We start from the raw sequence: 54,855 nt of genomic DNA on the forward strand, positions 1-54,855 counted from the left end.
TCTTGAACTGCTTGCGCCGGGCGGCGTACTCCTCACAGACGAGCTGCACCGTCGCGCTGCCCACCCGCACGCCCTCGCATTTCGAGTACCCCGCCGTGAGCCTCTGCAGGTCGAACCCGCTCAGCCACTCGCGCCGCTCCCAGATCGCACGCGAACTCGTCTCGTTGCAGTAGTTCCACACGAAGTTCACCTCACGCGCCATCAAGGACAGCACGCCAGCGTGCTTGTCCTTGATGCGCAGCTTGAGAGTCTTCACGGCTTCCATCCGACAACTGTATTTCCATACATGTCGGTTGACAAGCCGTCCCGGCTTGAACACTCGACCCCGGGCTGAACCCCGGGGCTTGTCGCTTCGTCCGGGTCAGGCAGCATGGCCCGGTTTTCCACGTTCACCAGTGACCCGCTGACCCAATGTCCACTGCCGCACCGCCCACCCCGCCCGGCTCGCCCCCGTCGGACACGTCTGCCCATGCCGGCCACAGCCACGAGTTGCTGTTGTGCCACCCCGGAACCGGGCGAAAGCTTCGGGTGCCGCTCGGGTATTCGAGGTCCGTGCTGCTGTTTGGCCCGTTTCCCCTGCTCATGCGCCGCTGCTGGCTGCTGGCCCTCGCCTGTGTGGCGCTGCCCATCGTCGGGCAGGTGGCGCTGGCCGGACAGGCCAACCGCCTCTATCTGAAGCAGCTGCTCCAGAAAGGCTACCGGGTGGTCGCCACCCGCCCCGGCGAGGTGACCCAGGCCGAGTGGGCGCTGGGCATGACGCTGCCGCGCTACTCAGGCCCCAGGCCCCCCGCCTGACAGCGGCACGGTCCCGTCCTCGCACGCCGCGGCAAAACTGGCCCAGTCGGCCTGCACGTCCTCGGCGCAGGCGTGGGCCAGATCGATCAGGCGGACGCGCCACTTGAGTTGCTGGCCAAAGGCGATGAGTTCGTCCGCCGTCGCAGCGCCGCCGCGCCCGCTGCTGCGCAACTGCGCCCAGGCCAGGCACTGCCCCATGACCACCAGCAGCTGCTGGAGCCGCGCGACGGGACGGCCGACTTGCGCCAGCGTCACCCGGTCTTCGCTGGGCAGCAGCGCCCGCAGGACAAACGGCGTGTCCTCCAGCCGGACCGCGTGCAGGAAGGCCATGCCCGCGGCCTGCATGCGCTGCTGGATGGCCACGATGCGGTGGGCCTCGTCCGGCCACGCCGGCTGCACGGTGGGCACGTGGCCCTGCAGCGACGAGGGCGTGGCCTTCTTCAGGTCCAGCAGGTAGTTGCCGTCCGGCGAGCCCTTGCCGCGCACGAGCACGATGTAGCGCTCCACCCCGAGGCTGCCGGTGCCGGCGATGCGCTGCGCCACGTCGAGCACGTCGAAGAAGCGCGGTTTGGCCTGCTCGCTGGCAAAGCCGGCCATGAAGGCGCGGACCTTCGCCTGCTCGTCCTCGCTGGCCATCAGTGCCTTCTGCCCGTCGACGCGGATGCGGCGCTGGCGCCCTTTCAGCTCCGTGCGGCTGTCCAGGAATTCCGGGCGGCTGCGCCCGCGCACCGCCTGCAGCAGATCGGACACCGGCGGCGGTGCCGTGTCGCGGTCCACCCAGCGCGCCTTGCCATCGACCAGCGCCTGCACATAGGCCTGCAGCAGGACCTCGCACAGCTGGCGCGAGGACGCCCCCACCCGCCGCCCCAGGCTCCCGCTCTGCCGCCCCACCACGACGCTGGTCAGCAGCCGCACCAGATCCCAGGTGGCCGGTGCGAGCAGCGATTCGTCGAAGTCGTTGATGTCGAACTGCACCTGCCGGCTGTCGCCCTTGTAGCTGCCGAAGTTCTCCAGGTGCAGGTCACCGCAGGTCCAGACGGCCGGCGCCTTGCGCAGCTCGGTCGTCACCGGCAGGCGGGCGTGGAACAGGTGGCAGCTGCCGCGCAGGAACACGAACGGGTTGGTGCGCATGGCCTGGTACTTCATGGCCAGCCGGACCGGGTCGCGGCCCTCGTTGAAACGCAGGATCTTCTTGACGGTGTTCATGGAGGATCCAGGGCAATGAAAACGGGCACTGCAGCGGCTCAGCGCTCCTGCAGCTCCAGGGTGAGGTGGCCAGCGCGGGACCAGTTCGCCACCTCCTCGCGCAGCAGGTGCATGCTGCGCGGGTACTCGGTGGCCCAGGCGCGGTCCAGCCGCAGCACGACCGTGTCCTGCTGGCACACCAGGCCGGGCCGGAAGGCGCCCAGCTCGTTGCGGGCATGGCAGAACAGCACCGCCAGGCGCAGCGCGAGGATCTGCGCCGCACGGCCCGCATCGCCCAGCACCGCCTCGACCTTGCGCAGCCCGCCGCGCTGACCCAGCACCAGATCGGCGAGTCGGCGCTGCTGGCTCTGCGAAAAGCCCGGCGCGTCGATGTGGGCCAGCAGGTAGGCGCTGTGGCGGTGGTGGTCGTGGTGGGAGATGCTCATGCCGATCTCGTGCAGCCGGGCGGCCCAGACCAGTTCCTGCTGCAGCACGACTGGTGCCGCCGGAGCGATCTGCCCGAACAGATGCTGGGCCAGCTGCTGGACTCGCAGGGCATGCGGCCGGTCGCACTGGAAGCGGCGCTGCAGGTCGCCGACCGTCTCGTCCTGCCAGCTGTGGCCGTCCTTCTCGCGCCGCACCTGGATGCGCTGGTGCAGATCGAAGATGACACCCTGGCGCAGCGCGGCGCGGGTCGGCCGGATCTCGTCGATGCCGAATTCATTCATCACCGCGCCCAGGATGGCCAGCCCGCCGGGCAGCACGGCCCGGCGCTCGGCCAGCAGGCCGGGCAGCTCCAGCGCCTGGACCGCGTCGGCCGCGACGCACTGCTTGCGCAGCCAGCGCAGGCCGTCCTGCGTGATCGCCCCGTCGCCGCGGCCGGACTGCAGCAGGATCTGGCTCACGGCACTGGCGGTGCCGGACGAGCCGAGGGCCTCGTCCCAGCGCTCCTGCCGGAAGGCCTGCACGGATTCCTCCAGCACGGCCTCGGCATTGATCTGGGCCTGGCGGAAGCGGTGTTCGGTGCAGCGGCCGTCGGCAAAGTAGCGCTCCGACAGGCTGACGCTGCCGATCTGGAACGATTCGGCGAGCTGCGGCTTGAGGTTGCGGCCCAGGATGATTTCGGTCGAACGGCCACCGATGTCGATCACCAGCCGGGGATGCGTGGCCGGCTCGATGCGCGACACGCCGGCGTAGATCAGCCGCGCCTCCTCCCGGCCGGAAATCACCTCGATCGGATAGCCCAGCGCCTCGGCGGCGCGGGACAGAAACTCGTCGCGGTTGCCCGCTTCGCGCAGGGTCTGGGTCGCCACGGCGCGCAGCTGCATGGCGGGCAGGCCGCCGAGTCGCTGGCGGAATCGCGCCAGACAGGCCAGCCCGCGCTGGGTGGCCAGCGGGGTCAGCCGGCCACGGGCATCGAGGCCACCCCCCAGACGCACCATCTCCTTGAGGTAGGCGATGCGCTGGTAGCGGCCCTCGCGGATCTGGGCCAGCTCCAGCCGGAAGCTGTTGGAGCCCAGATCGACGGCGGCGAGCACGCCGCGCCAGTGCAGGCCCTGGCTGTCCGGAACCAGATCAGGGGCGTGAGCGGAATCCAGTTCGCTCGGAAGAGTGGTGCAGGCAGCCAGGATGGTCATGGCGACAAATTAAGTCGGATCGATGACAGCTTGATGGCAAGGCCACCACCCAGCAGAGCCTGCGTGCACTTCAGCGCTTCTTGCCCGACTTCGGACGACCGGTCTTGATCGGCGTCACGGCCTGGAGCGCCGCCAGCAGCGCCTCGTCGGACAGGGCCGACAGCGCCGCGATGCCCGCGCGCAGCACCTCGCTCTTCTTGGCGTGGTGCGCCAGCGTCAGCGCGCGGTTCTTCAGCAGCGCGATCTGGGCGTATTCGTTTTCGGGGAAGGTGAAGCTGTCACGGACGAGCTTGTACTTCACGGCAGGCGCCACCGGCTCGACTGGTGCAGCCGGCACCGCGACAGCCACCGCCGGCACGGCCGGGACAGCCGCCACCTTGGCGCGGGGTGAACGGGGCGCACGCTTGCGGGCGGCGGGGGACGGGACGGGTGCATTCATGGTGTTCTCCAAAACGGTATAAACAGTATATGCATTTGGTGCGGATCCAGTCTCGCGGATCGGCCAGGCGCCGGACCGCTACACAAAACTGCGGCAGACTCGGGCACCCCGCCATTCCCGCCATTCCCGCCATTCGCGCCTTTCGGGCAACACGGGCTGCAAGCGACCGGACAGATGACCACCGACCCACCCCATGCACTCCCAGGCGACACCCTCTACGGCAGCGATCCGGCCGGACTGATCTGGGGCTTCCAGTTCGCCGAGCCAGAGGGCCCCGCGCAGGCGGAGGCCGCGCTGCTGGCCGTGCCGGTCTCGTCGACCCAGGCCCGGCAGTGGCTGGCCGAGCATCCGGACACGGAGGACGCACCGGCCACGACCGGCCTGCTGTGGCTGCACTTCAACCTCGCCAACAACGCCACCGAGCGCTGGCTGCGCGACCACGCCGAGCTGCCCGAGGCCTTCTTCGAGTCGCTGCGCGGCGGCCTGAATTCCACCCGCGTGGAGCGGGTCGAGCAGGTGCTGCTGGCGGTGGTCAACGACCTGCAGTTCGACTTCTTCTTCGAGCCGACCGACACCGCCACGCTGTGGATCTGCCTGAACCGACGCCTGCTGATCACCGGACGCCGCAAGCCGCTGCGCTCGATCGACCAGCTGCGCGTGGCGGTGCGCGACGGCGAGCCGGTGCGCTCGACCGCCGACCTGCTGGCGCAGCTGCTGCGCCACCAGGCCGACATGCTGGTCGATCTGGTGCGGCGGGCCACGCTGCAGATCGACGACGTGGAGGACCAGCTGCTCGCCGGGCGCCTGAACCACAAGCGCTCGCGCCTGGGCGCGATGCGGCGGCTGCTGGTGCGCCTGCAGCGGCTGCTGCTGCCGGAGCCGGCCGCGCTGTTCCGGCTGCTCCAGCACCCGCCGGGGTGGATGGCCGATCTGGACGTGCAGGACCTGCGCGACGCGACCGAGGAGTTCTCTGTGGTGCTGCGCGACATGGTGTCGCTGCAGGAACGGGTCAAACTGCTGCAGGAAGAAGTGGCCGCGCAGATCAACGAACAGACCAACCGCAGCCTCTTCGTGCTGACCATCGTCACGGTGCTCGCGCTGCCGATCAACCTCATCGCCGGCCTGCTGGGCATGAACGTCGGCGGCATTCCGCTGGCGGACCACCCGCACGGATTCCTCATCGTGGTCAGCATCGTGCTCGCGTTCACCATCATCGCGGGATGGGTGGCCTTCCGGCGCCGGGACGACGGCGGATGACCACGGATCCCGAACGCCGGGTCACGCTCGACCTGCGCACCGGCGCCGACGCGGCCGCGCGGCTGGACCCGCTGCACGCCGACTGGCGCGGCGAGCGCCTGATCGTCCTCGCGCTCGAAGGCCCGGACCGCCCGGACCTCGCAGGCGGTCGGGTGCAGTGGATGCGCGTGCCCGGCGACTCCGCGGACGTGGAGACACGCCTGCGCGGCCTGCAGGCGCAGGTGGACCGCTTCCTGCTCGACGCCAGCGTCACGCTGACCCCGGACCTGCTGCGGCGGCTGAACCGGCTGGCCGCGCCCGGAGCCACCCTGGTGACCCCCCAGACCGCGCCCGCGGTGCGGGACGGCCTCGCCCGCAACGGTTTTGTCGTGGATGCGGCGGAGTCCGGCACCACGCAGGCCCGCTTCGCGCCGCGTTTCACGCTGCCGCAGCCGGCAGCGTTTCGCCCGCCGCACCAGGGGCCGCGCGAGGCACTGGTGATCGGCGCCGGACTGGCCGGGTGTGCGGCGGCCTGGGCGCTGGCGCGTCAGGGCTGGTCCACCACCGTGCTGGACCGGCAGGCCGCACCGGCGCAGGAAACGTCGGGCAACCCGGGCGGCCTGATGCACGGCACCTTCAACGCCCCCGACGGCCTGCACGCCCGCTGGTTCCGCGCCGCATCGCTGCTGACGGCCCGGCTGGCGCGTCCGGCGATTGCCTCGGGCGCGGTCGCGGGGGATCTGCGCGGCTTCGTGCGGCTGGAAGACCGGCTGGACGCCACGCAGGCCGCCGCCCAGCTCGCCCGGGTCGGTCTACCGGAGAGCTATGTGCGCTGGGTCACCGCCGCCGAGGCCCGCCGCCACACCGGCCTCGACGTGGCCACTGGCGGCTGGTTCTATGCCGACGCCGGCTGGCTGTCGCCGGGCGACTGGTCACGCTGGCTGCTGGCGCAGGCGGTGTCGGCCGGACAGGCGCGCTTCCAGGGGCAGACCGAGGTCGCGGCACTGCGGCGCAGTCCGATGGGCGATTGGCAAGCGCTGGACCACCAAGGGCAGGTGCTGGCGCAGGCGCCGGTGGTCGTGCTGGCGAATGCCGGCGCGGTCAACCGCCTGCTGGAGCCACACGCCGCGCCGCTGCGGCTGCAGGCGGTGCGCGGCCAGACGACGCTGCTGCCCGCCGACACGCCGGGGCTGTGTCCGCCTCGGATGGCCCTGTCGGGACAGGGTTACGGCCTGACGCTGCCGGACGGCCGCGTGCTGACCGGCGCGACCAGCCAGGCCGAGGACCGGGACGCCGCCGTGCGGCTGGCCGACCACCGGCACAACCTGGCGCGCGCCGCGCAACTCGGGATCTGCCGGCCGGATCTGGCGACGCAGGACACGCTGGCGCCGGAGGGCCGTGTCGGCTGGCGGGCCAGCACACCGGACCGGCTGCCGCTGATCGGCCCGCCCGTCGACCGCCTCGCCTTCGACGCCGCGCGGCAAACCGGACGGACCCGGCTCGACGGGCTGCGCCACGTGCCGCGCTGCCAGGGCGCCGGGCACGGCCTGTTCGTCTACAGCGGACTCGGGTCGCGGGGCATCACCAGCGCGGCGCTCGGCGCACAGGTTCTGGCGGCGTGGATCACCGGGGCGCCCTTTCCGGTCGAGGCGGCGCTGCGGGACGCGCTGGATCCGGCGCGTTGATCCCGCGGGCGGATGGGCGAAAAAAAAGGCAGCTCCGAAGAGCCACCTTGTGAAGCGATGGAGCTATCAGGACCAACCCCTCCATCGAATGGAAATCGACAGACCACAAAATCGACCCTGAGCCTAAGCACTTTGCGCGCTACCGAACAGGGTGCCCGACCCCGCAATCCGAGGTGAACCCCTTCATTCAGGGGGTTGGCGGCTCGGCAGCGCGGGCGACCCGTCTGCCGGATCCAGCGTTTCCACGGAACGCAGCTGGCGCGCCATCGCCCGGGTCCGGACTTCCGCCGATTCGATCGTCTGGCTGGCCTCGTGCAGCTTCTTGCGGGTCTTTTCGAGCACCTCGCCGAAACGCGAAAATTCCAGCTTCACCGCGCCGAGGATCTTCCAGACCTCCGCGCTGCGCTGCTCCAGCGCCAGCGTGCGGAAACCCATCTGCAGGCTGTTGAGCATGGCCAGCAGCGTGGTCGGCCCGGCCAGCGTGACGCGGTGCTCGCGCTGCAGGCGCTCGTTCAGGCCGGGGCGGCGCAGCAGTTCGGCGTACAGGCCCTCGGTCGGCAGGAACAGCACGGCAAAGTCGGTGGTGTGCGGCGGCGCGAGGTACTTGGCGGCGATGGTGCGGGCCTCGTCGCGCACACGCAGCTCCAGCGCCCGCGCGGCCAGTTCGGCGGCGGGTTTGTCGGCGCGGTCCTGCGCGTCCAGCAGTCGCTCGTAGTCCTCGCGCGGGAACTTGGCGTCGATCGGCAGCCAGACCGGCGCGTCCAGCCCAGCGGCGCCGCGCCCCGGCAGGCGGATCGCGAACTCCACCCGGTCGTTGCTGCCGGGCACGGTCACGACATTGGTCGCGTACTGCTCGACCGTGAACACCTGCTCCAGCAGCGCCGCGAGCTGCACCTCGCCCAGCAGCCCGCGCGTCTTCACGTTGCCCAGCACGCGCTTCAGGTCGCCGACACCCTGCGCCAGCGTCTGCATTTCGCCCAGGCCGCGGTGCACCTGCTCCAGCCGGTCGGCGACCTGCTTGAAGCTCTCGCCGAGGCGGGCCTCCAGCGTGGCGTGCAGCTTCTCGTCCACGGTGGCGCGCATCTGTTCAAGCTTGCGTTCGTTGTCGGCCTGCAGGCTCGCCAGCCGCTGCTCGACGCTGAGCTGCACGGCGTCGAGCCGCTGCTCCATCGACTGCTGCAGCCCGGCGAGGCGGCGGTCATTGGCCTCGGTGAGCTGGCGCAGGTGCTCGGACTGGGTGCGGCTGGCCTCGCCGGTCTGGGTCAGCAGCAGACGCTGGAACTGCGACAGGGCCGCGCTCAGCTCCTGGCGGGTGCCGCGGGCGCTGCCTTGTACTTCAGTGCGCAGTTCGCGCTCGACCCGCTCGCTGTGGGCGTGGCCGGCGTCGATGATGGCGTCGGCGGTGGCTTGCAGGCGCTCGGTGTCGTCGGCTGGCGCGGTGGCTTCGGTCAGTCGGCGCCAGACCAGCCACAGCAGCCCGACCGCCTGCAGTGCCACCAGCACCAGCAGGCCGACCAGCAAGCCGTGGTCAGTCACCCGAGACCAGCACCCGGATCGCGTCGGGCAGCGGCACCGACTTCTGCGCGGGGAAATCCACCCACACCGTCTTGGCGCCGCCAGCCGCGTAAATCACGCCGGGGTCGTCGGTGCGGCCGAGCGTGATGTAGGTGTCGAAGCTGGTGCGCCCCGGGTTGCACACGTAGTGGCGCGCCACCACGTCGCCCGGGAACTCCAGCTGCTTGTAGAAGTTGCAGAAGGCATTGACGATCACCGGGCCGGTGCCGCGCGGGTCCGGCTGGGCACCGAGGCGCTCGAACCAGTCGATCCGCACGATCTCCAGGTAGCGGAAGTAGATGGTGTTGTTGACGTGGCCCATCGCGTCCATGTCGCCCCAGCGGATCGGGAACACCATCTCGTGGGTGAAGCGCATGTTGGCTTCGTCGGGAATCTCGAATCGCATCGTCACAGCTCCATGCCGAGTGCGGCGGCGATCCGGCCAAGCTGCCCACGCAGCTCCAGCACCTCGGCACGCAACACGGCCACTTCTTCGGCCAGCCCGGCATCGGCCACACCGCCAGATGCCGACTCGTTGGACGCCGCCTCCAGCCCCGCGTCACCACACAGCAGGTGTGCCCAGCGCGACTCGCGCGCACCCGGCGCCCGCGGCAGCTTGCGCACACGCGGCGGGTCCTTCTCGGCGAGTTCGTCGAGGAAGCCTTCGACCGACGAGACATCGGCGAAGCGGTGCAGGCGCTCGCAGTGCAGGCGCAGCTCGGCCGCGGTCTGCGGGCCGCGCAGCGTCAGCATCGTCAGCAGCGCCGCCGCCGCGCCGGGCACACCGAGCACCCGCGCCAGGTTATGCTCGTAGCGCACGACCCGCGCTCCGCTGACCTCATTGACGAGGCTCAGCGACTTCAGCTCCTCGATCGCAGCCAGCACCTCGGCATCGCTCAGCGTCATCACCGGCTCGCGCGCCGTCTTCTGGTTGCAGCCGGCACACAGCGCGTTGAGCGACAGCGGATAGGAGTCGCGCACGGTCGCCTCCTTCTCCACCAGCACCGCGACGATGCGCGCCTCCAGCGGCGTCAGGTTCCGTCTCATCGGCAGCGTCCTTGCGTCGGCTTCAGAGACCGAAGCCGTCGTCGGCCTGGATGATGGCGCCGTTGATGAAGCGGCTCTCGTTGGCGCACAGCATCATCAGCACCGCGTCCAGATCCTGCGGTGTGCCCAGGCGCTTGCGCGGCAGCATGTTGATCAGCTTCTGGCCGGCGTCGGTCTGCCAGTGGTGGTGGTTGATCTCGGTGTCGATGTAGCCGGGGCAGATGGCGTTGACGTTGATGTCGAACTTGCCCCACTCCAGCGCCATCGCGCGCGTCATGTGGATCACCGCGGCTTTGCTCATCGCATACGGCCCGATCTGGCTCAGCACGCGCAGGCCGGCCATCGAGGCGATGTTGACGATGCGACCGCCGGTGTAGGTGCCGGGTGCCGCGCCGCGGGCACGGGCCACCATGCGCTTGCCGACTTCCTGCGCGACGAAGAAGGCGCCGCGCACATTGGTGTCGAACACGAAATCGAAATCTTCCGGGGTGACATCGACCAGCTTCTGGGTCGTGCTGACGCCGGAGTTGTTGATCAGGATGTCGAGCACGCCGACCTCGGTCTCGGCGTGGGCCACGGCGGACTTGATGCTGTCGACGTCGGTGACGTCGAGTTCGACCACGTGGGCGTCACCGTCCGCGGCCTCCAGTTCGGCACGCAGCGCCTTCAGACGGTCGGTGCGCCGGCCCGCCAGCACAACGGCGGCGCCTGCACGCGACAGCACCCGCGCGAACTGTGCCCCCAGGCCGCTGGAGGCGCCGGTGACGAGGGCCACGCGGCCGGACAGGTCGATGGGGTAGCTCATGGAATTGCTCCTCTTTCGGTGTGGATCGATGTTGGTCGAAATCTTCACCTGAAGATAGCACGCCCCATGCGGGTGTCCTGTCACCCCCGCTGCACCACCTCGGCGCCGCGGCGGGCGCCACGAATTCAGCGCATCAGGGCGCGCACATGCGCCAGGGCGGCGGCGGCGGGGTGGCGGCGCACGGGCACCCGGCGGCGCTCATAGCGGGCCAGATCGTTCAGCAGGCCGCGGACCAGCCGCTGCGCCTGCCCGCGCTCGCCAAGCAGGAGTTCGATTTCCTCGACCTCGGTCTCGTCGATCTCGTAGGAGCGCAGCACGACATCGTCGCCGCTGGCGGTGATCTGGCCGAACAGGTCGGCGTGGCGGGCGAAGACATCCGGATTGACGAGCCGGATGCGGCCGATCAGCCGGCTGGCCAGCTGCTGGAGCAGCGCGTGTGGCGTCTCGCCCACACGGCGCGACAGCGCATCGAACAAGGCCTGGAGCTGGGCGGCCGGGTAGGTGTCGAGCAGGTCATCCTCGTCGCCGCAGGGCACGTCGGTGCCGAAGAGGATGGCCTCGGCCATCGGCGCCCCATGACGGGCTTCGACCATGTTCACAAATTCGGAAACCAGCAGTCCCAGCATCACACACCCCATATTGACCAGACAGTAGCGGCTAAGCGGGTGAGCCCGTCTGCAAGCCGTTGCGCCCAGCATAGGTGCACCCGAATTGAACAAACCGTAGAAATGCCGGACTTCCGCCGTATATCTCTGGAACAGCACCGGCGGTGCCCATTGAGGCACGGCAGGGTTTCACGATGTCAAAAAAGAACGATCGTTCTTTTTTTGTCTGGAGGCCGTTAGAATCTCGACCGCCCCGCTAGACCCAGACCCCGCCATTACAAGGACGCCCATGAGCCCCCAGGAGATCCTCGACCAGTTCGGCCCCCGCGACGCGATGGAGTACGACGTCGTCATCGTCGGTGCCGGCCCCGCCGGACTGGCCGCCGCCATCCGCCTCAAGCAGCTGGCCGCGGCGAAAGCCCAGGAGCTGTCGGTCGTGGTGATCGAGAAGGGCTCGGAGCCGGGCGCACACATCCTCTCGGGCGCCGTGATGGACCCGATCGCGATGAACGAGCTGTTCCCGGACTGGAAGGAACGCGGTGCGCCGCTGAGCCAGCCCGTGACCGCCGACGAGGTGCTGTTCCTGTCGGAGACCGGCGCCACGAAGACGCCGCAGGCGCTCATCCCCGACTGCTTCCACAACCACGGCAACTACATCGTCAGCCTCGGCAGCGTCGTGCGCTGGATGGGCGAGCAGGCCGAGGCGCTGGGCGTCGAGATCTTCCCCGGCTTCACCGCCGCCGAAGTGCTCTACCACGACGACGGCAGCGTCAAGGGCATCGCCACGGGCAACCAGGGCGTCGCCAAGGACGGCGAGCCGAGCGACAGCTTCCAGATCGGCATGGAACTGCACGGCAAGTACACGCTCTTCGCCGAAGGCGCGCGCGGCCACCTCGGCAAGCAGCTGATCGCCAAGTTCAAGCTCGACGAAGGCAAGGACCCGCAGAGCTACGGCCTCGGCATCAAGGAACTGTGGGAGATCGATCCGGCGAAGCACCAGCCCGGTCTGGTCATCCACACCGCGGGCTGGCCGATGAACACGGACACCTATGGCGGCGGCTTCCTCTACCACCTCGAAGACAACAAGGTCACGCTCGGCTTTGTCACCGGGCTGGACTACAAGAATCCGTGGCTCAGCCCCTTCGAGGAGATGCAGCGCTGGAAGACGCATCCCTCGATCCGCCAATACTTGGAAGGTGGCAAGCGCCTCGGCTATGGGGCCCGCGCCATCACCGCGGGCGGCCTGCTGAGCCTGCCGAAGACGGTGTTCCCGGGTGGCGCGCTGATCGGCTGTGACGCTGGCTATCTGAACGCCGCGCGCATCAAGGGCAGCCACGCCGCGATCAAGACCGGCATGTTGGCCGCCGAAGCCGCCTTCGAGGCCCTCGCCGCCGGCCGCCAGCAGGACGAGCTGAGCGCCTATCCGGACGCCTTCGAATCCAGCTGGCTGCACGCCGAACTCGACAAGTCGCGCAACTTCAAGCAGTGGTTCAAGAAGGGGGTGTACGTCGGCTCGCTGATGACGGGCATCGAGCAGTGGCTGCTGCCCAAGCTCGGCTTCGCCTCGCCGCCGTGGACCGTGCACCGCGAGAAGGCCGACCACCTCTACCTGCGCCCGGCCGCCGAGTGCGAGAAGATCGAGTATCCGAAGCCGGACGGCGTCATCACCTTCGACCGCCTCAGCTCGGTGTTCATCTCCAACACCAACCACGAGGAACACCAGCCCGCGCACCTGACGCTCAAGGATGCGCGCGTGCCGGTGGAGATCAACCTCGCGAAGTACGCCGGCCCCGAGGCGCGCTACTGCCCGGCGGGTGTCTACGAGTTCGTCAAGACCGACAACGGCCACGACAAGCTCGTCATCAACGCGCAGAACTGCGTGCACTGCAAGACCTGCGACATCAAGGATCCGACCCAGAACATCGTCTGGGTCACGCCGGAAGGCGGCGGCGGGCCGAACTACGCGGGCATGTGAAGCGGCGCACAGCCCGGCGGAAACACCGCGTCGGGCAGTGCCTCGAAACCAGGGCGGCCGAACAGGTAGCCCTGGAACAGCTCCACCCCCTCGTCGGCCAGCCAGCTGTATTCGTCCACCGTCTCGACCCCTTCGGCGATGACGTCAATGCCGAGGTCGATGCAGGCGCTCAGGATGGCGCGCACGATGGCCTGTCTCGGCCCGCTGCGCTCGATGCCGCGCAGCAGCGCCATGTCCAGTTTGAGGATGTCCGGCTGGAATTCGGCCAGCAGGTTCAGGCCGCTGTAGCCGGCGCCAAAATCGTCGATCGCCAGCTTCAGGCCCTGTCCCCGGTAGGCCTTGATCGTCCGGGCAAAACGGACCACGTCGTCGATCACCTCGCCTTCGGTGACCTCCAGCACCAGACTGTCGATCGGCAGCCCGTGGCGGGTCGCGGCCGCCAGCATCGGGGTGAGCACCTCCTGGTCACTGAACAGGCTCTGCGGCAGGAAATTCAGGTTGAGCTGGGTGCGGATGCCCAGCCTGGCGGCCAGGGCGATCGCGACATTGCGTCCGCGGGCGTCGAAATCGTGCAGTTCACCCGGCGGCACGCAGCCCAACACGCTGGAGGCGGGTTCACCATGTGCACCCCGGATCAAGGCCTCGTACGACACCACCGCGCCGCTCGGCGCATGCACGATCGGCTGAAAGGCGTAGGAAAACCGGGGAAGCACCGACAGCATGGGCTCAGCGTCCAGCGGACACCGACTCCTCGACCTGCTGCTGTGCCCTGCGGTGCCAGCGGCCCGTGCTGAAGGCCTGCAAGAGCTTCTTGGCGCGCCCCCCGTCGATGTCGGACAGGGTGCGGCCTGCTTCGAAAAAGTCATTCAGACCCGGCAGGTCCGGATAGTCGGCACCATCGACCCGGGCAAATCCCATCGTCCAGACGGGAAAACTGCGGCGCGCGATCGGCTCATGGATGATCTGAACCACCCGGTGGTGGCGCGGGTCGTCGGCAATTCGGGCGTAGATCTGCTCCACGGCCAGGCAGGGACCCTCCAGCACCTGGAAAAAGTTGCCCCGGTCATGCAGCAACATGCCCGTCAAGCCCTGGGCCGCGTTGCGGCGCCGCGCGCGCACCAGCATCTCTGCCAGTTCGTCCGTGCCCAGCACCCGAGTGGCTGTGCTGGCATAAATGCAGTGCACCAGATCCGACATCTACTGATCCCAGCAAGCGATAGTCCCGTGATGAAGGTCTATCGACGCCGGCCAGCCCAACTTGAGCCGGACTGTTCGGTCACCAGTTGGGCGGACGCTTGTCGATGAACGCCTGCACGCCTTCGAGCGCGCTGTCGTCCATCATGTTGCAGGCCATCGTCTGCACCGCCGTCTGGTAGGCCGCCTCGACGCCCGTCTCCAGCTGGCGATAGAACAGCGCCTTGCCCATTGCCACCGCGGCGCGCGGCTTGGCGACGATGCTGGCCACCAGGCGCTCGACTTCCGTGTCCAGCGCGTCGGCCGGCACGACACGGTTGACCAGCCCCTTGGCGAGCGCCTCGTTCGCGGACAGGAACTCGCCCGTCACCAGCATCTCGAACGCCGTCTTGCGCCCGACGTTGCGCGACAGCGCCACGCTCGGTGTCGAGCAGAACAGCCCCAGGTTGACGCCGCTGACCGCGAAGCGCGCCGTGTCCACCGCCACCGCCAGATCGCAGGTCGCCACGAGCTGGCAGCCTGCCGCGGTCGCCACCCCATGCACCCGGGCAATCACCGGCACCGGCAGGCGCTGGATCGACAACATCACCTTGCCGCAGCGGGTGAACAGCTCCCGGTAATAGGCCAGGCTCGGCTCGGCGCGCATTTCCTTCAGATCGTGGCCGGCGCAATAGGCGCGCCCGGCCGCGGCCAGCACGACGCAGCGCACCGAGCTGTCATCGGCCAGCGCGTCCAGTTCGGTCTGCAAGGCAGCCAGCATCGCCTCGGACAGCGCGTTGAAGGCCTGCGGGCGGTTGAGCGTCAGGGTCACGACGCCGCGGGCGTCCTGGGTGCGCAACAGCAGGGGTTCGTCTGGAAGGGTCATGGGGGTCTCCGGTGGGTGTTTTCTGACAGTGTGCCAAAGCGGCGACAATCGGGCCATGTCTGTCCTTCGAATCCTGCGCGCGGGCCTGTGCTCCGCGCTGCTGCTGACCCCCCTCTGGCCCACCGTGGCCGCGCCGCGCGTGGCCGTGGTGCCCAGCCCGCCCGCTGGCTACGAGGCCCGGCCAGAGGTCACCACCTTCATCAAGGACCTCGTCCAGCGCCACCCGGAACTCGACGAGGACGTGGTCGCCACCACCCTGTCGGAAGCCCGCTACCAGCCCCAGGTCGCCAAGTTCATCATGCCCGCGGCCAGCCCGGCGGCCAAGAACTGGAAGGTCTACCGCTCGCGCTTCCTCGACACGCTGCGCGTGCGCGAGGGCGTCAACTTCTGGCGCGACAACGAGACGTGGCTGCGGCGGGCTGAAGCGCGCTGGGGTGTGCCGGCGCGGGTCATCGTCGCGATCATTGGTGTCGAGACGATCTACGGGCGCCAGACCGGCGGTTTCCGCGCGGTGGACGCACTGGCGACGCTGGCCTTCGACTTCCCGCGCGGCCGCAGTGACCGCAGCGAGTTCTTCCGCGACGAGCTGGAAGCGCTGTTCGCCCTCGCCTCGCGCGACAAGATCAATCCGCTCAGCCTGAAAGGCTCGTATGCCGGCGCGCTGGGGATGCCGCAGTTCATGCCGAGCACCTGGCTCAAGTTCGCCATCGATTTCGACGGCGACGGCCGCACCGACCTGCAGCGCAGCACCCCGGACGTGATCGGCAGCGTGGCCAACTACCTGGCCGGACACGGCTGGGTCAAGGGCATGGCCACGCACTACGACGTGCTCCCGCCGACCACCGACGCTGACCGCGAGGCCCTGCTCGCCCCCGACATCCTGCCCAGCTTCACCGCGGCCGACATGGCGCAACGCGGCGCCCTGCTCAGCCCCGCCGGCCAGCAGCACGCCGGCAAGCTCGCGCTGGTGGAGTTGCGCAACGGTGTCGAAGCGCCCAGCTTCGTCGCCGGCACCGATAATTTCTGGGTCATCACCCGCTACAACTGGTCCGCGTACTACGCCATGGCCGTGATCGACCTCTCCGAATCCCTGGCCGCGCACAAGACCGTCGCCGACAACCGCTAACCGCTGACCCGCCCTGAGCGGTTTCCCATGCTCCAGTTCAAGTCCATCACGCTGCGCCGCGGCGTCAAGATCGTCCTCCAGAACGCGTCCTTCACGCTGCAACCCGGCGAAAAGGCCTCGCTTGTCGGCCGCAATGGCGCGGGCAAGTCCTCGCTGTTCTCGCTGCTGACCGGGCGGCTCCAGTCCGACCAGGGCGATGTCGAGATGCCCCCGCGCTGGGAGATCGCCGAAGTCGCGCAGGACATGCCCGAGACCGAGACCGGCGCCACCGAGTTCGTGCTCGAAGGCGACCGGCCGCTGATGGCCGCCCGCGCCGCGCTGGCCGCCGCCGAGGAAGCCGACGACGGCCACGCCATCGGCGACGCCCACGCCCTGCTTGGCGAAGTGGGTGCCTTCGATGCCGCGGCCCGGGCGCAGTCGCTGCTGCTCGGCCTGGGGTTCCGGGTCAGCCAGCTCGATGCACCGGTCAACAGCTTCTCCGGCGGCTGGCGGATGCGGCTGCAGCTGGCGCGGGCGCTGATGTGCCCGGGCGACCTGCTGCTGCTCGACGAGCCCACCAACCACCTGGACTTGGACGCGCTGGTCTGGCTGGAAGCCTGGCTGCTGCGCTTCGACGGCACGATGCTGGTCATCAGCCACGACCGCGAATTCCTCGACGCGGTCACCAAGGTCACGCTGCACCTGGACGAAACCCAGGTCACCCGCTACGGCAGCAACTACAGCGGCTTCGAGATGATGCGCGCCGAGCGCATGTCGCAGCAGCAGGCCGCCTTCTCCAAGCAGCAGGAAAAGGTCGCCCACCTGCAGCGCTTCATCGACCGCTTCAAGGCCAAGGCCAGCAAGGCCAAGCAGGCCCAGAGCCGCGTCAAGGCGCTGGACCGCATGACCAAGCTGGCGCCGATCCTCACCAGCGCCGACTTCGAGTTCGAGTTCCGCGAGCCGCAAAGCCTGCCGAACCCGATGATCGTGATGGACGATGTCTCGGTCGGCTACGGCGACAACGTCATCGTCTCGAACATCAGCAAGTCCGTGCTGCCGGGCCAGCGCATCGGCATCCTGGGTGCCAACGGCCAAGGCAAGTCCACCGTGGTGAAGACCCTGGCGGGTGCGATCCAGCGCCTCGGCGGCCACATCCAGGAGGGCAAGGGCCTGTCGATCGGCTACTTCGCGCAGCAGGAACTCGACGTGCTGCGGCTGGAAGAAGGCCCGCTCGCCCACATGGTCCGGCTGGCGCGCGACGTCGGCCCGCAGGCGCGCGAGCAGGAGCTGCGCGACTTCCTCGGCCGCTTCCGCTTCACCGGCGAGATGGTGGGCCAGGCGGTGGGTTCGCTCTCCGGCGGCGAGAAGGCGCGGCTGGTGCTGGCGATGCTGGTGTGGCAGCGCCCCAACCTGCTGCTGATGGACGAGCCGACCAACCACCTGGACCTGACCACCCGCGAGGCGCTGAGCATGGCGCTCAACGAGTACGAAGGCACGGTGATGCTGGTCAGCCACGACCGGGCGCTGCTGCGCGAGGTCTGCGACGAGTTCTGGCTGGTCACCGGCGGCGAAGTGCGGCCGTTCGACGGCGACCTGGACGACTACCAGAAGTGGCTGCTGGAGCAGAGCAAGGAAATGGCCAAGCGCGCCCGCGAGGAAGACCGCGCCATGCAAAGCCGGCCCGTCGCCGCGCCCGCCGCCGCCCCGGTGGTCGTCGCTGCGCCCGTGGTGGCAGCGCCCGCACCGGCTCCAGCCAGCCGGGACGACCGCAAGGCCCAGACCGCTGCGCGCATGAAGCTCGCCGAGCAGACCAAGCCGCTGAAGAAGCAGCAGCAGCTGGCCGAGCAGGCGCTGGAAGCCGCACAGCAGGACCATGCCCGCGTGCTCGCCGCCCTGGGCGACACCGGCCTGTCACCCGCCGACCGCGCCGAGCAAGGCCGCAAGCTCAAGGTGCTCGACGACCGCATCGCCGAGCTGGAGCTGCGCTGGATGGAACTCGGCGAGCAGATCGAGGCCATGGGCAGCACCTGAGGCTGTATGTAAACACAGGCTTGTGGCAGACTGGGCGGCATGAAACTCCCCGTCACCGAGGCCCCGATCCGGATCGTGCGCCGTGGCCGGCCTCCCGCAGCGGCGCCAACCCTGTTCCCGGACGATCTGGCACCCGAGCCGGTGGCCGTGCTGCCAGGGCCCGGCAGCGTCAAGGGCCGCGGCACAGCTTGGCGCATCGCCGGCCGGTACGAGCGCCGGGCCCGCCACGCGGTCGATGACGGCTGGGACAGCCTGGACCAGCGCGCCGAGGACGACCGCGACCGCGTCACCCGCACCGAGGTAATCGACGAGCCCTGCAAGAGCCTGCTGCGTGCCAACGACTCGCCGGACGTGCCCTTCGAGTTGTCGATCAACCCCTACCGGGGCTGCGAGCACGGCTGCATCTACTGCTACGCCCGGCCGACCCACAGCTACGCGGACCTGTCGCCGGGGCTGGATTTCGAGACGCGCATCCTCGCCAAGACCAACGCCGCCGACCGCCTGCGCGAGGAACTGCGCCGGCCGCGCTACACCCCGCGCCCGCTCAACCTCGGCTCCGCCACCGACGCCTACCAGCCGGTCGAGCGCAGCCTGAAGCTCACGCGCCAGATCATCGAAGTGCTGCACGAGGCGCAGCATCCGTTCTCGGTGGTCACCAAGTCGGGCGGTATCGTGCGCGATCTCGACCTGCTCGCAGACATGGCGCAGCGCCAGCAGGTGCTGGTCTTCATCAGCCTCACCACGCTGGACAACGACCTGGCGCGCATCCTCGAACCCCGCGCCAGCGCCCCGGCCCGGCGGCTGGCCGCCATCCGGGCGCTGTCGGATGCGGGGGTGTGGGTGGGTGTGAACGTGGCGCCGGTGATCCCGTTCATCAACGAGCCCGAGATCGAGCAGATCATCGAAGCCGCGGCCGGCGCGGGCGCGAAGTCGCTGCACTGGACCGTGGTGCGGCTGCCGTGGGAGGTCAACCCGCTGTTCCAGCAATGGCTGGAGGAGCACTTTCCCGACCGCGCCCACCGCGTGATGGAGCGCATCCGCGATCTGCGGGGCGGCCAGGACTACGACGCCGACTTCAGCACCCGCATGAAAGGCGAAGGTATCTGGGCCGACCTGATCCGACAGCGCATGTTGGGCGCCGCGCACCGGCACAGCCTGGTGCGCGAGGTGCCGACGCTGGACTTCAGCCGGTTCCAGCCGCCGCGGGCACCGGTGCCGGCCACACCGCCGGACCAGGGCGAGCTGTTCTGAGCGAACCGGCTGGCGGTGTTGGCGGTGCTGGCGCGGTCAGTGCATCAGCGCATCGACGCCGGCGACCGCCAGATCGTGGGCCGGCAGGTGCTCCTCCAGCCAGCCGAGGTCCAGCCCGAGGTGGACCACCAGATCCCCCTGCACCGACAGCAGCCCCTCCGAGACGGGGCGACCGCTTTCCCGGCAGTCCGCCACCACGCTGGCCAGACGCAGCACCGCCGCCAGTCGGGAGAACGGCTTGGCCTCCATCGGCTGCGAGGTGGCGCGGAAGGCCTCGACCAGCACGGCCGGGAATTGCCAGTGCCGCGCCAGTTCGGCCGTGATCTCGGGGTGGGCCACGCCGAATTGCACGGTCTCGAAGCCGATGCGGCTGTCCAGTTCCTGCGCCTGCGCACCGGCCTGCCGGGCATGGTCCGGGTCGACCATCCACATCAGCAGCTGCCCCGTGCGCAGCATCAACCCGCCCAGGTAGGCCATGTCCTCGTCCAGATCCAGCGCGCGGGCGATTGGCTGGGCATAGGCGGCCACGGCCAGCGTGCCGCGCCAGAAGCTCAGGCGGTCAAAGCCCTGTATCGCGGGAAACGCACCAACCATGCTCGCCGAGAGCGTCAGGTCGCGCAGCACGCGCATGCCCAGCGATGCGGAGGCATCGTTGAGTGACGTGACCGTGTGCGAGGGCGAATAGCGCGAAGAGTTCGCCAGCCGCAGCACCTTGGCCGCCAGCGTCTGGTCGCGGCCGATCAGACCCGCGATTTCCGGCAGCGGCAGGTCGTCGCGGTCGAAGGACTTGAGCAGCTTGTGTGCCACTTCCGGCATGGCAGGAAGCGTGCTGGCGCGCTGGACAAACGGGGCAATGCTGGACGGGCAGGTCATGGGCACAGTCAGGCTCCTCGGTCGATGGGTGGGGTGCCCACGTCATCGACCGGCACGAAGCTGACTTGAGCAGGGAGTTTCCCGGCGCTACGGTTCACCTCTACAACGGATTGCGCCTGAATTGATCAATTCGAACACCAGTTCGGGTGCCATGGATGGCGATTGATCCAGAAACCTGCAACCGCCGACCATCATGAATCCGCAAGGAATGGACCAAGGAACGCATCATTTCCACTCCATCCAGGGAAAAACACTGTGCCAGAAGTCTCGATCATCCTGCCGACCTACAACCGCGTTGACGTGATCGGGCGCGCGATCGCCAGCATCGTGGCTCAGTCCCACCGCGACTGGGAGCTGCTGGTGATCGACGACGGATCGAGCGACGGCACCATCGAGCGACTCGAGGGACTGGACCCGCGCATCCGGTTCATCCGCCAGGCCAACCAGGGCGTGGCGGGGGCCCGCAACACCGGGCTGTCGGCTGCCACCGGGCACTTCATCGCCTTCATGGATTCGGACGACGAGTGGCGGCCGCAGTTTCTCGCGCTGACCACCGCCTACCTGCGCGCCCATCCGGACCAGCACTGGGTGGCCACCGAATCCCACGAGGACCTGGGGGACGGCTCGGCGCCCATCCACCACAGCCGCTACGACATCGGCCACATCTACCTCGGCTTTGCCCGCTCGATCGGCTCACGCTCGCTGGAGTTGCCGCCCGGAGTCGATGACGACTACCTGCGCATCTACGAACACAAGGAAGCGGTCGGCGCGTGGGGACGCGAGGCCCTGCGAGACCTGGGGCTGCAGCACGCCACGGTCTACAGCGGCCACACCCTCCCCCACCTGCGCTGGGGCTACCTCAACTGGCTGCCGGCCACCGTCTGCACACGCCACGCCATCGAGACCGCCGGCCACTTCTCGGTCGCCCACCGCAGCGCCGAAGACCTGCGCTACTTCGCCATCCTGTCGCGCCACTTCCGCTCCAACCTGATCGCCGTGCCGCTGGCCATCAAGTACGAGCGGGCTGGCGGCAACCAGACGCTGGCGCAATCCCATCTGGCCACCGGCGCCGGCGCCTACCGGTTCGAGGTCAACAAACTGTCGTGCTTCGACGAGAACTTCGGGCCGCAGGCGAACACCGACCCCGAGATCCGCCTGCTGCGCCGGCACTACGGTCTGGCGGTGGCGCACCGCGCGCTGAGCGCCGGTCACCGCGAGGTCGCCATTCAGCACCTGCAACAGGCCGCGGCCTGGCGACCGATCCTCTGGAAAGCGTGGCCGATGCGCGCCCTCGCCTTCGCGGTCCCGAGTCCCCGCGGCGCGGCGGTGGTCTACAACGGCTGGCTGCGGGTGTTCGACATCGGCGCCCGACTGGCCACGGGCCGGCTCCAGCCCGGTGTCCTGCTGCACAAGGCCTGGCTGCGGCTCACCGGCCGCGCCGCGCGCCCCACCGCGCCGGCCGCTGCCGGCTGCACGCTGACCGATTCCGCGCTGGCCAGTCTGGAGATGCGCGACCCGCAGGCGGAGCCCATGCATCCGCAGTGAGGCGTGTCCCAGGACGGCCACTCACTCCAGCGGTCGCAGCGCTACCAGCTCGGCCGGGGTCAGCACCCGCAGGTGCAGCTCCCCGTCGTGCATGGCCAGCCCGTGCAGCTCGATCGACTTCTGCGTCTGCAGCAGGCGCACCAGATAGCCAAGGATGGCCGCGTCCACCACTTGCCCCGGCACCAGCACCGGAATCCCCGGCGGGTACGGCACGATCTGGTCGCAGCACACACGCCCGACTAGCGCCGCATTAGGCTGGCCCGCGTCGTCCAGCACCGGCAGCCGCTCGCCCGCCTCGTAGAACGCATCGCGCGGCAGGCAGGCCAGGCGCGTGAAATGCGGGATCTTCGGCAGCCGCGTGGTCGGGCGCGGCGTGCGGCGCTCCTTCTGCGCCTGCTTGGCCAGGCGAAGCATCGCGTCGAACAGCCGCGACACCTTGCTGCGCGTCGTGCCGATGGTCAGCAGCAGCGTCAGCGTGCTGTGGGTGTTCTTCTCGATCTGGAGGTTGAAGCGCTCGATCAGCTCGTCGCGCAGCTCGTCCGCGCCCCAGCCGGAGGCCGAGATGTCGATCGTCAGCTTGGTCGGGTCGAGCCGGATGCCGTCGCCGCGCACCTCGTCGGACAGCAGATCGTCCAGTTCCAGCACCCGGAACGCGCCCGTCGCGTTGATCTTCTCGCGCAGCTCGGCGGCGAATTTCAGCGAACGGTCGAGCAGCTTGTAGCCCTCCATCACCGCCTGCTTGCGCGCCACGTCGAGGCTGGCAATCAGGCCGTACTGCGGGCTGGTCGAGGCGTGCATGTTGAAGTTCTCGCGGAACAGGTGCTCGTCGAAGTCCGGGTCGTTCACGTGGATCATGCTGGCCTGCGAGAAGGCGGACAGCACCTTGTGGGTGCTCTGCGTCACGTAGTCGGCGCCGGCCTCCAGCGCGGTCGGGCGCAGTTCGGGGTGGAACCGGGCGTGGCCGTACCAGGCTTCATCGACGATGACCTTGATGCCGGCCGCGTGCGCCGCCGCGATGATCGGCGCGAGGTCGTAGCGCAGGCCGTCGTAGGTGCAGCTCGTCAGGATCAGCACCTTGGCGTCCGGGTGGTCGGCGATTGCCTGCAGCACCCGCGCCCGCGGCACCGGCCCGAACAGCCCGTGGCGCTCGTTGACGGACGAGTCCAGGTACACCGGCCGCGCGCCCGACAGGATCACGCCGTGGTGCACCGACTTGTGGCAGTTGCGGTCCAGCAGCAGCAGGTCGCCGGGGGCGAGCAGCGTCTGGAAGATGACCTTGTTCGATGTGGAGGTGCCGTTGGTGGCGAAGTAGGTCTTGCGCGCGCCGAAGGCCTGTGCGGCCAGGCGCTGCGCCTGCGCGATCACGCCGGTCGGGTGCAGCAGCGAGTCGAGCATCGGCACCGACACGGACAGGTCGGCGCGCAGCATCTGCTCGCCCACGAAGGCGTGGAAGTCGCTGACCCAGGGGCTGGCCTTGTACGAGTCGCCGCCCGCGTGGCCGGGGGTGTGCCAGCTGTCCTTGGCCTGCGCGACGTAGTGGCGGAGCTGGTCGTAGAACGGGGTGGCCGCGGTCTGCGCCACCTCGGCGGCCAGGATGCGCAGCCAGCCGGCGTGGTCGGTCTCGCCGCGGAAGAAGTAGCCGTCTACCGCGTCGCCCGCCAGTTCCTCCACCAGCAGCCGGGTGTCGTCGTCCTCCAGCATCAGGTAGAGCGACAGCTCCGGGCGCAGCCGGTTGATGGCCTGCGCGAGGTGCACGGCGCTGCGGTCGGCGGCCCCGTGGTGGTCGATCAGCACGACATGGAGATCGCCGTCGCGGCGCACGGCGTCGAGGGCCGGCTCGCCCGGGTCGCTGGCGAGGGCGCTCAGTGACACGGGGTCGTCCGGTCGTGCGGCGGCGTTCAGCGCGGCGACGATCTGCGCGCGTCGGGAAAGGTCATCGCTGACGACGAGGATGTGACTGACAGGCTGCATGGCGGAATAATGCATGAGCGCCGGGTGTGCGAGGGGGTCGATCGCACCGGCATCGCACCATGCGCAGGTCCAGCGGCGCCATCCACCAAGGAGTTCCAGATGTCGACATCCACCCCAGTAGCGACCGGGATGACCGTCGAGCAGGCGTTCACCGCCCTCGTTGCCGACAGCCTGACCCAGTTGCAGCACCATGCCTCTGGCGTCAGCAAGGGCGTGGACCCGGAAAGCGTCCACCAGATGCGGGTCGGTCTGCGCCGGCTGCGCCTGGCGCTGCGCCTGTTCCGCAAGTGGATCACCGCGCCGCCGGACCTGCTGGCGGAGCTGGACTGGCTGGGTGTCCGGCTCGGTGCGGCGCGAGACGCTGATGTGCTGGCCGACACCACACTGGCCTCCGTGGCGCGCACCTGTCCGCCCGACGAGGGCATCGTGGCCCTGCAGGAGGCGGCAAGGCGCCATGCGCAGGCCATGCACAAGCTGGCCGCGATCGCGGTGAAATCGGCCCGCTGCGCGCGTCTGGTGCGGGACCTGACCGCGTGGCACCAGGGCGCACCGTGGCAAGCCACCGCGGACGACGCTCTGCTGAAGGACTTGCACCGGTCCATCGGCCCACCCGCAGCGCGGATGCTGCGCCGGCGCCACGCCCGGCTGGTCGAGATCGGCAAGGCCCTGCACCCTGATCTGCCCGCCGAACGCCACCGGCTCCGGATCGCCGCGAAGAAGCTGCGCTATGCGACGGAGTTCTTCCAGACCCTGCCGGCGGCGAAACACACCCGGCGGCGCCTGCGCCGACTCGGCAAGCTCCTGGACCTGCTGGGCAGTCTCAACGATGCCGCAGTCGCGGACCGGCTGCTGCACGACCTCGTCCTGCGCGATCCGGCGCTGGCGGGCAGCGCTTCGTTCGCGCGGGGCTACCTGTGCGCCACCACCGCGCAGCGCCTGCCGGAGTTGGCGCCTTGCTGGCACCGGCTCCTGGCGGAGTGGCCAAGCTGATCCGCGGTGGGTGGCGGGACGCCCTCAACCGCCGAGCATCTCCAGCAAGGTCCGCCCCACCACCTTGGTCGCCCGGCGCAGGTCTTCCAGCACCAGATGCTCGTCCGCCCGCTTGGCGTTGGACTCGCGCACCGTGCGCGGCCCGGCACCATAGATCACCGCGGGAATGCCGCGCTCGCAGTACAGGCGGACGTCGGTGTAGAGCGGCGTGCCCGACACCGGGATTTCCTCGCCGAAGACCGCCGCGCCGTGCTTGGACAGCGCGTCCACCAGCGGCTGGTTGCCCGGCAGCGGCTGCAGCGCGTGCGCCATCAGCAGGCGGCGGATGTCGACCGACACGCCCGGCCGGGTCGCCGCCGCCTCGGTGATGACACGGCGGATGTCGGCTTCGACCTCGGCCGAGTGTTCCTCGGGGATCATGCGGCGGTCGAGCTTGAGCACGACCTTGCCGGGGATGACGTTGGTGTTGGTGCCGCCCTGGATCAGGCCGACGTTGATGTACGGGTAGTCGATGCCCGGCACCTTGGAGCGAATCGTCGCCTTGTAGCGCGCGTTTTCCGCGTACAGCGCGTTCAGGATCGCCACCGCGCCCTGCAGCGCATCGACGCCGCTCTCCGGGATCGCCGCGTGCGCCATCACGCCGTGGACGGTGACCTCCATCTGCAGGCAGCCGTTGTGCGCCGTGACGATCTGGTAGCTGAAGCCCGCCGCGATCTCGTAATCGGGTTTCGTCAGGCCGTGTTTCAGCAGCCAGCCGGGGCCGAGTTCACCACCGAACTCCTCGTCGTAGGTGAAGTGCAGCTCCACCCCGCCCTTCAGCGCCACGCCCTGCGCCCGCAGCGCTTCGATCGCGCGGGTGGCGAAGGTGAAGGTCGCGAAGTCGCACTTGCTCACCGCGGAGGCGCGGCCATAGAGCTTGCCGTCGACGATCTCGCCACCGTAGGGGTCGTGGGTCCAGCCTTCGCCCGGCGGGACCACGTCACCGTGGGCGTTCAGCGCGATGACCGGGCCGCCGGCGTCATAGGCGCGGCGCACGATCAGGTTGGTGATCGACTCCAGCCCGTAGTCGCGGACCTCCTGCTCGGGGACCGCGTGCTTCTCGGCGTCGAAACCGAAGCCGGCCAGCAGCTCGGCGGTGCGCTCGGCGTGCGGCGCGTTGTTGCCGGGCGGGGTGTCGGTGGGCACTTGCACCAGCGCTTGCAGGAAGCGCACCTCGTCATCGAAATGGGCGTCGATCCAGGTGTCGAGCTGGGCGAAGCGGTCGGGGGTCTGGGTCATGCGGAGTGCTCCGTGTTCAGTTGTTCGAGCAGGTCGGCGAAGGCGCGCACGGCCAGCTCGGTGTCGTCGTTGGTGGTGGATTCGAGCGGGTTGTGGCTGATGCCGCTGTTCAGGCCGCGCACGAAGAGCATGGCCTGCGGCATCAACTCGTGCAGCTTCATCGCGTCGTGGCCGGCGCCGCTGGGCAGGCGGTGCACGGGCAGGCCGGTCGCGGCCACGGCCCGTTCCCAGCGCGCCTGCCACGCCGGATCGCTCGGGGCAGCCGAAGCGCGCATCGTCTCGTCGAGTGCCACCGACACGCCGCGCCGCGCGCAGATGGCCGCGAGTTCGGTGCGCACGTCGTGCAGGCAGGCATCCCGCGCCGCGTCGGTCGTCGCCCGAATGTCCAGGCTGAAGCGGCAGCGGCCGGGCACGACGTTGATCGAGCCATTCGGCACCTCAAAGATGCCGACCGTGCCGACCACCTGCGGCACCGAAGCCGCGCGCCGCTCGACGAACAGCGCCAGCTCGGCCACGGCGAGCGCAGCGTCGCGGCGGCGGTCCATCGGCGTGGTCCCTGCGTGGCTGGCCATGCCGGTGACTTCGCCGACGAAGCGCACGCTGCCGTTGATCGAGGTCACCACGCCCAGCGGCAGGTCCAGCTCCGCGAGCACCGGCCCTTGTTCGATGTGGACCTCGACAAAGCCGAGGTAACGCGCCGGATCGCGCTGCAAGGCAGGAATGTCGTCCACGCACAGGCCGGCGTGCTGCATCGCGGCGCGCATCGTCACGCCGTCCGCGTCCTGCTGGTCGAGCCAGGCCGGATCGAACTGGCCGACCAGCGCGCCCGAGCCGAGGAAGGTCGCCTTGTAGCGCTGGCCCTCCTCCTCCGCGAAGCCGACCACCTCGATGCCGAAGGGCAGCCGGCGCCCGGCGCGGTGCAGTTCGGCCACCACCGCCATCGGCACGAGGATGCCCAGGCGCCCGTCGTACTTGCCGCCATTGCGCACGGTGTCGTAATGGCTGCCGGTGAGCAGGCGCGGCGCGGCGCGGTCGCTGCCGTGGGAGCTGCCGTGGTACACGCCGACGACATTGCCGACCGCGTCGATCTCGACCTCGTCAAAACCGCAGTCGGCCTTCATCCAGTGCGACAGCCGCTGGGCGCAGGCGCGGTGTGCGTCGGTCAGGTAGGTGACGGTCAGCTCGCCGCGCTCGGCGTAACCGGGGTCGCTGTGCTGCGCGAGCCGCTCGGCCCAGTCCCACACACGGTTGCCCAGGTCCGGTGACACGCCGAACTTGTCGTTCAGCCGGATCTCGGCGATGCGGTGGATGTTGCGCAGGCACTCGTCGCGCTCGAAGTCCACCGGGTTGCCCAGGCGGCGGGCGAAGGTGGCGATGATCTCGTGCCGGTCCAGCCCCAGACCACGCGGTCCGCGCACGGCGAGGATGAAGGGGAAACCGAACCGGGCGTTGTAGTCGGCGTTGAGCTGCAGGAGCTGCGCGAACTCGGCGGGCGTGCAGTCGGTGAGACCCGCCTTGCCCTGCTCGTTGGTGGACTCGGCGGTGAGCGTCTTCGACACCATCGCCTTGCCCGCCAGTTCCGGGTGGGCGCGGATCAGCGCCAGCTGCGGCGCCACCCCGGCCTCGCGCACGACGGTGACGAGCGCGTGTTTCAGCCCGGCCAGACTGGCCAACGGGCGCAGCGCGGCGGCGCGTTCGGCGATCCAGGGCGAGTGTTCGTAGGTGCCGTCCAGCAGCGCGACAAACGCGTCGGCTGGGGCGGCATTGAGTTGTTCGATCGTCAGCGGCATGGGGCTCATCGGGTGCTCATTCCCACACGAAGGCGGTGTCGGCGTTGAAGGGATGCGCCTGCTGCCAATGGCGGGCGATGTCGATGCGGCGGCACACCCAGACGCGGTCGTGCTGCTGCACATGGTCGAGGAAGCGCTGCAGCGCCAGCATCCGGCCCGGTCGCCCAAGGATGCGGCAATGCATGCCGATGCTCATCATCGACGGCCGCTCGTCGCCTTCCGCGTAGTGCACATCGAAGGCGTCGCGCAGGTACTCGAAGAACTCGTCGCCGTGGCTGTAGCCCTGCGGCAAGGCGAAGCGCATGTCGTTGCAATCGAGCGTGTACGGGACGACGAGGTGCGGGGCGAGCGCGCCGTCGGTCTTCCTCACCTGCAGCCAGAACGGCAGGTCATCGCCGTAGTAGTCGCTGTCGTAAGCGAACCCGCCGTGGTCGGCGACGAGGCGGCGCGTGTTGGGGCTGTCGCGGCCGGTGTACCAGCCGAGCGCGCGTTCGCCGGTCAGCCGCTCGATGATCGCCATCGCCTCGTCCATGTGGGCGCGCTCGGTGGCTTCGTCGATGTTCTGGTAGTGGATCCACTTCAAGCCGTGGCAGGCGATCTCGTGGCCCAGTTCGCGGAACGCCGCCGTCACCTCGGGCGAACGCTGCAGCGCGCTGGACACGCCGAAGATCGTCAGCGGCAGGCCACGCCGCTCGAACTCCCGCAGGATGCGCCAGACGCCGACACGCGAGCCGTATTCGTAGATGCCCTCCATGCTCAGGTGGCGCGCCGGGAAGGCGGGCGGGTTGAACATCTCGGAGAGGAACTGCTCGCTGCCGGCGTCGCCGTGCAGCACCGAGTTCTCGCCGCCCTCCTCGTAGTTCAGCACGAACTGCACGGCGACCCGGGCCTGCCCCGGCCACTGCGCGTGCGGCGGATTGCGGCCGTAGCCGATCAGGTCGCGGGGATAGCGGGGCGTGGCAGTGTGCATGGCGGCGGCGGGTTGACGTGTATTCCAAAGTGTATACACTTTGTCCGCCACTGCAAATACCCGCCAAAGGACACCGATGGGCCACCTCAGCACCCACGTACTCGACACGATGAACGGCTGCCCCGCCGCCGGCATGGCCGTGCGCCTGGAACGTGTGCACGCCGACCGCGTCGAGACGGTCAAGACCCTGCAACTGAACCACGACGGCCGCAACGATGGCGGCCCGCTGCTGAACGCGCAGGAGATGGCGGTCGGCCGCTACCGGCTGGTGTTCGCGGTGGCGGCGTACTTCCGGGCGCGGGGCGTGGTGCTGCCGGAGCCGGCATTCCTCGATGAGGTGCCGATCGACTTCGGCATCGCCGACGCGGCCGGCCACTACCACGTGCCGCTGCTGGCCAGCCCGTGGGCGTATTCGACGTACCGCGGGTCTTGAGCAAGCATCGCTTGAAACTTTTTGGCACAGAGCTTGCTTTTCAGCTCCCGGCCAGCAAGCCCTCCCCGTTTTCGACACCCCCTGAAAGCCCTCGAATGAAGCACTTCCTCCTCAGCGCCACCGTTGCCAGCGTCGCACTGCTTTGCGGCCACACCAACGTGCTGGCCCAATCTTCGGTGAACCTGTATGGCCTGATCGACCTCAGCGTCGGCTCGAACAAGGCGCCCGGTGGCGTCCGCCAGCGCGACGTCGACAGCGGCAAGATGACCACGAGCTACCTGGGCTTCAGCGCCACCGAAGACCTCGGCAGCGGCCTGTCCGCCGTGGTCCGGATGGAGCACTTCCTGCGCGCGGATACCGGTGAGGCCGGTCGGTTCGGCGGCGACGCGTTCTGGGCCCGCAACGCCTACGTGGGCCTGTCCAGCAAGGCCGCGGGCACGGTGACCCTCGGGCGCAACACCACGCCGCTGTTCGTCTCGACCCTGCGGATGAACGCCTTCGGCGACTCCTTCGGCTACTCGCCCAGCATCCGACACTTCTTCACCAGTGGCACGGTCACGGGCGACACCGGCTGGAGCGACTCCGTCCTGTACATGAGCCCGCGCTGGGGCGGCTTCAGCTTCGCGTTGATCGGCGCGCTGGGCGAAGGCAGCAACGGCCGCAACTGGGGCGTGAACGCCGGCTACGCCGACGGCCCGGTCGCCGCGACCGTGACCATGCAGAGCGTCAAGAAAGACGGCGCCACCCCGGTGGCCGACACCCGCACCTGGCAAGTCGGTGGCAGCTATGACTTCGGCGCCGCCAAGCTGTTTGGCCAGTACGGCCGCGTGAAGAACGAGACCGTCGTCAACCAGTACCGCATCACCGAGATCGGCGCCAAGGTGCCGGTGGGCGCGGGTGCCGTGCTGGCGCAATGGGGCCAGATCAAGCCGGACACGGGCGCGAAGCGCGACACGCTGTCGCTGGGCTACGACCACTCCCTCAGCAAGCGCACGGACGTGTACACCGTCGCCATGCGCGACCATGTGGCCGGCCTGTCCACCGGCCTGAGCTACGCGCTGGGCGTGCGCCACCGCTTCTGATCGGTGCATCCACCCGGGTGTCGGGTAACTCCGCATCCAATTGGTGCACAGAGCTGTATACAGTTTGTCCACGTCGCCGCGGAGCCCCGCTGTCCAGCGCGGTTGCGACGTTTTCTCCTCACAGAGCCCGCTGTGGTGGGGGGATGGTCCGGTGCCTCGGCACCGGGCTGTCCTAGCCCGTTGAGGATCTGATGGAAGCCTACCTGCTCGACTGGGCCAACCTGCTGCTGCGCTGGGTCCACGTCATCACGGCGATCGCCTGGATTGGCTCGTCGTTCTACTTCGTCTTTCTCGACAACAGCCTGACCCCGCCCGAAGACCCTGCCCTGCGCGACAAGGGCGTCGGCGGTGAACTGTGGGCCGTGCACGGCGGCGGTTTCTACCACCCGCAGAAATACCTCGTCTCGCCCAAGAAGCTGCCCGAGCACCTGCACTGGTTCTACTGGGAGAGCTACTCCACCTGGCTGACCGGCTTTGCGCTGTTCACGGTGCTCTACCTGTTCAACGCCGGCACCTTCCTGATCGACAAGAGCGTGTTCGACTGGTCGCCCATGGCAGCCATCGGCACGGCGCTCGGTTTCCTCGCCACCTTCTGGGTGGTCTACGACGTCATCTGCCGCGCTTTCGGGCAGAAGAAGAACGGCGACCTGATCGTCGGCGTCGGGGTGTTCGCGTTCGTGGTGTTCGCGGCGTGGCTGGCCTGCCAGTTGTTCGCCGGGCGCGCCGCCTTCCTGCTGGTGGGCGCGATGATGGCCACGTCGATGAGCGCCAACGTGTTCTTCTGGATCATTCCCGGCCAGCGCACCGTCGTCGCCCAACTGCGCGCCGGCCAGCCGGTCGAAGCCATCCACGGCCAGCGCGCCAAGCAGCGCAGCGTGCACAACACCTACTTCACGCTGCCGGTGCTGATCGCGATGCTGTCCAACCACTACGGCTGGCTCTACCAGGCGCCGCACAACTGGCTGGTGCTGGTGCTGTTCATGCTGGCCGGCGCGCTGATCCGCCACAGCTTCGTCGCCCGCCACAAGCAGCTCGCCCAGGGCAAGCCGGTGTCGTGGGTCCACGCCATCGCCGGCACGCTGATCCTGGTCGCGCTGGCCGTGTGGCTCGCGCCGAAGCCGTCCGCGGCCACCGCCCAGCCCACCGCCCAGCCCACCGCCGCGGTCACCTTCGCCGAGGTGAAGGCGGTCGTCGACCAGCGCTGCGTGCTCTGCCACAACGCGCAGGTGCAGAACAAGAACATCCAGCTGCACACCCCCGAGCTGATCAAGCAGAACGCGCAGGCGATCTACCAGCAGGCCGTCGTGCTCAAGGTCATGCCGATGAACAACGCCACGCAGATCACCGACGCCGAGCGCGCGGTGCTCAAGCGCTGGTTCGAGGCCGGCGCCCCCACCGCGCCCTGATTCCCTTCCCCTGTTCCTGACCGGCTGGCGCTTCGGGCAGCCAGTCGACGCCGCTGCATTGCCCGAACAACACGAGGAGACAAGCATGACGACATCCACAGTCCACCCGGTGGACGAGAGACTGCCCACCGGCCGGCTGGCCGCGCTGGGCCTGCAGCATGTGCTGGTGATGTACGCGGGCGCAATCGCCGTGCCGCTGATCGTCGGGCGCGCGCTCAAGCTCACGCCGGAGCAGGTGGCGATGCTGATCTCGGCGGACCTGTTCTGCTGCGGGCTGGTGACGCTGATCCAGTCGCTGGGTTTCGGGCGGCTGTTCGGCATCAAGCTGCCGGTGATGATGGGCGTGACCTTCGCCGCCGTCGGGCCGATGGTGGCGATGGCCAACGCGAACGGCGGCGTGGACGGCGCGCGGGCGATCTTCGGCGCCATCATCGGCGCGGGCGTGGTCTCGATGCTGATCGCGCCGCTGATGAGCCGGCTGCTGCGCTACTTCCCGCCGGTCGTCACCGGCACCATCATCGCGGTCATCGGCATCAGCCTGATGCGTGTCGGTGTGGGCTGGGCGCTGGGCGGGCCGCCGAACCTGGCGCAGAACATCGATGTGCCCAAGCTGGTCGCGATGGTCGATGCGGCCAAGGCCACCGCCGACGCCGCGTCCGCCCCGATCAAGATCGGCCCGATCCCGATGGCCGACAACCTGAAATACGGCGCGCTCGACAACCTCGCCATTGCCGCCTTCGTGCTGGCGGTGATCCTGGGGCTGGCCAAGTACGCCAAGGGCTTCATCTCCAACATCTCGGTGCTGCTGGGCATCGTCGCGGGCTGCGTGGTCGCGGTGGCGATGGGCAAGATGGGCTTCGACAAGGTCGCCAAGGCGAGCTGGTTCGACGTCGTGCTGCCCTTCACCTTCGGCATGCCGACCTTTGACCTGCTGTCCATCCTGACCATGTCGCTGGTCATGATCGTCGTGATGATCGAGTCCACCGGCATGTTCCTGGCCCTGTCGGACATCACCGGCAAGCGCATCAACCAGAGCCAGCTCTCCGCCGGCCTGCGCACCGATGGTCTGGGCACGCTGATCGGCGGCATCTTCAACACCTTCCCCTACACCAGCTTCTCGCAGAACGTCGGGCTGGTGGGCGTGACGGGCGTGAAGAGCCGCTGGGTGTGCGTGGCCGCGGGCGTGATCATGCTGGTGCTGGGGCTGCTGCCGAAGATGGCCGCGCTGGTCGAATCGGTGCCGCAGTTCGTGCTCGGCGGCGCTGGTCTGGTGATGTTCGGCATGGTCGCTGCCACCGGCATCCGCATCCTCTCGAACGTCGATTTCAAGGGCAACCAGCACAACCTCTACATCGTGGCGATCTCGATCGGCTTCGGCCTGGTGCCGCTGGTCGCGCCGCGCTGGACGCAACAGATGGCACACGGCCTGCACCCGCTGCTGGAGTCCGGCATCCTGCTGACCTCGATCGCGGCGGTGGTGCTGAACCTGTACTTCAACGGCAGCCGGGGGGATTCGACGGCAGAGTCGGTGGAGGCGTCGAAGGCGTTCAGCGGCGGGCATTGACGCAAACCGTGTGGAGCGTCACGCCACCGTGATCTCCACCCGCCGCCCCAGCGCCCGAGCCGCCGCCTCGATGTGCTCGAAGCGCGAGGCGTGACCGAGGTCGAGCAGGCGGTCCACCTGCGGCATGTGCCAGCCAAGGCGGCGGGCCAGTTCCGCCTTGCGCACGCCCTGCTCCACCATCGCCCGGTACACGCCCAACTTCGCGCACTCCAGGGCTGACGGGCGCACCACGGGCTGCCCGACTGCCGCCTGGCTAGGCACAGGCAACGGCTTGCGGGCCTCGATGTAGAAGGCCAGCGCCGTCTCCAGCGCATCGACCGCCTGCAACAGCGCCTCGTCCTCGTCCGCGCCGAAGGTGATCGCCTCGGGCACGTCGGCGAACGTCACCAGCACGGTGTCGCCGTCAGGGGTCAGGGTCACGGGGTAGTCGAACATGGGAGTCCTCATTTCAGGCCGAGCTGGCGTTTGATGGCGGCTTCGAGGCCCTTGCCCAGCTCGGCCGTGCCGTGCATGGGCAGCGTCGTCTGCCGCCCGTTCAGGAAAACCTTCAGGTGTGAACCCTTGCCGGGCTCGAAGGTGGCACCTTGCTGCTCCAGCCACTTCTTCATCTGCTTCGAGTTCATGCCTCAAGACTAAACACATCTGTTGTGTTACGCAAGGCAATTGCAGAAGACGCAGCAGATGGCGCACGACACCGTCCACGGAATCTTGTACCCTTTGAAGGTGTACAAGATTCAGGTGACCACCATGCCCCGCACCGCCGTCAAAAACAACCTCCGCATGAGCCTGCGCATGACGCCGGAGGTCAAGACCAAGCTGCTGCGTGCCGCCTCGATCCGCAACACGGACCTGACCAACTTCGTCACCCAATCTGCGCTGCGTGAAGCCGAGGCGGTCATCCACGAAGCCGAGGTGATCCAGGTGACCGAGCGCGATTTCCAGCGCATCCTTGACCTGCTCGACAATCCGCCGCCCCCCAACGCCAAGCTGCTCGCCGCCGCCAAGGCACTGCCTGCATCGACATGACCCTGGCGTGGCACGAGGAGCCCATCTCCAAAGGGCACCCGCGGGACGTGTTCGACTGTGGCGATGCCGATCTCAACACCTATCTGAAAAAGTTCGCTCGGCAGAACCATGAGAGCGGGGGCGCCAAGACTTTTGTGGCCCTCGACGATGCCAGCGGGCGGGTCCTGGGCTTCTACAGCCTGGCACCAGCGGCTGCAGACGACGAGCGGACACCCGAGGGCATTCGCAGAGGACTGTCTCGCCATGCGGTGCCCGGCTATCGACTCGCACGCCTGGCGACAGATCTCAGCGTGCAGGGCAGCGGACTCGGCGGCCAGCTGTTGCTCGCTGCGGGTCAGCGCTGCTTGAGAGTCTCCGCTGAAGTCGGTGGCGTCGCGCTCTACATCGACGCGAAGAACGAGCGGGTGGCCGCTTGGTATGCCTCCTTCGGTGCGCAGAGCTTGCTTGGGAGCGCAGGGACATCGCCAATCTCCATGGTCATGTCGCTCAAGACCATCGCCGCGGCGCTCGCCTCGGTTGGGAAATGAATTCGACTGCGGCGCTACCGTGACTCGATGGCACCCACTGTCGTTCAATCCCTCCTGAAGAAGCTCGAAGATGCCTGGAACCAACCCATTGGCAGCTGAAGTGACCCACATCTCGCGGCACGGCTTCTGGCTGCTGCTGGGCGACGACGAGGAACTGCTGCTGCCATTCGCGCAGTTCCCGTGGTTCCGTCAGGCCACGATCGAGCAGATCACCGAGGTCGAGCGCCCTGCGCCGGACCATCTCTACTGGCCGGGGCTCGATGTGGATCTGTCTGTGGACTCCATCCGGCGGCCGGCTGACTTCCCGCTCATCGCCAAGCGGTAGGCCACGCACGCCGCTGTTCACAGGAGACCACCGTCGCGAATGATTGGTCTCACTCGCGGACCAATCGCCCGAGTCGCTGATACAGACTCGCGACCAGCGCCAGCGCCTCTTTGCTGTGATGCACCTCGCGGTGGTGCTACGCACTCCGGGCTTCAGGGGCAACCTCACCACCGGCAATGGCGAACAATTCAAAGGCCCGCTCCGTGCACCACTGTGGTGTAGGATGGTGCAATTCAATCGAGGCAGGCATGGCACTCACTACCAAACAGCATGGTCCGGCGAAGGAAGGGACACGGGCTTCAGTCACGTTCCCTGCCGATCTCTACACCGAACTGGAGCGGATCGCCGAGGAGAAGAAGGTTTCCGTGGCCTGGGTGGTCCGTGACGCGGTAGAGAAGTATGTTGAAGCGCAGTACCCGCTCTTCCGCGGCCAGCGGTGAAGGTGTCATGCAAAGCAAAACCAGAGGAAGTGGTGACACTGTGAAAACCAACACCCGTGCGATCCAGCAGAAGATTGCTCGCCTCAAAGCTGGCGGAAGTCCGCGTGTGCTTGATCTTTTCGCCGGCTGCGGCGGCATATCGCTTGGGTTCTCTGCAGCCGGATTCACCATCGCGGGTGCGGTGGAATTCGACCCGGACGCGGCGGCCTCTCATGGCCGCAACTTCCATGGTGGCAATGCAGTGCATTCGCAGGCGCGAGACATCACGAAGACTAACCCCGACCAGCTAGCGAAGGATCTTCAGGTCGGTCCGACTGCAGCCGCGTTTGACGTTCTCGTCGGCGGCCCGCCGTGCCAAGCCTTCGCCCGCGTCGGGCGGCCCAAGCTGCGTGAGGTGGATAACCACGCCGAAGCGTTCAAGCACGACCCGCGTGCCCAGCTCTACATCGACTATCTGCGATATGTCGAAGCCTTCGCGCCGCTTGTAGTCGTGGTCGAAAACGTGCCCGACGTGCTGAACCATGGCGGCCAGAACATCGCCGAAGAGATCGCCGAAGTCCTGGAAAGCAAGGGCTACATTTGCCGCTACACCCTGCTCAACGCAGCTTTCTACGGGGTCCCGCAGATGCGCGAGCGGATGATCCTGATCGCCTACCGGCGCGAGATCGCCGATGTGGTCACGTTCCCCGAGCCGACGCATTTCATTGATCTTCCCCCAGGCTATGAAGGCACGCGCTCGGTCGCGCTCAAGTTCCTTGACAGCGGGATCACCGACGACGCGCACCACTACATCCATGCACCGAAGGCAGCTCGCTCGCTACCTCCGGCTTTCACAGCCGAGCAAGCGCTCGGTGACCTGCCTGTCATTGATGCGCGCAAGCTGCTCAAAAGCGGCGTTCTGCGTCGTGGCGCTCGGCGCTTTGACGAACCTATGCCTTACGGCAAGGAGCCGCACACCGCATATGCAAAGCAGATGCGCACTTGGCCGGGCTTCGAGGCGCCTGAGGCTCTTGTCGATCACGTCATCCGGTATTTGCCGCGCGACTACCCGCTGTTCGCGCGAATGAATCCCGGCGACCAATATCCGCAGGCGTACCAGCACGCAATGGAAATGTTCGAGCAGCATTTGGCGCTACTCGCAAAGCAGGGTACGGCGGTCAAGTCTGGCTCGCAGCAATACGAAGAGATCAAAGCGTCAATCGTGCCGCCTTACGACGTGGGCAAGTTTCCAAACAAGTGGCGCAAGATGTGGCGCGACCAACCGGCGCGCACTCTCATGGCGCACCTCGGCAAGGACAGCTACAGCCACATTCACTACGACAGTAAGCAGGCCCGCACGATCTCCGTGCGCGAAGCAGCGCGTCTGCACTCTTTCCCTGACGGCTTCAGCTTCTGCGGCACGATGAACCCCGCCTTCAAGCAGATCGGCAATGCAGTCCCTCCACTGCTGGCGAAGGCCGTTGCGACGCACATCATGAAGACGCTCAAACAAACAGAAAGGGAGACGGAGAATGAACCTTGTCGAGCGCCAGCAGCGGTTTCTTGAGGCTGCGCAAAAGCATTTCGGAACATCGAAGACCGTCCGCCCGCGCGAACTGTTCGGCGTCTCCAACAGCGCCAAGATCGTAGAAGGCGGCATCCAACTCGGCGTCGTCAATCTCGAAAAACTCAAGGACGATGTCGAGGCGCTAATCTTCGGCTGCGTTTTGCGCTTCCCGCCCGAAGACGAGGTGTATTTCGCCGTCCTGGTTCGCAAGGACAGGTCCAGCTTTGTCAAGCGGCTTGCCGACATGAAGAATCTGGGCGAAGGCGCCAAGGGCGGCGACGGAGCGGAAGCTGCCGAAGCTGCCGAAGCTGTGGCTGAAGATGGCGGCGCGGCCATCAAGTACAAGAAAGACAACAATAACGTCCCTATCTACATCGCCCAGGACGGCAGGCTCTGGTTGCGCAACAAGGGCTTCTGGTCAAGCCTCGACTTCGATCGGAAGCCGCTTGAGCCTTCGATCGAGCTGGACAAGATCGTGGTCGCGCTTTATCCGCCGACGGCATCAGCGCGGCGCAGCCTGCTGGCGCGCGAATTCATCGGTTGGCTCGGCAGTCTGGTCGGCTCGCAGAAGATTCATGAGTTGCCCGTCTGGACCGAGACAGCCACGCTGAGCCCGGAGATGCGCCGCATGCCAGCCAGCATCCCTGTAGCCGAAATCGAAGCTGCCGTTAAGGCGCTAGGCGGCCATTACCCGAACAGTGAAGTGCGACGCTTCCATGCGGCTCTGAATTTCCTGCCGCATAAGCACTTTGTGATCCTGTCCGGCCTGTCCGGGACGGGCAAGACGCAGCTCGCGCTGAAGTACGCCAGGGCCGTGCATGGCCTGACCTCGAACACGGATGACGATCCTCTGATATTCGAGTGCCCGGTGCGGCCGGAGTGGACCGACCCGACTGGGCTGACAGGCTATTTCGACGTGCTGACGAACCGCTACGTCGTGCCGACATTCCTCGAAGCGGTGCTGGTTGCGACCGCGCACCGCGAGTCGCCGGTCTTCGTGATCCTCGACGAAATGAACCTAGCGCGCGTCGAGTACTACCTGTCCGACGTACTCTCCTGCATGGAAACGGAGGGCCGGCTGCAACTGCACTCGAACAGCGTGCCGCTCGAAGGCACGACGGGCGCGAGCATCCGTGCTGAGCTGCCGCTACCCGCCAACCTGTTCATCATCGGCACGATCAACGTCGATGAGACGACGAACCCGGTCAGCGACAAGGTTCTCGACCGCGCATCGGTGATCGACATGTCCACGGTCGATGTGCCTGGCTTCCTGGTTTCGCTCGAAAGCCGTCATCCCGAGCTGAAAGATGCCCGCACAGCGTCCGAAGCCAAGCTCATAGAAATCCACGGTTTGATGCAGCAATACGGGCTCGGCTTCGGCTACCGGCTGATTGAGGAATTCGTGCGGTATCACGCTTTCGACGCGAAACATATCGGCAGCGCCGCGACCGATGTCACTGACCAGTTGCTCGTGCAGAAGGTACTGGTGAAGCTTCGTGGTGCCGAGCGGCAGCGCACATTGCTTACTGGCCTGGACAAGGCCTGCCAGGGCCTTCCGCGCGCGCAGGCGTTCTTACAGAAGTTGCTCGCCGACCTCGACGATTTCGGTTCGTTCCAGGCGATGCGGTGAACCGTGACTGCGCTCTACATCCAAGCAGAAGGCGGCGGACCGGCGTGGCAGGTCTGGCCCGTGCCGGAAGCAGTGCCACCTGGGGCAGTACGGGAAGGGGCGTCCTATCTCTTTGAACTGCGCGACAGTGACGACGCGCTTGCCGCCGACCTACTGATCGACGATGCGCCGGTCGAAGCGCTGCGGTCGCGCGAACCCCGCAACGCTCGCTGGCGCTGGCAGCCTGGCTTTCATGCCGGCACGGTCGAAGCCGTGCTGCGCGTACCGGGTATCGGGGCGCGCCGCTTCGAGGTCACAACCGACCCCGACCTGCGCAAGCTCACGCGCAACGACTTCGATGCAATGGTGCGCGAAGTCCTCGAAGACACCTTCGCCCTGTTCTCGTTGAGCGCGTTTCGGAAAGGTATTGCGCGCCAGCCAAGCAACCGGCCGCCGCCACTGGCCCGTCTCGAGTTCCTGCGCTCGCGTGCCGAAGCCATCGTCGCGACGGTGGAAGCGATCGCCCGTGCCCCGCGTCACTACCTGCGCGCAGAGGACCTCACGGTTCCGGTGCATCGCGCCACGCGCGCGACTGGCCCCGAAATCATCAAATCCTTCCGGTCAGGGGTAATCAGGACCGAAACGGTACAGCCTTCACGTCTGCCGGTCGCGCTGAAGGGTCGCCTGCCGGCGCACATCACGCTACGGCAGCGACGCAACAGCGTGGACATCCCCGAACACCGGCAGATCAAAGCCTGCCTGCACTCCTGGGCGGCATGGCTGTCCGGTATCGCCGAGCTGCTGGCAAAGACGGGTGTGACCGACGATGTCGAGAGCATCACTACGACGGGCAGTTGGGCCGTGCGGACGCGGCGCATCTCGCGGCGACTCAACGATGTTGCAGCGGCCGGATTCATGGCTGAAGTCGGCGAGGGGCCGGCGCTACTGCGCATGTCCTCGCTGTTCCGCAACGATCCGGTCTACCAACGCTTCTATCGCCTCTGGCAGGACATGAATCTCGGCCTCGCCGCGCTGTTCGGCGACTTCCTACAGATGCCGCTGGCCCGGACCTATGAGCTGTACGAGCTGTGGTGCTTCATGCGCCTGCTGCGCGCTGCCGTCGAGGAATACGGCGCCACGGGTGTGGACCTGAGCAATCTATTCCTCAGCGAGGCGGGCGGCGGAGTAACGATCGCGGCAGGCGCCATCACGGTGCCAATTGGCGGCGACCGAGTGCTGTGCTTCCAGCGTCAATATCGCGAATATTGGGTGGAGGACAGCCGCGAAGGCAGCTTCAGCCGGACGATGGTGCCCGATGTCGTGCTAGCGGGCAGCGGCATGGGCAGCCCGGAGCGGCGCGTGATCGTGCTCGATGCGAAGTACCGTATCAACGCCGGCCTCAACGATGCGCTGAACTCGATCCATACCTACCGCGACGCGCTCGTCCAAGAGGTGGCCAGCGGCCGGACCGAGGGCATCGTGACGGCCGCCTACCTGCTCACACCGCATGTGCCGTTGGGGCTGCAGGCGGACTTCAAGGCCACGTCCGTGCCAGGTCGTCTCTTCCATCCGGAGTACCGTGAGAAATTCCGTTTCGGTGCAGTGACGCTGCGCCCCGGCATGTCGGGCGAAGAACTGCGTGGCTGCTTGCGCGCCGTAGTCGCGGACGCAGGAGCGTGAATGGCCGACGTGCTCACGCCCGAACAGCGCCGACTCAATATGAGCCACATCCGAGGCAAGGACACGAAACCCGAGATGCAGATGCGGCGGGGGCTGCCTGCGCGCGGGCTGCGGTACAGGTTGCATGACCGCTCACTGCCCTGTCGACCCGATCTCGTCCTCCCGAAGTACAACTAAGTAGTGTTCATTCATGGCTGTTTCTGGCACGCGTATGGCTGTTCGCTGTCCAACTTGCCTGAGAGCGTGTTCACGATCTCCTGAGGAGCAGAGCGAGAAACGCCAGATGGACTAACTGCAAACTGGTGTTGAGCAATCGCTCGCAGTTCTTCCACAGTCGCCGGTTCTTCTCCGGCCACGCAAAGCTGCACTCGACGATCCAGCGCTTGGGCATGACCTGGAAGGTACGCAACACACTGCACCCGACGGTATGCCCCGCCCTCGGCCGAGCGGCGGCCGGATTCGGCAAGATCCTCCAGCGCCATCACCGCAACCTGGAGCGGCCACCACCCACCCAAGCGGGCACCAAGCCAATCCACCGGTCAACCCGGTAGCATCGCTGTTACCCATGTCCAGCCTCCCTCCCCCCGCACCGCCCGCCGCCGATCACTACCAGACCCTGGGCCTGGCCCGCCACGCCGAGGCGGTCGTCGTCAAGGCCGCGTACCGGGCGATGGTCTCGGTGTACCACCCCGACCGCAACCCGGCCCCGGACGCGATCGACCGGATCCAGCGCATCAACATCGCGCACGACGTGCTGTCAGACCCGGTGAGCCGGCAGGCGTATGACGCCACGCTGAACGGCATCAGCCCGCCCCCCGCACCGGCCGACAACGACGGCCCCGATCCGCTGGCCGAGCGCTGGAAGATCGCCGCCGGCTTCTTCCCCGAGATCCGGCGGCACCACGCCCGGCTGGAGCGCCTGTCGGTCCACATGGGCGACGAGTTCCGCCTGCAGCTGCTGCAGCACCAGAACTACGCCGAGGCCGCCACCCTCGCCGACCGGCTGCGCACCGATTTCCTGGGCCGCCACTTCGGCGCCGACGCGGCCCTTCTGGCCTACGCCGAGCAGTTGCTGCAAGCCCGCGAGATCGAGGCGGCGCGTTTTGTCAGCCAGATCGTGTCGGTGCTCGGCAGCAGCGTCACGGCCGACAGCGTGCGCGAGAAGATCGAGCAGCGCTTCCCGCGCTCCGTCGGCAACGTGCGCAAGCGGGCGCTGTACGCCCGGATCGAGCAGAAGCCCGAAGGCAGCCCGCCGGACCGGGAGGCTATCCACGAACTGGTGGGCCTGTGCGGCGGGATCGTGCAGCGTTCGCTGCTGCGTGGCGGTGGCACGCTGCTGCTGGGCACACAGGACGTGAAGTTCGAGGACGACGAGGAACTGCGGCAACAAGTGGTGCGCCGCCTCGCGGCCGAGTGCGGCTGAGCGCGGCGGATCAGCCCGCCGGAATCTCCGGCTCGACCAGCAGCGCCAGCATCGCCAGCGATTGCTGCCAGCCGAGGTAGCACATCTCGGCGGGGATCACCTCCGGGATGCCCTCCTGCACGACGTGCAGCTCGGTGCCGCACAGCACCGGCTTCAGCTCCACCGTCACCGTGATGACGCCGGGCAGGTTCGGGTCATCGAACTGGTCGGTGTAGCGGATGCGCGTGTGCGGAGTCAGCTCCTGGTACTCGCCGCCAAAGCTGTGGGTATTGCCCCCGCTGAAATTGGTGAACGACATGCGGAAGGTGCCGCCGACCCGGGCGTCCATGTGGTGGACCTTGGCGGTGAAGCCGTTCGGCGGGATCCAGCGGGCGAGCGCGTCGGCGTCCAGAAACGCGCGGTAGACGCGCTCCGGGGGCGCGCGCAGGACACGGTGGAGGCGGATCGTGTGCGACATGGGGAACTCCTCGCGGGCAGTGAATCGGCAGGGAGTCACCAGCATACTGGACCGCCGCCGCCCGGCCCGCTACCCTGACCGCCTCTCCAGACTCGGCGGTGATGCGATGACAGACAAGCTCAACGATTTCGGCCTGATCGGCCTGGCCGTGATGGGCCAGAACCTGGTGCTCAACGTGGAGAGCCGCGGCTTCCAGGTCAGCGTCTACAACCGCACCACTGCGGTCACGGACGAATTCGTGGCGCAGCACCCGGGCAAGCACCTGACGGCCACGCACAGCCTCGCCGACTTCGTGCAAAGCCTGGCCCGCCCGCGCAAGGTGATGATCATGGTGAAGGCCGGCGCGGCGGTGGACGCGGTGATCGAACAACTCATTCCGCTGCTGGAGACCGACGACATCGTGATCGACGGCGGCAACAGCCTCTACACCGACACCGAGCGCCGCGATGCGTGGCTCACGCCGCTGGGCCTGCGCTTCATCGGCGCGGGCGTCTCGGGTGGCGAGGAAGGCGCGCGCAAGGGGCCGGCGATCATGCCGGGCGGGCCGGCCTCGACCTGGGCGGTGATGCGGCCGATCTTCGAGAGCATCGCCGCCGTCGCCGAAGGCCAGCCCTGCGTGCGCCACATCGGACCGGGCGGCGCGGGCCACTACGTCAAGATGATCCACAACGGCATCGAGTACGGCGACATGCAGCTCATCTGCGAGGCCTACCACCTGATGCAGTCGGCGGGCATGGCCACGCTGGAGATCGCCGAGGTCTTCAACCGCTGGAACGAGGGCGAGCTGCAGAGCTACCTGATCCAGATCACCGGCAAGGCGCTGGAGCAGATCGACCCCGAGACCGGCCGCCCCATCGTCGAACTCATCCTCGACAAGGCCGGCCAGAAGGGCACGGGCCAGTGGACGCTCATCAACGCGGCCGAGCAGGCCGTCGTGATCAGCACCATCAACGCCGCGGTGGAGGCGCGCGTGCTGTCGTCGCAGAAGGCGCAGCGCGTCGAGGCCAGCCACATCCTGCAAGGCCCGACCACGCCGTGGGCCGGCGACCAGGCCGCACGCGACGCGCTGGTGGCCAAGATCCACGACGCGCTCTACGCGGCCAAGGTCATCAGCTACGCGCAGGGGCTGGACCTCGTGCGCAGCATGAGCGCGCACAAGGGCTGGGACATCGACCTCGGCGGGCTGGCGTCGATCTGGCGCGGCGGCTGCATCATCCGGGCGCGCTTCCTGAACTACATCACCGCGGCCTACGCGGCGCAGCCCGAGCTGCAGCACCTGATGCTGGCGCCCTACTTCGCCGCGTTGCTGAACCGCACGCAGCAGGCCTGGCGCGAGGTGGTGGCGCACGCGGTGACGCAGGGCATCCCGGTGCCGGCGATGAGCGCATCACTCGGCTACTACGACAGCCTGCGCACGGCCCGTCTGCCGGCCAATCTGCTGCAAGCGCAGCGCGACTTCTTCGGCGCGCACACCTACGAGCGCATCGACAAGCCGGCCGGGCAGTGGTTCCACACCGTGTGGCCGGACGTGGTGGGCTGAACCTAAACTGATCGGCATGACGATCGCCACCACCCCCCGCCGCAGACTGCCCATCGGCTACCAGACTGCGCCGGACGGGCTTGAGCACATACCCTCCCGCCCCCACCGCCACGACCCCCAACACGATCGCCGCCGTTTTCCAATGCCTCGATGACGGCGGTGGTGGTGGTGGCGGTTGCATCAGCGGTTTGGGCAGCGCGACCGTCCCCAGCAGCTTGCCAATGACCGACACCAGCCGCCCCACAGCTCGTACAGCGAGCGGGCGTCCTTCGTGCTCTCCTGGCGCCGATAGCTGATGAAAATCCCGGCCATGTGGTCGTCCCACCCTGCGTTGTTGCTCCCAAGGCGGCATTTTCACGCAGGCCACACCCCACCAGCCCGCGCCTCTACACTGCCCCCATGCGCACCCCTGCCCTGCCCCGCCGCCGTCTGCCCACCGGCATCCAGACCTTCGCCAAGCTGCGCGAAGCAGACTGCTACTACGTGGACAAGACCGGCATGGCGATCGACCTGATCGAGTCCGGCACGGCCTTCTTCCTCAGCCGCCCCCGCCGCTTCGGCAAGAGCCTGCTCGTGGACACCTTCAAGGAGCTGTTCGAGACCAACCGGGCGCTGTTCACTGGCCTGGCCGCCGAGTCGCGCTGGGACTGGTCGAAGCGCCATCACGTCCTGCGCATCGACTTCGGCCAGGGCGAGGTCCACAGCCCCGCCGAACTCGACCAGCGCCTGCACGAGTTGCTCGACGCGCACGCACGCCGGCTGGGCATCTCCTTCCACGCCGAATCGATCAGCGGCCGATTCGCCGAGCTGATCAGCGAATCCGCCCGGCTCGCCGGCCAGCGCACCGTCGTCCTCATCGACGAGTACGACAAGCCCATCCTCGACAACCTCGCCAACCGCGAAGTCGCCGCTGCGATGCGCGACGCGCTGCGCAGCTTCTATTCAGTCCTCAAGAGCGCCGACGCCGACCTGCGCTTCGTCTTCCTCACCGGCGTCTCCAAGTTCTCCAAGGTCAGCCTGTTCTCCGGTCTGAACCATCTGCAGGACATCACGCTGTCACCCCGCTGGAGCGCGCTGTGCGGCTACACCGACGAGGACGTGGACACCGTGTTCGCGCCTGAGCTGCCGGGGCTGGACCGCGAGCAGATCCGCCGCTGGTACAACGGCTACAACTGGCTCGGCACCTCCGTCTACAACCCCTTCGACCTGCTCCTGCTGTTCGAGAACCGCACATTCCAGCCCTACTGGTTCGAGACCGGTACGCCTACATTCCTCATCAAGCTACTGGCCGAGCGGCGCTTCTTCACCCCCAGACTCCAGCGGCTCCAGAGCAACCACGCCCTGCTGTCGAGCTTCGACGTGGACCAGATCGCCCCGGAGGCGCTGCTGTTCCAGGCCGGCTACCTGACGATCCACGAGGCCCGCGAACCGGTGCCAGGCAAATGGCTGTACCGGCTCGGCTACCCGAACCACGAAGTCGAGTCCAGCCTGAACGAGGCGCTGCTGCTGGCCTACGGCATTCCGGCGGAAGAGGCCGTGGATTCCCAGGCACGTCTGATCGAGATCCTGAAAGCCACTGACTTGCCCGCGCTAGAAGGGTTGCTCAAGGCCCTGTTCGCCAGCATCCCGCACGACTGGTACCGAAACAACCCCCTCGCCGGCTTCGAGGGCCACTACGCCAGCGTCTTCTACAGCCACTTCGCCGCGCTCGGGCTGGACATCCGGCTGGAAGACTCCACCAACCACGGCCGCATCGACATGGCCGTACTCTTCAACCGCCAAGTCTTCGTCTTCGAGTTCAAGGTCGTCGACCACGCCCAGGCCGCCAAGGGCGAGGCGCTGGCGCAGATCAAGGCCCAGGGCTACGCCGACAAGTACTGCGACCGAGGCGAGCCGGTCCACCTGATCGGCGTGGAGTTCAGCCGGGCGGCGCGCAACCTCGTTGGCTTCGAGGTCGAGACGCTACAGGGTTGAGGCCCACCAGTCGCCCGCCAGCGTCGCCTGCAGGTACGCGATGAAACTCGTCACCTTGGACGGCACGAACTTCGGCGACGGGAAGACGGCGTGGACCTCCTGCGCCGGCAAACCGTGGTCGCTCAGGATCGGCAGCACCACGCCGTCCGCCACGGACTGGTGGGCGACGTACCAGGGCAGCACCGCCAGCCCCATCCCCGCCCGCGCTGCCGCCAGCACCGCCGAGAGGTTGTTCGAGCGCAGCGCGCCCTGCACCGGCACCGACACTTCGCGCCCGTCCGGCGCCGTCAGGCTCCAGCGGTCGTCGCCCTGCACGCTGCTGTAGACGAGGCAGGCGTGCGCCGGCAGGTCGTCCGCCGTCAACGGGGTGCCCCGCGCGCGCAGGTAGTCGGGCGACGCGACCATCACCCACGGGTTCGTGCCCAGGTAACGCGCCCCGAGCGACGAATCCGCCAGCCGGCCCATGCGGATCGCCAGATCGACGCCCTGCGCGACCAGATCGGCATAGCGGTCGTCGAAGCTCAGGTCGATCGTCACCTGCGGGTGGGCCCGCATGTAGCGCAGCACCAGCGGCACCAGCACGCGCCGGCCAAAGGCGACCGAGGTGCTGATGCGCAAGGTGCCGCCGACGGCGCTCTGCAGCAGCGTGGCGAGGTGATCGGCCTCGTCCATCTCGCGGGCAATGCGCTTGCATTTTTCGTAGTAGAGCGCGCCGACCTCGGTGGGCGTCACGCCGCGGGTCGAGCGGTGCAGCAGCCGCGCGCCCAGCCGCTGCTCGGTGGCGGCGACCGACTTGGTGGCGGTGGGCTGGGTGATGCCGAGATCGGCCGCCGCCTTGCTGAAGCTGCCCGTCTCGACGATGCGGATGAAGAGCTGGATGCCGGTGATGCGGTCCATCGCCGTTCAGGCCAGCGCCTCGCGCACGAAGTCCAGGCGGTCCTGGCCGAAGTGCATCTCGTCGCCGACAAAGCAGGTCGGCGCGCCGAACACGCCCCGGGCCACCGACGCCTCGGTGTTGGCCACCAGTTGCGCCTTGACCTCGGCGTCACCGACCAGCGCCATGAAGGCGGCGGGATCGAAACCGGCGGCGGTGAGCACGGCAGCGACCTCGGCCGGATCGGACAGGTTGCGCGGCGCCACCCACATCGCGTGGAACACCGCGTCGACGTAGCGCGTGAAATCCGCCGGCTGGCGCAGCTGCAGGCCGACCGCGCCGCGCATCAGCGTCAGCGTGTTGACCGGGAAGTGCGGGTTGAAGGCGAAGGGCACGCCCCAGCGCCGCGCCCAGCGGGCGATGTCCTGCCCCATCCAGCGGCCCTTCGCGGCCACGCTGACGGGGCTGACGTTGCCGGCGGCCTTGAACACGCCGCCCAGCAGCATCGGGTGGTAGACCAGCTCGGCCCCGGTCTCGCGGGCGATGCGTGGCAGTTGCGTGTGCGCCAGGTAGGTGGTCGGGCTGCCGAAATCGAAGTGGAACTCGATGGTCTTCGGCTTCGGCTTGGTCACGGTGTCGGTCATGTCAGGTCTCCTGGGTGCAATCAGAACGTTTCCATCCACGGGCGCAGGTCCATCTCGTGGGTCCAGGCGCTGCGGGGCTGCCGGTGCAGTTGCCAATAGGCTTCTGCGATGTGCTCGGGGTCGAGGATGCCGGCCTGGTCCTTCAGCGCATAACGCTCGGGGAAATTCTGCGCGATGAAGGCGGTGTCAATGGCGTCACCGGCGCCGACCACGAGCACCGCTCTGGGGGCGTCAGCCAGGGGCTGGGGGCGGGGGTGGGACATGGCACAGATCTGCTCGCGTGGACATGCCGCTGCAGCGTAGGGCATCCGGGTCGCCCTGCTGTCGCGAGGGTGTCAGTGCCCGATACCATGTCCAATTTCCGGATCGTCCCGCCCCACCGCCCTCCCCCATGCCGATCACCAACGCACCTGCCTTCCTGCGCCGCCTCTTCGACGCCGCCATCGCCAGCGCCCAGCCGGCCCGGTGCATCCCGCCTTACCTGCCGGACCCGACCAGCGTGCGCGGCCGGCTGGTGGTGATCGGCGCGGGCAAGGCCTCCGCCGCGATGGCGCAGGCGGTCGAGCAGCACTGGCGCGGCCCGCTCACCGGCTTGGTGGTCACGCGCTACGGCTACAGCGTGCCCTGCGCGCACATTGAGATCGTCGAGGCGGCCCACCCGGTGCCCGACGAAGCCGGCCTGCGCGCCGCCGAGCGCCTGCTCCAGTTCGTCGGTGGCCTCACGGCGGACGACGTGGTGCTGTGCCTGATCTCGGGTGGCGGTTCCTCGCTGCTGCCGCTACCGCTGGACGGCGTGACGCTGGCCGACAAGCAGGCCATCAACCGCGCGCTGCTGGCCTCGGGCGCCACGATCACGGAGATGAACTGCGTGCGCCGCCACCTCTCGGCGATCAAGGGCGGCCGGCTTGCGGCGGCCTGCTATCCGGCACGGGTGCTGACGCTGCTGATCTCGGACGTGCCGGGCGACGACCCGATCGACATCGCCTCCGGCCCGACCGTGGCAGACCCGACGACCTGCGCCGACGCGCTCGACATCGTGCGGCGCTACGGCATCGCCTTGCCCGCAGCGGCGCGCGAGGTGCTGGAAAGCGGTCGGGGCGAGTCGATCAAGCCAGGGGATGTCCGGCTCGCGGGCGTCGAGACCCACATCGTCGCGGCGCCGCAGCAGGCGCTGGAAGCCGCGGCGGCCGTGGCGCGCGAGGCCGGCATCCCGGTGCACATCCTCGGGGACGCGATCGAAGGCGAAGCGCGCGACGTCGGCAAGGTGCTGGCGGGGCTGGCGCTGCAGGTGGCCGGGCGCGGGCAGCCGTTTGCCGCGCCCTGCGTGCTGCTGTCTGGTGGCGAGACGACGGTCACCGTGCGCGGCACCGGGCGCGGGGGGCGCAACGTCGAATGCCTGCTGTCGATGGGCATCGCGCTCGGTGGCCATCCGCGCATCCACGCGCTGGCGGGCGACACCGATGGCGTCGACGGGCAGGAGGAGATCGCTGGCGCCATCTGGCAGCCCGACACGCTGGCGCGGGCCTGGGCGCTGGGACTGCGTCCGAAGGACCGGCTGGCCGACAACGACGGCCACGGTTTTTTCGAAGCGCTGGGCGACCAGGTCGTCACCGGACCGACGCTGACGAACGTGAACGACTTCCGGGCCATCCTGATCAGCGACTGAGCGACTGAGCGACCGGCCGGAGGTGCACCGGAACCGGCAGGGCGGTGGCGAGGATTCAAGTCGGCTCGGCAGGAGTCGAAAACCTCGCCATCCCCCCTGCCGGAGCACTCCATGGCCCATCGTTCACACCCACACCCCCTGAAACTCGCCGCGCTGGTGTCCGCGCTGCTGCTCAGCCCGTGGGCTGCTGCCAGCGATGGCCACGCAGCTCCCGCGGCACCGGCCAAGCCGGCCATCGCCAAACCCGCTCCGCCCCCGGCCGCGGAGCCCGCGGCCCACGCCGCAGCGCCGGCCGCAGCCGCAGCGCCCGCCGCGCTGGCCTCGGACGAACTCGCCCGCCGCCTGCAGGAGCGCATCTCCCGCGTGCGCGCCGCCCAGGCGCAGGTCCACACACAGGCACCGCGCAAGCGCGCATCCGGTGGCCATAGGGCCGCGCACGCCGTGGATCCCCATGCCGCCGCCCCGGCCGTGACCATGGGCATCGTCAACGCCGCTGCGGCCGGACGCGCGCCGGATGGCCATGGCGCCCCGTCGGTGGAGGCCGCCGCCCATGCGGCACACGTCGCCCACTGGTCCTATGGCGGCGAAGGCGGCCCGGCGGAATGGGGCAAGCTGAAGCCCGATTTCTCCACCTGCTCCTCCGGCAAGCGCCAGAGCCCGATCGACATCCGCGGCGGCATCAAGGTCGAGCTGGAGCCGATCAAGTTCAACTACCGCCAGACCGGCTTCAACGTGCTGGACAACGGCCACACGGTGCAGGCTAACCTCGGCTACGGCAACAGCATCGAGGTCGCCGGCCGCCGCTACGACCTGGTGCAGTTCCACTTCCACCGCCCGTCCGAAGAGCGCATCAACGGCCGCCAGTTCGACATGGTCGCCCACCTGGTCCACAAGGATCCCGAAGGGCGTCTGGCGGTGGTCGCCGTGCTGATGGACCAGGGCAAGCAGCACCCGATGGTGCAGCTGGTCTGGAACAGCATGCCGCTGGAGAAGAACGACGAGCTGCAGTCGCCGGTGCCGATCGACATGAACCTGCTGTTGCCGGAAGACCGCCGCTACTACACCTACATGGGCTCGCTGACCACGCCGCCGTGCAGCGAAGGCGTGCTGTGGCTGGTGCTGAAGCAGCCGTCCCAGCTCTCGGCCGACCAGCTTGCCGTGTTCACCAAGCTCTACCCGATGAACGCCCGCCCCATCCAGCAGGCCAGCGGCCGGATGGTCAAGGAATCGAACTGAGCGTGCGCTCGGCGATCTCGGTCGCCAGCGCCAGCAGCGCGGCTTCGTCCAGCGCAGCCGCCTCGACCTGCACCGCAGTCCGCAGCCGCTGGTAGTTGCCGTTCTGCGACCGCAGGTAGAGCGGGTCGTAGTGCAACGCCATCAGCTCGGCAAACAGCGGGCGCAGTTCCCCGGCCACGGCCCAGGCCTGCCAGCGGGTGATCGTCTCGTTCGCCTGCAGGCCGTGCAGCTGGCCGAGCGTCTCCGCCAGCCGCGGGCCGTCATCGCCCAGATAGACGTAGTCGCGCAGCAGGTAGTCCAGCCGTGCCTCGGGCGAGGCAACGATCTCGATACAGGGACTGGCGCGCAGCCGCTCCAGCAGAGGCGTCGGCAGCGAGATCTGGCCGATCTTGCGGCTCTCCGCCTCCACGAACACCGGTCGGGCCAGATCAAACGACTCCAGCTGCAGGGCCAGTTGCGTCTCGAAGCGCTTCTGCGAAGGCTGCGGCGTGCCCGGCACCTTGCCCAGCACGGAGCCCTTGTGCACCGCCAGTCCCTCCAGATCCAGCACCTGCGCGCCTTGCGCCGACAGCGCGTGCAGCAGCGCGGTCTTGGCGCTGCCGGTCGGGCCGCAGAGCACGTGCAGCGGCAGTTGCGGCGCGATCGCCTCGATTTGCGCGATCACGTGGCTGCGGAAGCGCTTGTAGCCGCCGGCGAGCTGCTGCGCATCCCAGCCGACCAGGCGTAGCCACTGCACCATCGAGCCGCTGCGCAGGCCGCCGCGCCAGCAGTAGACCAGCGGACGCCAGGTGATCGGCTTGTCCGCGAACTGTTCGCGCAGGTGTCGGGCCAGATTGACCGCCACCATCGCACCACCGACACGCCGGGCCTCGAAAGCGCCCTGCTGCTTGTAGAGCGTGCCGACGATGCGGCGCTCGTCGTCGTCCAGCACGGGGCAGTTGATGGCGCCGGGCAGGTGGTCGAGCGCGAACTCGGCGGGCGAGCGGGCGTCGATGACGGTGTCGAAGGCGGGGATCTGGTCGATGCCGACGGGGCGGTTGTGGCTCATTTCAGCAGCACCGTGCCGACACCGGCCGGGCGGATCAGGAATTGCGGGCTGCTCGTGGCGGTGAGGGCAAAGGTGCCGGAGCGGGTGGTGGAGGTGCCGGCGAACGCGGTGCGGTGGGCCACTGTCGTGCCGGCGGTACGAACTGTCACCGGCAACGTGCCCTGCGGCGCCCAGAAGACGGTGATGCGCTTGCGCTTGCCGTCGGCCGGATCAAGGTAGTCGCATTCGACGGTGTAGAGCTTGGTGGGGCGGTAGAGGATCCACTGGTCGGTCAGGCGCTTGGCCCAGTCGGTGACCTTCACGTCGCCGCTGACCAGCTTCCAGTTCGTGCCCCGAATCACCAGCGGCGCCAGTGCCTTCATCGGCGCATAGGCGGGCTTGTCCACCAGCGATGCCGTGACCGCGCCGAACGTGCCTTCACGCCCGCTGAGCGGCTGGTTGGCGAACTCGTAGAACCACACGCCCTTCACATACGGCAGCGTGCGGTAGAGCAAGGCCATGCGCTGCAGGTAGTCGGCCTGCAACGCTTCGCTGATGGCCTGGCCGCTGGAGGTGATGGTGGGGATGCCGGTCTCGGTGAGATAGAAGTCCTTGGGCGACGCGGCGTAGGCGGGCGACTGTGTCATCAGCCAGTGGCGGCCGGTGACGAGTCCGCTGTAGAGCCGCTCGGGGATGGCCACGGGGTCGTAGTCGGCGTAGGGGTGGATGCCCAGACCGTCAATCAGCGACAGGTTGCCGCCCAGGCGCTTGACGTGGGCGAGCTGGTCGATGAGCCAAGGCCAGCACATGCCGTAGGGCAAGGTCGCGCTGGCCGTGCAGTCCGCGAGTCCTGCAGTGAGGAGCCGGGCTTGTGGGGCACGGGTGCGCAGGTCGGCGGCCACGGAGAGGTAGAGCCGGGCGTAGGTGTCGCCATCGCGCGCCAGCGTGTAGTTCGGCATGGCGCGGTCCAGGTGGAAGCCGCCGTTCCACTCGTTGCCGATCTGGTACAGCCCCTGGCCCGGCCGGCGGGCGAGCTGCTGCTGGGCGTAGGTGCGGAAACCTTTGGCGTAGGTCTGGAACACCGAGCCGGCAGCAGCGGGGTTGGCGGTGATGTCCTGGGTGGCCTGCTGCCAGTAGAGGTTGTTCTCGAAGCCGAGGATCTGCAGCCCCGCGAGGCCCGCAGGGCGGAGCCGGTCGCGCACCTGGGCCACTGCGGCATCGAGGTCGGCGCCGTAGCGGAAGACACCCGGGGCGCCGTACTCCGTCCAGCCCCACTCCTCCGCGTCGCGGTAGGTGTTGGCGCCGGTGGCGATCAACCGGGTCACCAGCGTCGGCAGGGTGCCGTACTGGTACGTGGACGCGAGGTGGGTGTTCCAGCCGTAGAGGAACGTCGCAGGGGACGGAAGCGGCGTGACGGTCTGCGCCGACGCCACGGCGGCGAGCCACGGGAACAGCAATGCGACGAGGGTACGGCGGGTCGGATGGTTCATGGCGTGGCAGGCAGAATGCGGAATTGCTGATTGTCCCTCACCGCTGCCATGACATCCCCTGCTGTTACCCCCACGCCGCTCCAGACTGCACCCGCCCTCACCCAGCTCGCCCACGGCGGCGGCTGCGGCTGCAAGATCGCCCCGGGTGTGCTCAGCGACATCCTGGCGCGCAACACGCCGGGCCTGATCCCGCCGGAGCTGATGGTCGGCATCGAGACCAGCGACGACGCCGCTGTCTGGCGCCTCAACGACGAGCAGGCGCTGGTGGCGACCACCGACTTCTTCACCCCGATCGTCGACGACCCCTACGACTTCGGCCGCATCGCTGCGACCAACGCGCTGTCGGATGTCTACGCGATGGGGGGACGTCCGATCATGGCGCTGGCCATCGTCGGGATGCCGATCAGCAAGCTCTCGCCGGAGGTGATCGGCCGCATCCTGGAAGGCGGCGCCAGCGTGTGCCGCGAGGCGGGCATCCCGATCGCGGGCGGGCATTCCATCGACGTGGTCGAACCGATCTACGGGCTGGTGGCGCTGGGGCTGGTCCACCCGAAGCGCGTGCGGCGCAACGCCGATGCGCAGGCCGGCGATGTGCTGGTGCTGGGCAAGCCGCTGGGCGTGGGCGTGCTGTCGGCGGCGCTGAAGAAGGGCCTGCTGGACGCGGACGGCTACGCCGAGATGCTGCGCCACACGACGCAGCTGAACCGCGTCGGCGCCGACCTCGCCGGGCTGGACGCCGTCCATGCGATCACCGACGTGACCGGCTTCGGCCTGGCCGGGCACCTGCTGGAGATCTGCCGCGGCTCGAAGCTGGCGGCCGAAGTGCGCTGGGACGCGCTGCCGCTGATCGCCAGCGCGGTCGGCCATGCACAGAACGGCATCTGGACCGGCGCCTCGACGCGCAACTGGGCCAGCTACGGCGCCAGCGTCACCCTGCCCGACGGCTTCCCGGACTGGCAGCGCGCGCTGGTCACCGATCCGCAGACCAGTGGCGGGCTGCTGGTGAGCGTGTCGGCGGACGGCGTGGACGCGGTGCTGGCGATGTTCCGCGAGGCCGGCTTCGGCGAGGCGGCGGTCGTTGGGAGCTTGTCCAGCGGACATGCCGGAATAAACGTAGCCTGAAGCAGGCAGGTCTCATTGAACAAAAATAAAATAGCACGGGGATTCCATTGAGCGCAATCACATTCACCGACCGCGAACTGAAACGCGCTTGGCGAGAGCTGTCTGCTATTGCTACTCCGATCGCCAATACCGCACGCAAAAACCCACACCGCTTGCTGCTGTTCTACGCCGTTGAATGCGGCTTAAAGGCAGTTTTGCTCAAACGACAAAGCCGCACACAGTTCAGTCGAGACGACATTGAAAAAACCGGGCACGATCTGCGGAAAATACTAAAAATTCTTAACGCAGGATCCAGTCTTTCTTTGCCGAGTAGCTTGAAACTTTCTCCGATGGCAATGCCAAACGGGGCGAACCATCCGCGCAACGGCGACATCAGTATACTGCATCAAGCATGGCGCTATGGCGGAACATGCACTGAACCCACCGACCAAGATTGCGAACACCAGCTGCAGAAGGTACTCGAGTGGATTAACGGAGAACTCAAATGAACCTGCACACTACAGATCGCTTGCTGACTTGGCTAGATGTGGAACGGCTACTCAAGCAGCACACAGCGCTATGGACCCGATTGCCTGAAGGGATCATTGGTCTAGATTGCTTTTCCAGCGGTGTGGACATTCGCCATGCCAACGATGCTACGCAGGTGGATGACTGGCTCGGCGATATTTTTGGCCATGCTTATCAACGCGAAGACCGTGTGATCCGCTTGCGCATCGACCAAGCCACTTATCCGGTGACGCTGCTGCAAGAAGTCGATACTGCAGCGCAGCCCGTGGAACAGAACTACCCTCTGTGGCGGGATGTCACGTACCTGCCAATCGATGCGATCGACGCCGCAGGGAACTTCTCGGAAAATCATCAAAACCAGCCGCGATCCATAAACCACCCACCGGCTTGGGAAGCAGGCCCAGACCTGGTTTCCTTCCACTCGTTCAAGG

General features: G+C 68.0%; 53 protein-coding genes and 2 pseudogenes (1 of these 55 only partly in view). 29 read left to right on the forward strand and 26 right to left on the reverse strand.

The features are described 5' to 3' along the window. Positions 1-256 (reverse strand): annotated as a pseudogene (locus AABN02_RS15055) (transposase); the annotation flags it as partial. Positions 257-411: 155 nt separating this feature from the next. On the opposite strand from AABN02_RS15055, the gene AABN02_RS15060 reads away from it, so the two are divergent. Next, a complete protein-coding gene (locus AABN02_RS15060; RefSeq protein ID WP_338415744.1) occupies positions 412-795 on the forward strand; it encodes a hypothetical protein in 384 nt (127 codons plus the stop codon). Here AABN02_RS15060 and AABN02_RS15065 read toward each other — a convergent pair. From AABN02_RS15065 to AABN02_RS15075, 3 genes are all read right to left on the reverse strand, one after another. Continuing rightward, a complete protein-coding gene (locus AABN02_RS15065; RefSeq protein WP_338415745.1) occupies positions 772-2,001 on the reverse strand; it encodes a DUF2252 domain-containing protein in 1,230 nt (409 codons plus the stop codon). The genes AABN02_RS15060 and AABN02_RS15065 overlap by 24 nt on opposite strands. Positions 2,002-2,039: 38 nt before the next feature. After that, positions 2,040-3,617 (reverse strand): Ppx/GppA phosphatase family protein, encoded by a 1,578-nt coding sequence (locus AABN02_RS15070; protein ID WP_338415746.1) that lies wholly within the window; start codon positions 3,615-3,617, stop codon positions 2,040-2,042. A 70-nt stretch (positions 3,618-3,687) separates the two neighbouring features. Then, entirely contained in the window at positions 3,688-4,056 is a 369-nt protein-coding gene (locus AABN02_RS15075) for a hypothetical protein (protein WP_338415747.1), read from the reverse strand. Between the two features lie 174 nt (positions 4,057-4,230). Here AABN02_RS15075 and AABN02_RS15080 point away from each other — a divergent pair, with 174 nt between their 5' ends. Both AABN02_RS15080 and mnmC read left to right on the forward strand, forming a co-directional pair. Next, the gene (locus tag AABN02_RS15080) at positions 4,231-5,313 is read left to right on the forward strand and encodes a transporter (RefSeq protein WP_338415748.1); all 1,083 of its coding nucleotides are present in this window, start codon (positions 4,231-4,233) and stop codon (positions 5,311-5,313) included. Beyond that, positions 5,310-6,977, forward strand: a complete 1,668-nt coding sequence (gene mnmC, locus AABN02_RS15085; RefSeq protein ID WP_338415749.1) for an FAD-dependent 5-carboxymethylaminomethyl-2-thiouridine(34) oxidoreductase MnmC — start codon at positions 5,310-5,312, stop codon at positions 6,975-6,977. The genes AABN02_RS15080 and mnmC overlap by 4 nt, the downstream gene beginning before the upstream one ends. A 183-nt stretch (positions 6,978-7,160) precedes the next feature. Here mnmC and rmuC read toward each other — a convergent pair whose 3' ends face one another. From rmuC to AABN02_RS15110, 5 genes are all read right to left on the reverse strand, one after another. Beyond that, the gene (gene rmuC / locus AABN02_RS15090) at positions 7,161-8,513 is read right to left on the reverse strand and encodes a DNA recombination protein RmuC (protein WP_338415750.1); all 1,353 of its coding nucleotides are present in this window, start codon (positions 8,511-8,513) and stop codon (positions 7,161-7,163) included. Then, a complete protein-coding gene (locus tag AABN02_RS15095; RefSeq protein WP_338415751.1) occupies positions 8,506-8,937 on the reverse strand; it encodes a thioesterase family protein in 432 nt (143 codons plus the stop codon). Before AABN02_RS15095 ends, rmuC begins: the two co-directional genes overlap by 8 nt. Before the next feature lie 2 nt (positions 8,938-8,939). Further along, positions 8,940-9,578: a YceH family protein gene (locus tag AABN02_RS15100; protein ID WP_338415752.1), complete on the reverse strand. Its 639-nt coding sequence runs from the start codon at positions 9,576-9,578 to the stop codon at positions 8,940-8,942. Positions 9,579-9,600: 22 nt separating this feature from the next. Beyond that, positions 9,601-10,383 carry an SDR family oxidoreductase gene (locus AABN02_RS15105; protein ID WP_338415753.1) on the reverse strand — a complete coding sequence of 261 codons (783 nt, stop codon included), beginning with the start codon at positions 10,381-10,383 and terminating at the stop codon, positions 9,601-9,603. Between the two features lie 125 nt (positions 10,384-10,508). After that, positions 10,509-10,976: a hypothetical protein gene (locus AABN02_RS15110; RefSeq protein ID WP_338415754.1), complete on the reverse strand. Its 468-nt coding sequence runs from the start codon at positions 10,974-10,976 to the stop codon at positions 10,509-10,511. Positions 10,977-11,277: 301 nt separating this feature from the next. On the opposite strand from AABN02_RS15110, the gene AABN02_RS15115 reads away from it, so the two are divergent. Then, the gene (locus AABN02_RS15115) at positions 11,278-12,963 is read left to right on the forward strand and encodes an electron transfer flavoprotein-ubiquinone oxidoreductase (RefSeq protein WP_338415755.1); all 1,686 of its coding nucleotides are present in this window, start codon (positions 11,278-11,280) and stop codon (positions 12,961-12,963) included. Here the strand turns inward: AABN02_RS15115 and AABN02_RS15120 are convergent. The 3 genes from AABN02_RS15120 to AABN02_RS15130 all read right to left on the reverse strand — a co-directional run bounded on the left by AABN02_RS15120 (position 12,948) and on the right by AABN02_RS15130 (position 15,022). After that, positions 12,948-13,685: an EAL domain-containing protein gene (locus AABN02_RS15120; RefSeq protein WP_338415756.1), complete on the reverse strand. Its 738-nt coding sequence runs from the start codon at positions 13,683-13,685 to the stop codon at positions 12,948-12,950. The genes AABN02_RS15115 and AABN02_RS15120 overlap by 16 nt on opposite strands. 4 nt (positions 13,686-13,689) lie before the next feature. Continuing rightward, positions 13,690-14,160 carry a BLUF domain-containing protein gene (locus AABN02_RS15125; protein WP_338415757.1) on the reverse strand — a complete coding sequence of 157 codons (471 nt, stop codon included), beginning with the start codon at positions 14,158-14,160 and terminating at the stop codon, positions 13,690-13,692. A gap of 79 nt (positions 14,161-14,239) precedes the next feature. Continuing rightward, positions 14,240-15,022, reverse strand: a complete 783-nt coding sequence (locus tag AABN02_RS15130) for an enoyl-CoA hydratase (protein WP_338415758.1) — start codon at positions 15,020-15,022, stop codon at positions 14,240-14,242. A 55-nt stretch (positions 15,023-15,077) separates the two neighbouring features. On the opposite strand from AABN02_RS15130, the gene mltB reads away from it, so the two are divergent. From mltB to AABN02_RS15145, 3 genes are read left to right on the forward strand one after another with little or no spacing between them, the layout of a single operon-like run. Further along, the gene (gene mltB, locus AABN02_RS15135) at positions 15,078-16,148 is read left to right on the forward strand and encodes a lytic murein transglycosylase B (protein ID WP_338415759.1); all 1,071 of its coding nucleotides are present in this window, start codon (positions 15,078-15,080) and stop codon (positions 16,146-16,148) included. Positions 16,149-16,175: 27 nt separating this feature from the next. Beyond that, positions 16,176-18,158, forward strand: a complete 1,983-nt coding sequence (locus AABN02_RS15140) for an ATP-binding cassette domain-containing protein (RefSeq protein WP_338415760.1) — start codon at positions 16,176-16,178, stop codon at positions 18,156-18,158. 39 nt (positions 18,159-18,197) lie between these two features. Further along, positions 18,198-19,409 carry a PA0069 family radical SAM protein gene (locus AABN02_RS15145; RefSeq protein WP_338415761.1) on the forward strand — a complete coding sequence of 404 codons (1,212 nt, stop codon included), beginning with the start codon at positions 18,198-18,200 and terminating at the stop codon, positions 19,407-19,409. A gap of 36 nt (positions 19,410-19,445) precedes the next feature. Here the strand turns inward: AABN02_RS15145 and AABN02_RS15150 are convergent, their stop codons facing one another. Further along, entirely contained in the window at positions 19,446-20,282 is an 837-nt protein-coding gene (locus tag AABN02_RS15150) for an HDOD domain-containing protein (RefSeq protein WP_338415762.1), read from the reverse strand. 255 nt (positions 20,283-20,537) lie between these two features. Here AABN02_RS15150 and AABN02_RS15155 point away from each other — a divergent pair, with 255 nt between their 5' ends. Further along, positions 20,538-21,827: a glycosyltransferase family 2 protein gene (locus AABN02_RS15155; protein WP_338415763.1), complete on the forward strand. Its 1,290-nt coding sequence runs from the start codon at positions 20,538-20,540 to the stop codon at positions 21,825-21,827. Positions 21,828-21,848: 21 nt separating this feature from the next. Here AABN02_RS15155 and AABN02_RS15160 read toward each other — a convergent pair whose 3' ends face one another. Continuing rightward, on the reverse strand, positions 21,849-23,798 hold the full coding sequence (locus AABN02_RS15160; protein WP_338415764.1) for a beta-eliminating lyase-related protein: 1,950 nt from the start codon (positions 23,796-23,798) through the stop codon (positions 21,849-21,851). 99 nt (positions 23,799-23,897) lie between these two features. Between AABN02_RS15160 and AABN02_RS15165 the strand changes: the two genes are divergently transcribed. Further along, entirely contained in the window at positions 23,898-24,788 is an 891-nt protein-coding gene (locus AABN02_RS15165) for a CHAD domain-containing protein (RefSeq protein ID WP_338415765.1), read from the forward strand. 24 nt (positions 24,789-24,812) lie between these two features. On the opposite strand, the gene AABN02_RS15170 is transcribed toward AABN02_RS15165, so the two are convergent. The 3 genes from AABN02_RS15170 to puuE are packed head-to-tail and all read right to left on the reverse strand — an operon-like array spanning position 24,813 to position 28,826. Further along, positions 24,813-26,066 carry a M20/M25/M40 family metallo-hydrolase gene (locus AABN02_RS15170; RefSeq protein WP_338415766.1) on the reverse strand — a complete coding sequence of 418 codons (1,254 nt, stop codon included), beginning with the start codon at positions 26,064-26,066 and terminating at the stop codon, positions 24,813-24,815. Next, positions 26,063-27,856, reverse strand: a complete 1,794-nt coding sequence (gene uraD, locus AABN02_RS15175; protein WP_338415864.1) for a 2-oxo-4-hydroxy-4-carboxy-5-ureidoimidazoline decarboxylase — start codon at positions 27,854-27,856, stop codon at positions 26,063-26,065. The genes AABN02_RS15170 and uraD overlap by 4 nt, the downstream gene beginning before the upstream one ends. A gap of 16 nt (positions 27,857-27,872) precedes the next feature. Then, positions 27,873-28,826 carry an allantoinase PuuE gene (puuE, locus tag AABN02_RS15180; RefSeq protein WP_338415767.1) on the reverse strand — a complete coding sequence of 318 codons (954 nt, stop codon included), beginning with the start codon at positions 28,824-28,826 and terminating at the stop codon, positions 27,873-27,875. Between the two features lie 76 nt (positions 28,827-28,902). On the opposite strand from puuE, the gene uraH reads away from it, so the two are divergent. The 4 genes from uraH to AABN02_RS15200 all read left to right on the forward strand — a co-directional run bounded on the left by uraH (position 28,903) and on the right by AABN02_RS15200 (position 33,311). Further along, positions 28,903-29,259: a hydroxyisourate hydrolase gene (uraH, locus tag AABN02_RS15185; RefSeq protein ID WP_179635196.1), complete on the forward strand. Its 357-nt coding sequence runs from the start codon at positions 28,903-28,905 to the stop codon at positions 29,257-29,259. A 95-nt stretch (positions 29,260-29,354) separates the two neighbouring features. Further along, positions 29,355-30,341: a porin gene (locus AABN02_RS15190; protein ID WP_338415768.1), complete on the forward strand. Its 987-nt coding sequence runs from the start codon at positions 29,355-29,357 to the stop codon at positions 30,339-30,341. A gap of 191 nt (positions 30,342-30,532) precedes the next feature. Further along, a complete protein-coding gene (locus tag AABN02_RS15195) occupies positions 30,533-31,747 on the forward strand; it encodes a urate hydroxylase PuuD (RefSeq protein WP_338415769.1) in 1,215 nt (404 codons plus the stop codon). Between the two features lie 85 nt (positions 31,748-31,832). Continuing rightward, a complete protein-coding gene (locus AABN02_RS15200; RefSeq protein WP_338415770.1) occupies positions 31,833-33,311 on the forward strand; it encodes a nucleobase:cation symporter-2 family protein in 1,479 nt (492 codons plus the stop codon). 18 nt (positions 33,312-33,329) lie between these two features. Here the strand turns inward: AABN02_RS15200 and AABN02_RS15205 are convergent, their stop codons facing one another. Both AABN02_RS15205 and AABN02_RS15210 read right to left on the reverse strand, forming a co-directional pair. Then, the gene (locus AABN02_RS15205) at positions 33,330-33,746 is read right to left on the reverse strand and encodes a type II toxin-antitoxin system HicB family antitoxin (protein ID WP_338415771.1); all 417 of its coding nucleotides are present in this window, start codon (positions 33,744-33,746) and stop codon (positions 33,330-33,332) included. A gap of 8 nt (positions 33,747-33,754) precedes the next feature. Further along, entirely contained in the window at positions 33,755-33,934 is a 180-nt protein-coding gene (locus AABN02_RS15210) for a type II toxin-antitoxin system HicA family toxin (protein ID WP_338415772.1), read from the reverse strand. 58 nt (positions 33,935-33,992) lie between these two features. Here AABN02_RS15210 and AABN02_RS15215 point away from each other — a divergent pair, with 58 nt between their 5' ends. The 8 genes from AABN02_RS15215 to AABN02_RS15250 all read left to right on the forward strand — a co-directional run bounded on the left by AABN02_RS15215 (position 33,993) and on the right by AABN02_RS15250 (position 40,641). Then, a complete protein-coding gene (locus AABN02_RS15215; protein WP_338415773.1) occupies positions 33,993-34,337 on the forward strand; it encodes a DUF1778 domain-containing protein in 345 nt (114 codons plus the stop codon). Then, positions 34,334-34,864, forward strand: coding sequence for a GNAT family N-acetyltransferase (locus AABN02_RS15220; RefSeq protein WP_338415774.1), 531 nt, complete (start codon positions 34,334-34,336; stop codon positions 34,862-34,864). The genes AABN02_RS15215 and AABN02_RS15220 overlap by 4 nt, the downstream gene beginning before the upstream one ends. Positions 34,865-34,952: 88 nt before the next feature. After that, positions 34,953-35,189, forward strand: a complete 237-nt coding sequence (locus AABN02_RS15225) for a DUF2442 domain-containing protein (protein ID WP_338415775.1) — start codon at positions 34,953-34,955, stop codon at positions 35,187-35,189. A 248-nt stretch (positions 35,190-35,437) separates the two neighbouring features. Beyond that, on the forward strand, positions 35,438-35,629 hold the full coding sequence (locus AABN02_RS15230) for a ribbon-helix-helix protein, CopG family (protein WP_338415776.1): 192 nt from the start codon (positions 35,438-35,440) through the stop codon (positions 35,627-35,629). 7 nt (positions 35,630-35,636) lie between these two features. Next, positions 35,637-37,175: a DNA cytosine methyltransferase gene (locus AABN02_RS15235; RefSeq protein ID WP_338415777.1), complete on the forward strand. Its 1,539-nt coding sequence runs from the start codon at positions 35,637-35,639 to the stop codon at positions 37,173-37,175. Next, positions 37,141-38,805, forward strand: a complete 1,665-nt coding sequence (locus tag AABN02_RS15240; protein WP_338415778.1) for a hypothetical protein — start codon at positions 37,141-37,143, stop codon at positions 38,803-38,805. The genes AABN02_RS15235 and AABN02_RS15240 overlap by 35 nt, the downstream gene beginning before the upstream one ends. Positions 38,806-38,808: 3 nt before the next feature. Continuing rightward, complete coding sequence (locus tag AABN02_RS15245) at positions 38,809-40,464, forward strand: DUF2357 domain-containing protein (RefSeq protein ID WP_338415779.1); 1,656 nt, start codon at positions 38,809-38,811, stop codon at positions 40,462-40,464. After that, the gene (locus AABN02_RS15250) at positions 40,465-40,641 is read left to right on the forward strand and encodes a hypothetical protein (protein WP_338415780.1); all 177 of its coding nucleotides are present in this window, start codon (positions 40,465-40,467) and stop codon (positions 40,639-40,641) included. Positions 40,642-40,711: 70 nt separating this feature from the next. Here the strand turns inward: AABN02_RS15250 and AABN02_RS15255 are convergent. Further along, positions 40,712-40,867 (reverse strand): annotated as a pseudogene (locus tag AABN02_RS15255) (transposase); the annotation flags it as partial. A gap of 162 nt (positions 40,868-41,029) precedes the next feature. On the opposite strand from AABN02_RS15255, the gene AABN02_RS15260 reads away from it, so the two are divergent. Continuing rightward, entirely contained in the window at positions 41,030-41,887 is an 858-nt protein-coding gene (locus AABN02_RS15260; RefSeq protein WP_338415781.1) for a DnaJ domain-containing protein, read from the forward strand. Positions 41,888-41,897: 10 nt separating this feature from the next. Here AABN02_RS15260 and AABN02_RS15265 read toward each other — a convergent pair whose 3' ends face one another. Then, entirely contained in the window at positions 41,898-42,344 is a 447-nt protein-coding gene (locus tag AABN02_RS15265) for an SRPBCC family protein (protein ID WP_338415782.1), read from the reverse strand. A 106-nt stretch (positions 42,345-42,450) separates the two neighbouring features. On the opposite strand from AABN02_RS15265, the gene gnd reads away from it, so the two are divergent. Beyond that, positions 42,451-43,884 (forward strand): decarboxylating NADP(+)-dependent phosphogluconate dehydrogenase, encoded by a 1,434-nt coding sequence (gene gnd, locus AABN02_RS15270; RefSeq protein WP_338415783.1) that lies wholly within the window; start codon positions 42,451-42,453, stop codon positions 43,882-43,884. A 399-nt stretch (positions 43,885-44,283) separates the two neighbouring features. Further along, positions 44,284-45,858: an ATP-binding protein gene (locus AABN02_RS15275; RefSeq protein WP_338415784.1), complete on the forward strand. Its 1,575-nt coding sequence runs from the start codon at positions 44,284-44,286 to the stop codon at positions 45,856-45,858. Here the strand turns inward: AABN02_RS15275 and AABN02_RS15280 are convergent. Genes AABN02_RS15280 through AABN02_RS15290 form a run of 3 tightly spaced genes read right to left on the reverse strand, consistent with a single transcriptional unit; the run spans position 45,847 to position 47,639 of the window. After that, positions 45,847-46,755: a LysR family transcriptional regulator gene (locus tag AABN02_RS15280; protein WP_338415785.1), complete on the reverse strand. Its 909-nt coding sequence runs from the start codon at positions 46,753-46,755 to the stop codon at positions 45,847-45,849. The two genes, AABN02_RS15275 and AABN02_RS15280, sit on opposite strands and share 12 nt — an antisense overlap. A 6-nt stretch (positions 46,756-46,761) precedes the next feature. Continuing rightward, positions 46,762-47,376, reverse strand: coding sequence for a 2-hydroxychromene-2-carboxylate isomerase (locus tag AABN02_RS15285; protein ID WP_338415786.1), 615 nt, complete (start codon positions 47,374-47,376; stop codon positions 46,762-46,764). A gap of 20 nt (positions 47,377-47,396) precedes the next feature. Next, a complete protein-coding gene (locus AABN02_RS15290; protein ID WP_338415868.1) occupies positions 47,397-47,639 on the reverse strand; it encodes a hypothetical protein in 243 nt (80 codons plus the stop codon). 128 nt (positions 47,640-47,767) lie between these two features. On the opposite strand from AABN02_RS15290, the gene AABN02_RS15295 reads away from it, so the two are divergent. Further along, entirely contained in the window at positions 47,768-49,042 is a 1,275-nt protein-coding gene (locus tag AABN02_RS15295; RefSeq protein WP_338415787.1) for a glycerate kinase, read from the forward strand. Between the two features lie 111 nt (positions 49,043-49,153). Further along, positions 49,154-50,278 carry a carbonic anhydrase family protein gene (locus tag AABN02_RS15300; protein ID WP_338415788.1) on the forward strand — a complete coding sequence of 375 codons (1,125 nt, stop codon included), beginning with the start codon at positions 49,154-49,156 and terminating at the stop codon, positions 50,276-50,278. Here AABN02_RS15300 and mnmH read toward each other — a convergent pair. Further along, positions 50,262-51,326, reverse strand: a complete 1,065-nt coding sequence (gene mnmH / locus AABN02_RS15305) for a tRNA 2-selenouridine(34) synthase MnmH (protein ID WP_338415789.1) — start codon at positions 51,324-51,326, stop codon at positions 50,262-50,264. The two genes, AABN02_RS15300 and mnmH, sit on opposite strands and share 17 nt — an antisense overlap. Then, entirely contained in the window at positions 51,323-52,795 is a 1,473-nt protein-coding gene (locus tag AABN02_RS15310) for a hypothetical protein (protein ID WP_338415790.1), read from the reverse strand. Before AABN02_RS15310 ends, mnmH begins: the two co-directional genes overlap by 4 nt. Before the next feature lie 48 nt (positions 52,796-52,843). On the opposite strand from AABN02_RS15310, the gene selD reads away from it, so the two are divergent. The 3 genes in view from selD to AABN02_RS15325 are tightly spaced (at most 47 nt apart) and all read left to right on the forward strand, a layout consistent with a single transcriptional unit that may run on beyond the window. After that, on the forward strand, positions 52,844-53,917 hold the full coding sequence (gene selD / locus AABN02_RS15315; protein ID WP_338415791.1) for a selenide, water dikinase SelD: 1,074 nt from the start codon (positions 52,844-52,846) through the stop codon (positions 53,915-53,917). Positions 53,918-53,964: 47 nt separating this feature from the next. Further along, positions 53,965-54,405, forward strand: a complete 441-nt coding sequence (locus tag AABN02_RS15320; RefSeq protein WP_338415792.1) for a hypothetical protein — start codon at positions 53,965-53,967, stop codon at positions 54,403-54,405. After that, positions 54,402-54,855, forward strand: the 5' portion of a protein-coding gene (locus AABN02_RS15325; protein WP_338415793.1) for a hypothetical protein. 2,309 nt of this gene lie beyond the right edge of the window; only the first 454 of its 2,763 coding nucleotides appear in the window; the start codon lies at positions 54,402-54,404; the stop codon falls past the right edge of the window. The genes AABN02_RS15320 and AABN02_RS15325 overlap by 4 nt, the downstream gene beginning before the upstream one ends.

Origin of the sequence: uncultured Sphaerotilus sp., assembly GCF_963924895.1 — a bacterium.
In the GTDB taxonomy this organism is placed as follows: domain Bacteria; phylum Pseudomonadota; class Gammaproteobacteria; order Burkholderiales; family Burkholderiaceae_C; genus Sphaerotilus.

What these genes read in the sequence shown, in the direction of transcription:
- AABN02_RS15080 (WP_338415748.1), top strand. Translation starts at nt 4,231, where the DNA reads ATGACCACCGACCCACCCCATGCACTCCCAGGCGACACCCTCTACGGC.
- AABN02_RS15125 (WP_338415757.1), bottom strand. Translation starts at nt 14,160, where the DNA reads ATGTCGGATCTGGTGCACTGCATTTATGCCAGCACAGCCACTCGGGTG.
- AABN02_RS15100 (WP_338415752.1), bottom strand. Translation starts at nt 9,578, where the DNA reads ATGAGACGGAACCTGACGCCGCTGGAGGCGCGCATCGTCGCGGTGCTG.
- AABN02_RS15300 (WP_338415788.1), top strand. Translation starts at nt 49,154, where the DNA reads ATGGCCCATCGTTCACACCCACACCCCCTGAAACTCGCCGCGCTGGTG.
- AABN02_RS15310 (WP_338415790.1), bottom strand. Translation starts at nt 52,795, where the DNA reads ATGAACCATCCGACCCGCCGTACCCTCGTCGCATTGCTGTTCCCGTGG.
- AABN02_RS15070 (WP_338415746.1), bottom strand. Translation starts at nt 3,617, where the DNA reads ATGACCATCCTGGCTGCCTGCACCACTCTTCCGAGCGAACTGGATTCC.
- AABN02_RS15120 (WP_338415756.1), bottom strand. Translation starts at nt 13,685, where the DNA reads ATGCTGTCGGTGCTTCCCCGGTTTTCCTACGCCTTTCAGCCGATCGTG.
- AABN02_RS15095 (WP_338415751.1), bottom strand. Translation starts at nt 8,937, where the DNA reads ATGCGATTCGAGATTCCCGACGAAGCCAACATGCGCTTCACCCACGAG.
- uraH (WP_179635196.1), top strand. Translation starts at nt 28,903, where the DNA reads ATGGGCCACCTCAGCACCCACGTACTCGACACGATGAACGGCTGCCCC.
- AABN02_RS15275 (WP_338415784.1), top strand. Translation starts at nt 44,284, where the DNA reads ATGCGCACCCCTGCCCTGCCCCGCCGCCGTCTGCCCACCGGCATCCAG.
- AABN02_RS15065 (WP_338415745.1), bottom strand. Translation starts at nt 2,001, where the DNA reads ATGAACACCGTCAAGAAGATCCTGCGTTTCAACGAGGGCCGCGACCCG.
- AABN02_RS15285 (WP_338415786.1), bottom strand. Translation starts at nt 47,376, where the DNA reads ATGACCGACACCGTGACCAAGCCGAAGCCGAAGACCATCGAGTTCCAC.
- AABN02_RS15205 (WP_338415771.1), bottom strand. Translation starts at nt 33,746, where the DNA reads ATGTTCGACTACCCCGTGACCCTGACCCCTGACGGCGACACCGTGCTG.
- AABN02_RS15105 (WP_338415753.1), bottom strand. Translation starts at nt 10,383, where the DNA reads ATGAGCTACCCCATCGACCTGTCCGGCCGCGTGGCCCTCGTCACCGGC.
- AABN02_RS15210 (WP_338415772.1), bottom strand. Translation starts at nt 33,934, where the DNA reads ATGAACTCGAAGCAGATGAAGAAGTGGCTGGAGCAGCAAGGTGCCACC.
- mnmC (WP_338415749.1), top strand. Translation starts at nt 5,310, where the DNA reads ATGACCACGGATCCCGAACGCCGGGTCACGCTCGACCTGCGCACCGGC.
- puuE (WP_338415767.1), bottom strand. Translation starts at nt 28,826, where the DNA reads ATGCACACTGCCACGCCCCGCTATCCCCGCGACCTGATCGGCTACGGC.
- AABN02_RS15115 (WP_338415755.1), top strand. Translation starts at nt 11,278, where the DNA reads ATGAGCCCCCAGGAGATCCTCGACCAGTTCGGCCCCCGCGACGCGATG.
- AABN02_RS15140 (WP_338415760.1), top strand. Translation starts at nt 16,176, where the DNA reads ATGCTCCAGTTCAAGTCCATCACGCTGCGCCGCGGCGTCAAGATCGTC.
- AABN02_RS15260 (WP_338415781.1), top strand. Translation starts at nt 41,030, where the DNA reads ATGTCCAGCCTCCCTCCCCCCGCACCGCCCGCCGCCGATCACTACCAG.
- AABN02_RS15295 (WP_338415787.1), top strand. Translation starts at nt 47,768, where the DNA reads ATGCCGATCACCAACGCACCTGCCTTCCTGCGCCGCCTCTTCGACGCC.
- AABN02_RS15060 (WP_338415744.1), top strand. Translation starts at nt 412, where the DNA reads ATGTCCACTGCCGCACCGCCCACCCCGCCCGGCTCGCCCCCGTCGGAC.
- AABN02_RS15150 (WP_338415762.1), bottom strand. Translation starts at nt 20,282, where the DNA reads ATGACCTGCCCGTCCAGCATTGCCCCGTTTGTCCAGCGCGCCAGCACG.
- AABN02_RS15165 (WP_338415765.1), top strand. Translation starts at nt 23,898, where the DNA reads ATGTCGACATCCACCCCAGTAGCGACCGGGATGACCGTCGAGCAGGCG.
- AABN02_RS15145 (WP_338415761.1), top strand. Translation starts at nt 18,198, where the DNA reads ATGAAACTCCCCGTCACCGAGGCCCCGATCCGGATCGTGCGCCGTGGC.
- AABN02_RS15075 (WP_338415747.1), bottom strand. Translation starts at nt 4,056, where the DNA reads ATGAATGCACCCGTCCCGTCCCCCGCCGCCCGCAAGCGTGCGCCCCGT.
- AABN02_RS15170 (WP_338415766.1), bottom strand. Translation starts at nt 26,066, where the DNA reads ATGACCCAGACCCCCGACCGCTTCGCCCAGCTCGACACCTGGATCGAC.
- gnd (WP_338415783.1), top strand. Translation starts at nt 42,451, where the DNA reads ATGACAGACAAGCTCAACGATTTCGGCCTGATCGGCCTGGCCGTGATG.
- AABN02_RS15290 (WP_338415868.1), bottom strand. Translation starts at nt 47,639, where the DNA reads ATGTCCCACCCCCGCCCCCAGCCCCTGGCTGACGCCCCCAGAGCGGTG.
- AABN02_RS15130 (WP_338415758.1), bottom strand. Translation starts at nt 15,022, where the DNA reads ATGACCCTTCCAGACGAACCCCTGCTGTTGCGCACCCAGGACGCCCGC.
- AABN02_RS15195 (WP_338415769.1), top strand. Translation starts at nt 30,533, where the DNA reads ATGGAAGCCTACCTGCTCGACTGGGCCAACCTGCTGCTGCGCTGGGTC.
- AABN02_RS15235 (WP_338415777.1), top strand. Translation starts at nt 35,637, where the DNA reads ATGCAAAGCAAAACCAGAGGAAGTGGTGACACTGTGAAAACCAACACC.
- AABN02_RS15230 (WP_338415776.1), top strand. Translation starts at nt 35,438, where the DNA reads ATGGCACTCACTACCAAACAGCATGGTCCGGCGAAGGAAGGGACACGG.
- AABN02_RS15215 (WP_338415773.1), top strand. Translation starts at nt 33,993, where the DNA reads ATGGCGCACGACACCGTCCACGGAATCTTGTACCCTTTGAAGGTGTAC.
- AABN02_RS15190 (WP_338415768.1), top strand. Translation starts at nt 29,355, where the DNA reads ATGAAGCACTTCCTCCTCAGCGCCACCGTTGCCAGCGTCGCACTGCTT.
- mnmH (WP_338415789.1), bottom strand. Translation starts at nt 51,326, where the DNA reads ATGAGCCACAACCGCCCCGTCGGCATCGACCAGATCCCCGCCTTCGAC.
- AABN02_RS15110 (WP_338415754.1), bottom strand. Translation starts at nt 10,976, where the DNA reads ATGGTCGAAGCCCGTCATGGGGCGCCGATGGCCGAGGCCATCCTCTTC.
- AABN02_RS15160 (WP_338415764.1), bottom strand. Translation starts at nt 23,798, where the DNA reads ATGCAGCCTGTCAGTCACATCCTCGTCGTCAGCGATGACCTTTCCCGA.
- AABN02_RS15240 (WP_338415778.1), top strand. Translation starts at nt 37,141, where the DNA reads ATGAACCTTGTCGAGCGCCAGCAGCGGTTTCTTGAGGCTGCGCAAAAG.
- AABN02_RS15220 (WP_338415774.1), top strand. Translation starts at nt 34,334, where the DNA reads ATGACCCTGGCGTGGCACGAGGAGCCCATCTCCAAAGGGCACCCGCGG.
- AABN02_RS15250 (WP_338415780.1), top strand. Translation starts at nt 40,465, where the DNA reads ATGGCCGACGTGCTCACGCCCGAACAGCGCCGACTCAATATGAGCCAC.
- selD (WP_338415791.1), top strand. Translation starts at nt 52,844, where the DNA reads ATGACATCCCCTGCTGTTACCCCCACGCCGCTCCAGACTGCACCCGCC.
- mltB (WP_338415759.1), top strand. Translation starts at nt 15,078, where the DNA reads ATGTCTGTCCTTCGAATCCTGCGCGCGGGCCTGTGCTCCGCGCTGCTG.
- AABN02_RS15200 (WP_338415770.1), top strand. Translation starts at nt 31,833, where the DNA reads ATGACGACATCCACAGTCCACCCGGTGGACGAGAGACTGCCCACCGGC.
- AABN02_RS15265 (WP_338415782.1), bottom strand. Translation starts at nt 42,344, where the DNA reads ATGTCGCACACGATCCGCCTCCACCGTGTCCTGCGCGCGCCCCCGGAG.
- uraD (WP_338415864.1), bottom strand. Translation starts at nt 27,856, where the DNA reads ATGCCGCTGACGATCGAACAACTCAATGCCGCCCCAGCCGACGCGTTT.
- AABN02_RS15280 (WP_338415785.1), bottom strand. Translation starts at nt 46,755, where the DNA reads ATGGACCGCATCACCGGCATCCAGCTCTTCATCCGCATCGTCGAGACG.